This is a genomic window from Streptomyces sp. NPDC001832, from assembly GCF_040297265.1.
GTDB lineage: Bacteria > Actinomycetota > Actinomycetes > Streptomycetales > Streptomycetaceae > Streptomyces.
Genome location: NZ_JBEOYU010000004.1, coordinates 1 through 44,996, shown reverse-complemented (window position 1 = coordinate 44,996; position 44,996 = coordinate 1). Strand labels below are relative to the sequence as shown.

Sequence of the window (44,996 nt, the reverse complement as noted above, 5' to 3'; positions counted from 1 at the left end):
GAAGGCGGCAGCGACGAAGGCGGTCGCGCCAGCGACGAAGGCAGCAGCGACGAAGGCGGTCGCGCCAGCGACGAAGGCAGCAGCGACGAAGGCGGCAGCAACAACGACAGCGGCAGCAACGAAGGCAGCCGCGGCCAAGGCGGCAGCAACAACGACAGCGGCAGCAACGAAGGCAGCCGCGGCGAAGGCGGCAGCAACAACGACAGCGGCAGCAACGAAGGCAGCCGCGGCCAAGGCGGCAGCAACGAAGGCAGCCGCGGCGAAGGCGGCAGCAACAACGACAGCGGCAGCAACGAGAGCAAGCCCAGCGGCGGCGTAAACGCCGGTGGTGGCTTCATGGCCCGGGTCATCACCGCCGACGAGGGCAGCCGTGGCAGCGACGAGGGCGGCAGCAGCGACGAGGGCGGCCGTGGCAGCAACGAGGGCAGCAGCGGCGACGAAGGCGGCAGCAGCAACGAAGGCGGCCGTGGCGGCGACGAGGGCAGCAGCAGCAACGAGGGCGGTAGCGGCGGCGACGAAGGCAGCCGCGGCGGCAACGAAGGCGGCAGCAACGACGAAGGCGGCAGCGGCAGCAACGAGAACAAGCCCAGCGGCGGCGTAAACGCCGGTGGCGGCGGGATGGCGATGACCGACAGCAACCTGGCCGTCGGCTCGGCGCTGCTGCTCGGTGGCATCGGCGTCGGTGCGTACAAGCTGCGCCGCCGCCAGTCGTCGGGGGGCGCAATCGTCTAGCCAAGCCCAACGACTGACCGGTCGTTTCGTTTGTCGCGGCCGTCGTCCCTCGGGGCGGCGGCCGCGACGGCTTCGTCTACACACCGCTGTGCCCCCTCCCCCGCGCCCCTCCCTCGCTCCACTCCAACACCGCACAACCGAAAGGCACGTTCCCATGGCCGCCCCGCAGTCGCCCGGCTCCATCCCATCCCGGACCACCCCCGGAACCACACTAGGCCGCGCCTTGACGTGGCCCGCGGTGGCAGCCGTGGTCGGCATGCTCCTGATCTACGACTCCTTCGGCACCCCGGTCGACGACAAGCCACCGGCCCCACCGGCCCCACCCGCCGCCGTCGCACCCGTCGCACCCGCCGTGCCCGCCGTGCCCGTCGTGCCCGAGGTCCTCGGCTCCCATGCCGCGCCCCGTCCCGTCACCCCGTCGAAGCCCGCCGTCGGCCCGGCGATGTTGCGTTCCGTCCCGACGCGGCTGCAGATTCCGTCCCTCGCCATCAAGGCACCGTTCACCGGTCTTTCTATCGGCGCCGCGGGCCACCTGGACGCGCCGCCCCCGAACGACAGCAACCTCGTGGGCTGGTACAAGGACGGTGTCACCCCCGGCGAGCGCGGTACCGCGATCGTGGCGGGCCATGTCGACACGAAGACCGGTCCGGCCGTGTTCCTGCAGCTCCAGTTCCTCAAGCCGGGTGCCACGGTCGACATCACCCGCGCCGACGGCTCGGTCGCCACGTTCGAGGTCGACTCCGTCGAGACGTTCAGCAAGGCGAAGTTCCCGGACAAGCGCGTCTACTCAGACACCTCGTCCGCGCAATTGCGCCTGATCACCTGCGGAGGCCCGTACAACAGGACCGCCAAGCACTACGAGGACAACGTGGTGGCCTTCGCCCACCTCGAATCCTCCAAGAAAGGCTGACCGCCGTCCGGCGGCCGACGCCGCACGCGCCACCGCCCCCGGCCGGGGGTCCGGACGGGGGCGGGCGTGCGGTGCCGTTCGCCGCGGTGGGGCAGCTAACCGTTGCCGTCCAGGCTGATCGTGACGGTCCGCTCGGCAGGGGTCTTGCCGCGCAGCGCGGTCTGCATGGCGTGCGCCACGTCGTCCGCACTGACCTGGTGCTTCTTGCCGTCGCCCTTGGTGATCATGATGCCGTCGAAGACCCCGTCGCAGAGGGTGTCGATGGCCTGCTTGTCGTAGTGCTCGACGAGCCTGCCATCGACCGGCACCATCGTGAGGATCTGCGGCAGCGACTTCGTCGGGCCGAACTGGATCTGCTTGGGACCGGCCTTGATGGTGACCAGACCGGACATCGCGGGTTCCGCGAACTCCTTCATCGCCCGGTCCAGTTCGGCCTGGTCGATGGTGGGCTCACGGGTGGTGACGGGCAGTTCGACGCTGGCCGTCCGGCCGGTCTGCACCTGGGCCCGGTACGCGTCGCGCACCGAGATCATCGACTGGTCGACGTCCAGTGCCTTGCCCGACTTGCCGGGTACGGCGACGGCCTTGCCCGGCTCGAACCTGATCGTGCCCTCGTTGGCCGAGCCGGAGACGCCGGCCAGGTCCGTCAGCGCGACACCGAGCTTCTCCTCGTCGACCGGAATCACCGGGTCGACCGGGCGCTCGCGGCCGAAGAGGGAGCCGATGACGGAGACCGGGTTGTAGTCGCTGCCCGCGGCGGCGCGCACGGTCTCCTGGCTGTCCAGGCTGAGCCCGGCCTTGTCCGGTGCGAGTTCGGCCTTCTTGCCGTCCACGGACAGCTGGAGGGGTGCCTCGGCGCGCTTGCCGAGGGCGGCGTCCATCTTCGCGACGCCCTCCTCCTTCGTGCCGCCGCCGATGTCGACGCCGAGGACGGTGGTGCCCTTGGGGACCTCGGAGTGGTTCATCAGCAGTCCGGCGCCGTAGGCGACACCAAGCAGACCGAAGACACCGGCGCAGAGGAGGGCCAGCTTGGAGCGGCCCTTCTTCTTCGCAGGCTCGGACGCGGGGGTGGGCCGGGCGGCGGGGGTGGGTGACGGGGCGAAGGGGCCACCAGGTCCTGCCGGTCCGGTGCCCATCGCGTCGTCCGGGGAACGGGGCGTCAGGTCGGGACGCCCGCCGCCGGAGCTCGGGAACGGCGAGCGGGTCTCCGATGGAACGACGGGAATGCCGCTGGTGAGCGTGTCACCGGAGACATTGCCGCCGGGCACGGTGGAGGCCGGGGCCGCGAACTGGGGCGTCAGCACCGCCGTGTCGTCGGACATCCGCGCAGGGACGCCACCGGGGGCGCCGGAACCCTGCGAGCCCGCGGGACCACCGGAGCCTCGCGGACCGCCGGGGCCCGCGCCGCCCGGTCCGTCGACGTTCGGGGTGAGGGACGAGGTGCCGGTGGCCGGGCCCGTGGTGGGTCCGGAGGGGCCCGGCGTACGCACCCCGAGGTTCGGCGTGGGGCGCGGGCCGGCTGCGGGGCCCGCGGGGCCGCCGTGGTCGAACTCGTCGAGGGCGCTGCGAGGGCGGGGTGCGTCCTGGTCGCCCGTGCGCTGCGGGCCGTCCGAGAAGTACGGCAGGTCGGCGCGGGGCGGGGTGGGCGCCTCGCCCTTGCGGCTGTCGGCGCCACCCTTCGCGCTGCCGCCGACGACCGAGGTGTTCGTGGGGGCCTTGCGCGGGGCGAACCAGTCGCTACCGCTCTTCTCCCTGACCGGCTTCTCGGCAGCAGGTTCCGCAGGCGCGGCACCGGCTCTCGCCTCGGCGCCCGGCGCGGCATCGGACGCAGCCGACGTATCGCCCGGCGCGGGCGAGCCGGGGCGCGGGATGCTGGCAGTGCGCTCGGCATCGGAGGTGTCGGCGTCGCTCATGGGCTTACGCATGACAACCGGCGGGATGGGGCGCGAACCCGGAATGTTGATCCGGATGCGCGTTGTCAGCGTCGTCTCGGTCCTCGGCTCGTCGGCCTGAGGCGGGTCCGCAGGTTCCGGGGCCCCCTCCGGGGCGTCCTGCGAAGGGTGCAGCGACGGATACTGGCGGGATCCGTACGGCGGCGTCCCCGAGGGGTACGCGGCTCCTCCGCGCCCCTGGGGCCCGGAGGACGAACTGTCAGTTTCACGACTCAAAGCAGGTTCTCCCGATTGGCTCCGCCGCCCGTACTTCCCCCATGCCGCAGGCCAAGGGAACGGCTCGGCGCGCGCACCACTTTACTGGCCGCCGTCGGCAGGCACCCCCGCGACCGGGGGAAACGACTGTGTGACCACCGGACGGACAAGGGGCATTACGGGATCGGACGTGGCACATTACTTGCCAGGTCGGCCGCTGCCTGCGCCCGGTTGGGGCGACCGCGACATGGTGGCACAGATCACAGCCATCGCCATCCCGCCCAGCAGGAAGAGAGTGAGGCCCAATTCATCGCCGAAGACATAATCGCCCTCCGGTCGACCGCCGAGCAGAACAATGACCGAAATCAGCCAGCCCGCCGCGGGTGCCAGGGTGCCGAGCTGGGTGCCGAAGACGCATCGCCCGCCGTAGAACAGTCCGGCGCAGGCGGCCAGCGCGAGCAGCAACCCGGCGGGGAACCAGGCGGCTTGGACGAACGCCCCGGCGATCCCGACGAGCGCGCCGAGAACGGCGAAACCCACATAGGCAGCGATCCGCGCAGGGTTGAGGGGTGCGGCGAGACCGGTGCCCCGAACGTCCCTGGAGGGTGGGCCGGTGCGCGGCGTGCGCTTCTCGCCGCTCATCGTTCCACCCCCTGTACACCGGCGAACAGGTCGTCTTCGCGCGCCCCTTGAGGGGCTCCGGAGGCTCCGTGTACCAACTCGTAGTACTCGGTGGTGAAGACGGGCTGGCCGAGGTCGTTGGAGAGGGCGAAGAAGGAGCCGTCCACTGCGATCTGCGTGGCATGGGCCCGCATTGCCGCACTCTTGGCCGCCGCATGGGCGGAGCCGTCGATCTGCGCGGTGATCCTCGTGTCGTCGACCACGCCCGGCACGTCGCCGATGGTGGCGATCCCCGGGAAGGCGTCCGGCGCCGTGTCCCGCAGGCGCGCGAAGCCCTCTTCGGCAACCGAACGCGGCATCCGGTTCCAGTAGATCTTGGCGACGGTGTGCACCGCGCCCGAACCGGTGCGGTAAGCGGGATCGGCGGCGAGCTCCGCGGCGCGCATCGTGACGCGGTGCGCCTGGATGTGGTCGGGGTGCCCGTAGCCACCGTCGGGGTCGTAGGTGACGAGCACCTGCGGGCGCACCGAGCGGATCACCTCCACGAGGTATCCGGCCGCGTCGTCCACGTCCGCGTCCCAGAAGGCTCCGGGTCGGTGGTTCTGCTCGGCGCCCATCATTCCGGAGTCGCGGAAGCGGCCGGGGCCGCCGAGGAGCCGGTGGTCGGTGACCCCGAGCTCCTTCATCGCCGCGGCGAGTTCACCCTGCCGGAAGGGGCCCAGGCTGTCGTCCCGGTCTGCCGCGAGATGGGCGAGCGCGGGCGGTATGACCTCGCCTTCCTCGCCGAGTGTGCAGGTCACCAGGGTGACCTGGGCACCCTCGGCCGCGTACCTGGCCATGGTGGCGCCGTTGTTGATCGACTCGTCGTCGGGGTGCGCGTGCACGAGGAGCAGACGCCGGGCGGGATGGTCCTTCATGGGGACCACCCTACGAGCCCAGCGCCGCAAAGGGCGCCGGGCCCGCGCACCGGCCGGCGACGAGCCGGGTCTCAGAACTTGAGGCTTCCGATCATGCCTGCCACGTTCGTCGTCAGGTTCGAGATGCTGGGCGCAATGGACGAGCTGGCGAGATAGAAACCGAGCAGCGCGCAGACCACCGCATGTCCGCCCTTCAGTCCGGATTTCCGGATCAGCAGGAAGACGACGATCGCCAGCAGCACCACCGCCGAAATCGAGAGTGCCACGGCGGTTCACCTCCATCAGTACGGTCGGGACGGGCAGCACACATGGAGCCAGCAGGTTCATACCCACCAAGCGCTACGGATCATAACTATCCGTCGCACCGCATTGATCGGGGCACAGCAGCACGAGGGGCGCACGACCAGGCGGTCGGGGACTAGGTTCGGCTCATGACTTCGCAGAAGATTTCATTTCCCCGTCAGCACGCCAGGACGATGCGGTTCACTCTCGGCGCTCCCCGCGCGTTCACGGTTTCACCCGACGGGGAGCGGGTGATCTTCCTTCGGTCGGGCTCGGGCACCGACCGGTCGGGGCGGCTGTGGGTGCTGGATCTGCCGGCGGGCGGCACACCGAAGGAGCGCGTCGTCGCCGACCCCGAGACGCTGCTCGGTGGTTCGGCGGAGCGGCTGTCGGCCCAGGAGCGGGCCCGGCGCGAGCGCAGCCGTGAGGGTTCATCGGGGATCGTCGGCTACGCGGTCGACGCGGCAGCCGAGTTGGCCGCTTTCGCACTCTCCGGGAAGGTGTACGTCGCGGAGTTGCGGGCGGGTACGGCGCGTGCGCTGCCGGTGCCGGGCCCGGTGATCGACCCGAGGCCGTCGCCGGACGGGCGCCACATCGCGTATGTGTCGAAGGGCGCGCTGCGCGTCGTGGGCGCCGAGGGCGACGGGGACCGGGCGCTCACGGAGCCGGAAGACGCGAACATCTCCTACGGCCTCGCGGAGTTCATCGCCGCCGAGGAGATGCAGCGCTCCCGGGGCTTCTGGTGGTCGCCGGAGTCGGACCGGCTGCTGGTCGCCCGGGTCGACGACAGCCCCGTAAAGCGGTGGTGGATCGCGGATCCCGCGCACCCGGACCGCAGGCCCGCCGAGGTCGCCTACCCGGCGGCGGGGACACCCAACGCCGAGGTGCGGCTCTTCGTGGTGGGCCTGGACGGCACCCGTACCGAAGTGGTCTGGGACCGGGCGCGCCACCCGTACCTGGCGCAGGTGCACTGGTCGTCGGCCGGGGCTCCGCTGCTGCTCGTCCAGGCCCGTGACCAGCAGAGCCAGCTCTATCTCGCGGTGGACACGGAGACGGGTACGACACGGACGGTGCATGTCGACGAGGACCCGGTCTGGCTGGAAATCTTCCCCGGTGTGCCCGCCTGGGCGCCGGACGGGCGGCTCGTGCGAATCGCGGACGAGGGTGGGGCGCGGGTGCTGGCGGTCGGCGACCGGCTGCTGACCGGGGCGCAGTTGCAGCTCCAGGCGGTCCTGGACATCGGGGAGTCGGATGTCCTGATCTCGGCGTCGGCGGGCGAGGAGGCCGCGGAAGCGGAGATCGGCGAGAGCCATGTGTACCGGGTCAATGAGCTGGGCGTCGAGCGGGTCTCCGATGGGGCGGGGGTGCATTCGGCCGTCCGCGCGGGCGGCGTGACGGTGCTGGTCTCCCAGTCGCCGGCGCGGCCCGGGGCCCGTGCCGATGTGCTCCGGGACGGCAAGCGGATCGCCACCGTCGCAAGTCATGCGGAGGAACCGGTTCTGTCGGCGCGGGTGCGCCTCACCGAGGGGGGCGCACGGCGAATTCCGTGCGCCGTGCTGCTCCCCGACGGGTACAAAGAGTCGGACGGCCCGCTTCCGGTACTCATGGATCCGTACGGCGGCCCGCACGGCCGACGGGTGCTCGCCGCCCACAATCCGCATCTGACCTCGCAGTGGTTCGCCGACCAGGGCTTCGCGGTGGTCGTCGCCGACGGCCGGGGCACACCGGGGCGTTCACCGGGCTGGGAGAAGGCTGTCAAGAACAACCTCGCCCTCACCGTGGACGACCAGGTCGAGGCGCTGCACGCGCTCGCCGGACAATTCCCGCTGAACCTCGGCAAGGTGGCGATCCGGGGCTGGTCGTTCGGCGGCTACCTGGCGGCCCTGGCCGTGCTGCGGCGGCCGGATGTCTTCCACGCGGCGGTGGTGGGCGCGCCGGTGACCGACCAGCGGCTGTACGACACCCACTACACCGAGCGCTATCTCGGCGACCCGGCGAAGCAGCCGGAGGTCTACGCGCACAACTCGGTGCTGACGGACGAGGGGCTCTCCGAGGCCGCGGACCAGGTCCGGCCGATGATGATCGTCCATGGTCTGGCGGACGACAATGTGGTGGTCGCGCACTCGCTCAGGCTGTCGTCGGCGCTGCTCTCGGCGGGGCGCCCGCACGAGGTGCTGCCGCTCAGCGGGGTGACGCACATGACACCGCAGGAGCAGGTGGCGGAGAATCTGCTGCTGCTCCAAGTGGAATTTCTGAAGCGGTCGTTGGGGCTGCGCGGGTGACCTGACCGGGGGGCGGCGATCGATTCCGGCCATGCCCGTATGCCCGGCCCCGCGACGCCGCCCCCCTTGACGTGTTTACGGTCAGCCGGCCCGACTGCTACCGGAAGGCGACGGCCCGTCCTCTTCACCCGGCTCGTCCGCCTTCTCCTCGGCCCCGGCTTCCCCCACCACCGTCTCCCCCGGCGTCTGCGTCAGCTCCTCCGGCGGCACCACCTGCTTCTCCTCCGCGAAGTGGCAGGCCGAATCATGTCCGGCCGGCGTGTCCATGTGCCGGAAGGCCGCAGGGACCGCCAGCAGCGGCACTTCCAGTGCGCACCGCTCCTGCGCCTTCCAGCAGCGGGTGCGGAAGCGGCAGCCGGAGGGCGGGTGGGCGGGCGAGGGGACATCGCCGTGCAGGATGATCCGCTCCCGGTGCTCGCGGGCCATCGGGTCCGGCACCGGGACGGCGGAGAGCAGTGCCTGGGTGTACGGATGCGTGGGGTGGTCGTAGATCTGCTCTTCGGTGCCGATCTCGACGATCCGGCCCAGATACATCACGCCCACCCGGTCGGAGATGTGCCGGACGATCGACAGGTCGTGCGCGATGAAGACATAGCTCAGCCCGAACTCCGTCTGGAGCCGGTCCAGCAGATTGACGACCTGCGCCTGCACGGAGACGTCGAGGGCGGAGACGGGCTCGTCGGCGACGATGATCTCGGGGTTCAGGGCAAGACCACGGGCGATGCCGATGCGCTGGCGCTGGCCGCCGGAGAACTGGTGCGGATAGCGGTTGATGTACTCCGGGTTGAGCCCGACGACGTCCAGCAGATCCTGGACCCTTCTGCGCCTCTCGCCCTTCGGGGCCACCTCGGGGTGGATCTCGTACGGCTCCCCGATGATGTCGCCGACCGTCATCCGGGGGTTGAGGGAGGTGTACGGGTCCTGGAACACCATCTGGATGTTGCGGCGCACGGCCTTCAGGGCGCGCCCGGACATCTTGGTGATGTCGTCGCCCTTGTACCTGATCGAGCCGGCGGTCGGCTGTTCCAGATGCACCAACATCTTGGCCAGGGTCGACTTGCCGCAGCCCGACTCCCCCACGATGCCGAGTGTCTCGCCCGCCGCCAGGTCGAAGGAGACCCCGTCGACCGCCTTGACGGCGCCGATCTGCTTCTTGATCAGGATGCCCTGGGTCAGCGGGTAGTGCTTGACCAGATCGCGGACCTCCAGAATGGGTTCGCCGCCCGTGCGGGTGCTCCCCGGTTCAGTGTGCATCGAGCGTCTCCTTCCAGAAGTAGCAGGCGCTCTCACGGTGCTCGGCCACCTCGAAGAGAGGCGGTACCTCGCCCCGGCAGATCTCCTGGGCCAGCGGGCAGCGCGGGTGGAAGGCGCAGCCGGGCGGGATGCGCATCAGGTTGGGCGGCAGGCCCTTGATCGCGTACAGCTCCTGTCCCTTCTGGTCCAGGCGCGGGATCGACCGGAGCAGACCCTTGGTGTACGGGTGGGCGGGTGCCCGGTAGATCTCGTGGACGGGGGCCGACTCGACGATCCGGCCCGCGTACATCACGGCGATCTTGTCGGCGACGTCCGCGACGACACCGAGGTCGTGGGTGATCAGGATCAGGCCCATGTTCAGCTCGCGCTGGAGCTCGGCAAGCAGGTCCATCACCTGGGCCTGGACGGTCACATCGAGCGCGGTGGTGGGTTCGTCCGCGATGATCAGCGAGGGTTCCAGCGCCATCGCCATGGCGATCATGATGCGCTGGCGCATGCCGCCGGAGAACTGGTGCGGGTAGTTCCCGACGCGTTCCTTGGCGGCCGGGATACGGACCCGGTCCATCAGCTCGACGGCCTTGAGCCTGGCATCCTTGTGGGACATACCGCGGTGTACGACGAACATCTCGCCGAGCTGCTCCCCCACACTGAGCACGGGGTTGAGGGAGGAGAGCGCGTCCTGAAAGATCATGGCCATCTCCTGGCCGCGGATCTTCCTGCGCTCGTCCTTCTTCATCTTCAGCAGATCGCGGTCCTTGAAGAGGATCTCGCCGCCGCTGATCTTTCCGGGAGGCATGTCGAGAATGCCCATGACCGCCTGTGCGGTGACCGACTTACCGGAGCCGGACTCGCCGAGGACGGCGAGCGTCTCGCCTTCGGCCACCGAGTAGTCGACCCCGTTGACGGCCTTGGCCACCCCGTCGCGGGTGTGGAACTCCACGTACAGGCCGCGCACTTCGAGCAACATGGCACCGGGCTCCTCAGCGCAGCTTGGGGTCGAGGGCGTCGCGCACCGCGTCGCCGAGCATGATGAACGCGAGCACGGTGACCGCCAGCGCTCCGGCGGGCCAGAGCAGCATGTGCGGGGCGTTGCGGACGTACTGGGACGCGGCGGAGATGTCGATGCCCCAGGAGACGGCCGGTGGTTTCAGGCCGACGCCGAGGAAGGAGAGGGTCGCCTCCAGCGAGATGTACGTACCGAGCGCGATGGTCGCTACGACGATCACCGGCGCGACGGCGTTCGGGGTGACGTGGCGCAGCAGCATCCGTGAGTTGGAGGCGCCGAGCGCCCGTGCCGCCTGCACATAGTCGTTCTGTTTGGCGGTGATCACGGAGCCCCGGGCGATACGGGTGATCTGCGGCCAGCCAAGCAGCACGATGAAGCCGATCACCGGCCAGACGGTGGAGCTGACGACCACGGAGAGGAATACCAGGCCGCCGAGGACTACCGGGATTCCGAAGAAGACATCGGTGATGCGGGAGAGGACCGAGTCCCACCAGCCGCCGAAGAATCCGGCCAGGCCGCCGAGGAAGCCGCCGAGCAGGGTGACGCCCAGGGTGGCGCTGACGCCGACGGTCACCGAGTTCCTGGCCCCGTAGACGGTACGGGTGTAGACGTCGCAGCCCTGTCCGTCGAAGCCGAAGGGGTGACCGGGCTGCGAGCCCTCCTGAGCCTTGCCCAGGTTGCAGTCGAGAGGGTCCTGGTCCGCGATCAGCGACGGCCAGATCGAGATGATCACCAGGAAGAGGATGACCAGGGAGGAGACGATGAAGACCGGGTTGCGGCGCAGATCCCGCCAGGCGTCGGACCACAGGCTGCGCGGTTTCTCGGCGGGGCCGGTGCCTTCGGGGCCGCCCGGTGTCTTCTCGAGGGTGGCGCCCCGCTCCAGAGCGAGGTCCATCACGCCTCCCGCTCCGGCTGGTGAGATCGCCTCGTCCGGTGTCTGCTCAGGCATAGCGGATCCTCGGGTCGAGTACGGCGTACAGCAGATCGACGAGCAGGTTCGCCGCCAGGAAGACGAGGACCAGAATGGTGACGAACCCGACGACGGTCTGGGAGTTCTGGCGCAGGATGCCCTGGTAGAGCTGGTAACCGACGCCATGGATGTTGAAGATCCGCTCCGTGACGATGGCGCCGCCCATCAGGGCACCCACATCCGTACCGATGAAGGTGACGACCGGGATCAACGAGTTGCGCAGCAGGTGCCGGATGACGACGCGTCGCCTCGGCAGGCCCTTGGCGACGGCGGTACGGACGTAGTCGGCGCGGACGTTCTCGGCGATCGAGGTACGGGTGAGGCGGGTGACGTAGGCCAGGGAGACGGAGGCGAGGACGAGCCCGGGGATGAGGAGTTCGTTGAAGGGCGCCTCGGGCGATACGGAGGGTTTGACGACGCCCCACTCCACTCCGAGGAGGAGCTGCAGCAGCAGGCCGGTGACGAAGGTCGGGATGGAGATGACGATCAGCGTCAGGATGAGCACGGTGGTGTCGACGGGGCGGCCGCGGCGCAGACCGGTGACGACACCGAGGCTGATGCCGATGACGATCTCGAAGACGATCGCGACGACGGTGAGCCGGATCGTGACGGGGAAGGCGGTGGCCATCAGCTCGGTGACCTTCTGCCCGTTGAACGCGGTGCCGAAGTCGCCGGTGAAGACATTGCCCATGTAGGTGAGGTATTGCTGCCAGACCGGCTTGTCGAGGCCGAATTCCGAGCGGAGTCGGGCGGCGGTCGCCGGATCGCACTGGCGTTCACCGCAGAGGCCCGCGATGGGGTCACCCATCACGTTAACCATGAGGAAGATCAGCAGCGTGGTGCCGAAGAAGACCGGGATCATCTGCAGCAGCCGCCGCATCACATAACGTCCCATGAAGGGCTCCGGGGGTCGCGAGGGTCGAAGGCGCGGGGCTGGGGAGTGACGGCGCTGGGGAGTGACGCGTCGACGGGATGCGGAAGCCGGGCGGCCGGTGCCTGAAACGCACCGGCCACCCGGCCTCAACGGGTCACTTGACCTTGATCTGCTCGTACACCGGGACGCTGAACTGGTTCAGCGACACATGGGTGATCCGCTTTGAGTAGCCGGCGCTGCCGTTCTGGTACCAGAGCGGAATGACGGGCATCTGCGCGACCAGGACCCTCTCCGCGTCCTGGAAAGTCGCGACGGCTTTGGCCTTGTCGGACTCGGCGTTGGCCTTGTCGACGAGGCCGTCGAACTGCTTGTTGCTCCACTTGCCGTCGTTGGACGAGGCGTCGGTGTAGTACACCGGCTGCAGGAAGTTCTGGATCAGCGGGTAGTCCATCTGCCAGCCGGCCCGCCAGGCGCCGGTCAGCTTCTGCTGGGAGACCTGGCTGCGGAAGTCGGCGAAGGTGCCGACGGGGGCGCCGACGCACGCCGTGTTGTTGCCCATCGCCTTGTTGATGCTGTTGCAGACGGCGTCGACCCACTCCTTGTGCGAGCCGGTGTCCGCGTTGTACGAGATCTTGAGCTGACCGCCGGGAATGCCGCCGCCCTCCTGGATCAGCTTCTTGGCGTTCGCCGCGTTGTACTCGCAGGGCGCGCCGCACAGTCCCTTCTTGAAGCCGCCCTTCACTCCGAGGACCGGGGAGGTCCAGTCGGAGGCGGGGGTGCGGGTCTTCCGGAAGATCTGACTGGTGATCTGCTCACGGTTGATCGCCATCGACAGGCCCTGACGGACCTTGATGGCGCCGGGCGTGTCCCACTTCTTCTCGTAGAAGGGGAAGGCGAGGGTCTGGATGATGCCGGCCGGGGTGTTGATGTACCGGCCGCCGAGATCCGCCTCGACGTTCTTCAGCTGCGAGGCGGGCACATCGTCGACGAGGTCGAGGTTGCCGGCCGTCAGGTCGGTGTAGGCAGTGTTGTTGTCGGTGTAGACCTGGAGGTCGATGCCGCCGTTCTGCGCCTTGTCGTCCCCGGGGTACTTGTCCCACTTGCGCAGGTTCATCGACGCGCCTTTGGTGTACGTGTCGATGGTGTACGGGCCGTTGCCGATCGGCTTGGACAGCCAGCCTGCATGGTCGGTGAAGAAGGCCTTGGGCAGCGGGGCGAAGGCGGGATAGCCGAGGGTGTCGGGCCACAGGGAGAACTTCTGCGACAGCTTGACCGTGAAGGTCCTGTCGTTGACGAGCTTGAGGCCGGAGAGCGTGTTCGCGGCGGCGCTGCCCGATTCGGGGTGGACCTTGTCGTATCCGTCGATGTAACCGAAGAAGTAGGCGTTCTTCTGATTGTTCTTCAGCAGGGCCCCGTAGTTCCAGGCGTCCACGAAGGACTTTGCGCTGATCTTCTCGCCGTTGCTGAAGGTCCAGCCGTTCTTCACGGTGATCGTGAAGTGCTGGTTGTCCTTGGATTCGATCTTCTCGGCGAGCATGTTGGTGGCCGCGCCGGTCTTCGGGTCGTACCTCTTGAGCCCCCGGAAGATCATGTCGAGGACCTTGCCGCCCTGGACCTCGTTGGTGTTCGCGGGCTCCAGCGGGTTCTGCGGGTCACCCCAGGAAGAGCTCACGATTCCGTCGGCACCACCACCGCCGCCACCACCACCGCTGCTGCCCCCGCCGCCGCATGCCGTCGCCGCCAGGGCGACGGCCACCGCACATGCGGCCCACTTGGCTTGTGTGGCTCCGCGCATGGAGTGCCTCCTCTAGGTCTTCATCGCATGTAGAGCCCATATCACCCCATAACTACACCAATACACACTATCTACGGCCGTACGTGTGCATGTGTCACCGAGCCGTTCGAGTGCCCCGCATAACGAAAGGGACACACCTGCGATCGGACACCTCCGCCCGAGTCACCCCGATTGCCCCGGTGAACAAAACAACCGTCCACCTGTAGGACATCTGCACTTTGTCAAGTTCCGGTCAAGAACCTAAAGAGCGGGTGTGGAGTTTCACAGCTGATTGACCGTTGTCAACTCGATTGATTAGGTCCGTTCCAACCCCTTAGCTCCTCCTGCCCGGAGGATGCCGCTTTCCGTACGGGGACAGGAGCTCGATGACCACGCCATCCCCGGCCCCCATCGCTCCGGTGGACACGACCGCCACCGAAGCCGTTGAGGAGTCCCGGCAGCCCGCAGGCCCCAACAAGGGCGCCGACGCACGGAGTCCAGGCCAGCTCGCCTGGCGGCGCTTCAAGCGCGACAGGACAGGCGTGCTCTCCGCCTACATCGTCGTGTTCTTCTTCGTGATCGCGATATGCGCGCCACTGATAGCGAAGATGTACGGCAAGAACCCGTATACGACATACGGCCAGGACAACCCCGAGCTCCTCAACGGCTTCGGATATCCGGCCCTGCCCAACGGTGGCATCAGCGGGGACTTCTGGTTCGGCATCGAGCCCCAACTCGGCCGGGACGTCTTCACGTTCCTGCTGTACGGAATCCGCACCTCGCTGCTGATCGCGGCCGCGGCCACCATTCTCGTCACGCTCATCGGTGTGGTCGTCGGTGTCACGGCCGGATATCTGGGCGGCAAGACGGACTACTTCATCGGCCGGGTCATCGACATTCTGCTGTCGTTCCCGTCGACGCTCTTCTTCATCGCCTTCATGCCGGTCGTCTACGGGCTCTTCGTCGCTCCGGACGACGCAATCCCCACATCGCTGCGCGCCACCTGTCTGATCCTCATGCTCACCGCCTTCGGCTGGGCCTCCATGGCCCGTCTGCTACGCGGCCAGGTACTGGCCCTGCGCGAGCGGGAGTTCGTGGAGGCCGCGAAGGTGACCGGTGCCTCCCCGGCCCGGATCATCTTCAAGGAACTGCTGCCGAACCTCTGGACGCCGATCCTGATCCAGGCCACCCTCGCCCTGCCGGCCTTCGTGACGGCCGAGGCTGGCCTGGCCTTCCTCGGCGTCGGCATCGTCGACCCGACCCCCGACTGGGGCGTGATGATCCAGCGCGGAGCGTCCTTCTACACGGACGACATCACCTTCATGCTCTTCCCGGGCATCTCGATGATCATCTTCGTCCTCGCCTTCAATCTGCTCGGCGACTCGGTACGCGACGCGCTCGACCCGAAGTCCAAGCGCTAGCTTCCCGCTCCATCCAGCCCGGCCGCTGTGGCCCGGCCTGTCGCACCTGCATCGTCCACCGATCCCAAGGACCGATACGCATGTCTTTCTCCCGCAGAAACTTCCTGATCGCCACCGGTGTGGCGGCCGCGAGCTCCACTGTCCTGAGCGCATGCAGCAGCGGTGACGCGGGCGGCGGCAAGGGTGGCAGCAAGGACACCCCGAAGGTCACCGGCAACAAGGGGGCCGAGATCCTGGTCGGCACCAAGGCCGACTCCACCGGCCCCGCCCCTGAGGTCCCCGGCGCGGTCAAGGGCGGCACGCTCTACACGATGGAGCAGATGGACTACGACCACCTGGACCCAGCGCAGATCTGGTCCACCCAGGAGTCCCTCATCTCCCCGCTGTTCATGCGTGGCCTGGTCGGCTACAAGGTGGACAACAACGGCACCACCACGCTCGTCGGCGACCTCGCCACCGACGCCGGAACCACGAAGGACGGCGGCAAGACCTGGTCGTTCACCCTGAAGGACGGCGTGAAGTGGGAGGACGGCAGCGACATCACGATGGACGATGTCCGCCACACCTTCGAGCGGCTCTTCGCCAAGTTCGTGACGTTCGGCCCGCGTTACCCGCAGGAGTGGCTGGTCGGCGGCGACAAGTACAAGGGGCCCTACGAGGGCAAGCACCTCGACTCGATCGAGATCGACGGCAAGACTGTCACCTTCCATCTCAAGGAAGCTCGCGGCGACTTCAACTTCACGCTGGGCATGCGCAGCTTCTCCCTGGTGCCGAAGAAGAAGGACACCAAGGAGGACTACGACAAGAAGCCGTTCTCCTGCGGCCCGTACAAGATCGACGCCCGCCAGGTCGGCAAGTCCATGTCGCTGTCGCGCAACCCGCACTGGGACCCGAAGACGGACCCGATCCGCAACGCGTACCCGGACAAGTTCCAGCTGCAGTTCGGCTTCCAGTGGCTGGCCTCCACGGACCGCTACATCGCCGACCAGGGCAACGACCAGTACACACTGTCGATCTTCAACGAGACAGCCGCCGAGCGCATCCAGAAGGTTCTCAGCGACCCGGAGCTCAAGAAGCGCGTCCTGACGCACCTCGACGCCGCGACGTACTACTACGCGATCAACACCACGCGCATCACGGACGTCAAGGTCCGTCAGGCACTCAACTACGCCTGGCCCTCGCAGCAGACCCAGCTGATCCGCGGCGGCGCCTCGTCCTCCGAGATCGCTACCACCATCATCAGCCCGCTCACCCCGGGCCACGCCGACTTCGACCTCTACGGCAAGAAGGCGAAGCCGGCCGGCGACCCGGTCAAGGCCAAGGCGCTGCTGAAGGAGGCCGGCAAGGAGGGCCAGAAGATCGTCATCGCCTTCCAGCAGTCCGACAACGCGGTCAAGCAGGCCGTCGCCATCAAGAACGCGCTCACCAAGGCGGGCTTCGACGTGGTGACCCAGCAGGTGGACAAGACCTCCTTCTACAGCCAGATCTCCCAGATCGACAACCACTACGACATGTTCGCGGCGGGCTGGTCCGCCGACTGGCCCGGCGGCTACACCGCCCTCCAGCCCACCTTCGACGGCCGGGTGATCGCCAACGGCGCCTCCAACTGGCCGCAGCTGAACGACGCGGGCGTCAACAAGGCCATCGACGCGGCGGCCCAGATCACCGACGCCGAGGAGGCCAACAAGGCATGGGGTGCGATCGACCGCCAGATCATGGAGCTGGCCGCGGTAGTGCCGGACTACTGGCCGATCCGTAACTGGCTGTACGGCTCCAAGGTGGGTGGTGTGACCTACGACGGGGGCAACAACGGTATCGCGATCACCAAGCTCTACGCCAAGGCGTGACCTGGCAGGGGAAGGGCGGCCGGTCCGGCCGCCCTTCCCCGGTCCCGGCCACTCCCCCGCTCACTACTCCTCGGCGACGGCGCCCCACCCGGAAAGTCACGACCCCATGCTTCGATTTCTTCTCCGCCGCGTGACCGGCGCTATCGTCATTCTGTTGGTGATCAGCGCCATCACCTTCTACCTCTTCTACGCGATACCCCGTGACCCCGCCCGGATGGCCTGCGGGAAGGTCTGCACACCCGAACTCCTCACGCAGATCAAGCAGAACCTGGGGATCGCCGACCCGCTGCCCGTCCAGTACTGGCACTGGCTGACCGGCATCTTCATGGGCCGTGACTACGGCAACTACGGTCACTGCCCGGCGCCCTGTCTCGGCTACTCGTTCACCAACCGCGAGCCGGTCTTCGGCACGATCATGGACCGTCTGCCGCTGACCCTCTCGCTCTCGGTGGGCGCGGCCTTCTTCTTCGTGATCCTCGGTGTCGGCACGGGCATGCTCGCCGCCGTCAAGCAGGGCAAGGCGCTCGACAAGATCGCCAGCTCGTTCTCGCTGCTCGGCTCCTCGCTCCAGATCTACTTCGTCGGCTACATCGCGATGTTCCTGCTGGTGCAGCAGATGGGCCTGCTGGAGCAGCCCTCGTACACGCCGCTCACCGAGGACCCGGTGAAGTGGGCATCGGGGCTGCTGCTGCCCTGGCTGGTGCTGTCGATCATCTTCACCGCCAACTACACCCGCATGACCCGCTCCCAGCTCGTCGAACAGCTCAGTGAGGACTACGTCCGTACGGCACGTGCCAAGGGTCTGTCCCGCCGTTCGGTCTTCTTCCGCTTCGCCTGGCGCGGGGCGATGGGACCGATCGTCACGATCTTCGGCATCGACCTGGGCACGCTGATCGGCGGCGCCATCATCACCGAGGTCACCTTCAGCCTGAATGGCCTCGGCCGGCTCTCCGTGCATTCCGTCGACACCAGCGACCTGCCCATGCTGCTCGGCGTCACCATCGTCGCGGCGGGCGCGATCGTCTTCGCCAACATCGTCGTGGACGCCGTCTACGGCCTCATCGACCCGCGGATCCGGCTCGCCTGACCCCACTCCCCGTTCCGGCCCACCCCTTCTCCCGCAACATCCTCCTGGAGCGTCCCCGTGACGAGCACCGATCAGCAGCCCCTCCTCTCCGTCAGGGATCTACACGTCCACTTCTCGACCGAGGACGGCGTCGTCAAGGCCGTCGACGGCCTCTCCTTCGACGTGGAGAAGGGCAAGACCCTCGGCATCGTCGGCGAGTCCGGCTCCGGCAAGTCCGTCACCAACCTGACGATCCTCGGCCTGCACGACGCCGACCACACCGAGATCGACGGCGAGATCCTGCTCGACGGCCAGGATCTGCTCGCCGCATCGGAGCGGGAGCTGGAGCGGCTGCGCGGCAACAAGATGGCCATGATCTTCCAGGACGCGCTGGCCTCGCTGTCCCCGTACCACACCGTCGGCCGGCAGATCGGCGAGGCGTACCGCAAGCACACCGGAGCCTCCAAGCGGGAGGCACGGGCGCGGGCCGTGGAGATGCTCACCAAGGTGGGCATCCCGCAGCCCGATCTGCGGGTGGACGACTATCCGCATCAGTTCTCCGGCGGTATGCGCCAGCGCGCGATGATCGCCATGTCGCTGGTCTGCGACCCGGAGCTGCTGATCGCGGACGAGCCGACGACCGCGCTGGACGTCACCGTGCAGGCGCAGATCATGGACCTGCTCAAGGATCTCCAGCAGGAGACCGGCACCGCGATCATCTTCATCACCCACGACCTCGGTGTCATCGCCGACATCGCGGACGACGTGCTGGTGATGTACGGCGGCCGGTGCGTGGAGCGCGGCACCAAGAAGGAGGTGCTGCGGGCACCCCAACACCCGTACACCTGGGGTCTGCTGGGGTCCATGCCGAGCCTCGACGGCCCGGTCGACGTACCCCTGTCGCCGATCCCCGGCTCCCCGCCGAGCCTCCTCAACCCGCCGACCGGCTGCCGCTTCCACCCGCGGTGCACGTTCACCGAACAGGTCGGCGGCAAGCGCTGTGCGACCGATCAGCCACGGCTGGAGCTGGTGGACGGCCGTGGGGCCGCCTGCCACCTCACGCTGGAGCAGCGCACCGAATTCTTCGCCGACTTCGCCGGTACCCGGCCCAACTGACGTACAAGAGACGGGACTTCCCACTATGAGCAACACAGATCCCCTCCTGGACGTCTCCGGACTCACCAAGCACTTCCCGATCAAGGGCGGCTTCCCGATCCGGCGGACGGTCGGCGCGGTCCAGGCCGTCGACGGGCTGGACTTCACTGTCGGCGAGGGCGAGAGCCTGGGCCTGGTCGGCGAGTCCGGCTGCGGCAAGTCGACGACGGGCCGGCTGATCACCCGGCTCCTGGAGCCGACGGCCGGCCGGATCACCTACCGCGGGCAGGACATCACCCACGCCTCGCGCAAGCAGCTTGCACCGGTCCGCTCCGAGATCCAGATGATCTTCCAGGACCCGTACGCCTCACTGAACCCGCGGCAGACCGTCGGCAAGATCGTCGCCGGCCCGATGGAGATCAACGACATCAACCCGGCGGGCGGCCGCGAGGCGCGCGTACGGGAGCTGCTGGAGATCGTCGGGCTCAACCCGGAGCACTTCAACCGCTTCCCGCACGAGTTCTCCGGCGGTCAGCGCCAGCGCATCGGCGTGGCACGGGCGCTGGCCCTGGAGCCGAAGCTGATCGTGGCCGACGAGCCGGTCTCGGCACTGGACGTGTCGATCCAGGCCCAGGTGGTGAACCTGCTGCAGGAGCTGCGCAAGGAGCTGGGCATCGCGTTCCTCTTCATCGCCCATGACCTGGCCGTGGTACGCCACTTCTCGCAGCGCGTCGCCGTCATGTATCTCGGCCGGATCGTGGAGATCGCCGACCGGGACGACCTGTACGGCAACCCGCGGCACCCGTACACCAGGGCGCTGCTCTCGGCCGTGCCCGAGACGACGGTCGACGAGGTGCCGGCCCGGGAGCGCATTCTGCTCACCGGTGATGTTCCCTCTCCGGTCAACCCGCCGTCGGGCTGCCGCTTCCGTACCCGTTGCTGGAAGGCGACGGACAAGTGCGCGAGCGAGGCGCCGCCGCTGGTACGGGCCGAGGGCAGCCGGGACGGCCATCTGACGGCCTGCCACTACCCCGAGGACCCCCAGGCCGTGTCGTCCGTCCCGCAGGCCCGTAGTACCTCTCAGGGGCCGAGGCTCGAGAAGGCCGCCAAAGACCCCAAGACCGAGGCCTGACACCCCTGGCCCCGGCCCCGGGGCGGCCCTCGCCGACGCGGACCCGACCGGTCCGCGAACCGCGGGGCTCCCCCGGCCCGAAGGAACCGAGCACGTCGGCCCATTGACCCGAGCCACCTGCGAGCCCGGTTCCCGGGTATACGGGAAAGGCGCCCGGAACCGATCGGTTCCGGGCGCTTCCGCATGTCCGGGCGCCCCCTCCGAGAGCCCGGGAACAGCGGAAGGCCCGGGAACCCAACGAGGGTTCCCGGGCCTTCCGTGTCACGCGCTCCCGGCGTCGCGCAGCCGTCCGTGGGGACGTACTACGAGGCCGCCCCCACGACGTCCCGCTCCTCGGCGAAGTGGCACGCCGATTCGTGCGCGGCCGGGCTGTCCGAGGACTTGAAGCGCTCGGGGACCGCCAGCAGCGGCATCTCCGTGGCGCACTTGTCCTGGGCCTTCCAGCACCGCGTGCGGAAGCGGCAGCCCGACGGCGGGTTCGCCGGCGACGGGACGTCACCGGTGAGGATGATCCGCTCGCGGCCCTCGCGGGCGTCCGGGTCCGGGACCGGGACCGCCGACAGCAGCGCCTGGGTGTAGGGGTGCGTCGGGTGGTCGTAGATCTGCGTGTCCGTACCGATCTCGGCCATCTTGCCGAGGTACATCACGCCGACCCGGTCGGAGATGTGCCGGACGATGGACAGGTCGTGCGCGATGAAGACGTAGGAGAGGTTGAACTCGTCCTGGAGCTTCTCCATCAGGTTGATGACCTGCGCCTGCACCGACACGTCGAGCGCGGAGACCGGCTCGTCGCAGATGATGATCTCCGGGTTGAGCGCGAGGCCGCGGGCGATGCCGATGCGCTGGCGCTGACCGCCGGAGAACTGGTGCGGATAGCGGTTGATGTACTCCGGGTTGAGGCCGACGACGTCCAGCAGTTCCTGGACCTTGGCGCGCCGGTCGCCCTTCGGGGCCACCTCGGGGTGGATCTCGTACGGCTCCCCGATGATGTCGCCGACCGTCATACGCGGGTTCAGCGAGGTGTACGGGTCCTGGAACACCATCTGGATGTTCCGGCGCACGGCCTTCAGCGCGCGGCCGGACAGCCTGGTGATGTCCTGGCCCTTGTAGAAGACCTCGCCGGACGTGGCCGTCTCCAGCGCCATCAGCAGCCGCGCGACCGTGGACTTGCCACAGCCCGACTCGCCGACGATGCCGAGCGTCTCACCCTGGTAGAGGTCGAAGGAGACCCCGTCCACGGCCTTGACCGCGCCGACCTGGCGCTTGAACAGGATGCCCTGGCTCAGCGGGAAGTGCTTGACCAGATTGCGCACCTGGAGGATCGGTTCACCGCGCTCCACCGGTGCCTCGATCGCGGCGACCGCCGCCGTCTCGTCGACGGCGTCGACCGCCACGACATCGGTGACGTTCGGGGTGGCGTCCATGGAACCGTCCGTCTTGTCGAGCTCAGCCATGGATCGTCTCCTTCCAGAAGTGGCAGGCGCTGCCGCGTCCGGGCAGTTCGCTGCCGTCCTGCTCGGAGACCGGCACCAGGGCCGGAATCTCCGTGCGGCAGATGTCCTCCGCCTTGGGGCAGCGGGGGTTGAAGGCGCAGCCGGACGGAATCTTGAGCAGGTTGGGCGGCAGGCCCTTGATCGCGTAGAGCTCCTGGCCCTTCTGGTCGAGGCGCGGGATCGAGTCGAGCAGACCCCTGGTGTACGGGTGCGCGGGCCGCTTGTAGAGCTCGTGCACCGGCGCCGTCTCGACGATCCGGCCCGCGTACATGACGGCGATCTTGTCCGCGACGTCGGCGACGACGCCGAGGTCGTGGGTGATCAGGATCAGCCCCATGTTGAACTCGGTCTGCAGCTCCTTGAGCAGGTCCATGACCTGGGCCTGGACCGTCACGTCGAGCGCGGTGGTCGGCTCGTCCGCGATGATCAGGTCGGGCTCGAGGGCCAGCGCCATGGCGATCATGATGCGCTGGCGCATACCGCCGGAGAACTGGTGCGGGTAGTCGCTGACCCGCTGCTTGGCGGCGGGGATCTTGACCCGGTCCATCAGCTCGATGGCCTTGAGCTTCGCCTGCTTCTTGGAGAGTCCCTGGTGAACACGGAACATCTCGCCGAGCTGGTAGCCGACCGAGAGCACGGGGTTGAGCGAGGAGAGCGCGTCCTGGAAGATCATCGCGATCTTCTGGCCACGGAGCTTCCGCCGCTCCTCGTAGCTCATGGTGAGCATGTCCTGGCCGCGGTACAGGATCTGGCCCTGCGGGATCTTGCCGGGCGGCATGTCGAGAATGCCCATGATCGCCTGCGCGGTCACGGACTTGCCGGAACCGGACTCACCGAGCACGGCCAGGGTCTCGCCCGAGTCGACGCTGTAGTTCACACCGTTGACGGCCTTGGCGACTCCGTCACGGGTGTGGAACTCCACGTGCAGGTCGCGCACTTCGAGGAGTGGGGCATCGTCCGACCCCCCGGCGCGGGGCGCCGGGATGTCTGCTGTCTTGTCCATGATGGTCACGTCGTACGCCCTCCTCAGCGCAGCTTCGGGTCGAGGGCGTCGCGCACCGCGTCGCCGAGCATGATGAACGCGAAGACCGTGAGGCTGAGCATTCCTGCCGGGAACAGCAGAGCATGCGGGTTGTCCCGGATGGACTTGCTGGCCTCGGAGATGTCGATGCCCCACGAGATCGTCGGGTCCGCGAGCCCGAGTCCCAGGTACGAGAGCGTCGCCTCGGCCGAGATGTATCCGCCGAGCGCGATGGTGGCCACGACGATGGTCGGGGCGATCGCGTTCGGCATGACGTGGCGGAAGAGAATGCGCGAGGTTCCGGCGCCGAGCGCGCGGGCCGCCGTCACGTAGTCCGCCTGCTTCGCGGTGATCACGGAGGACCGCGTCACACGGCAGATCGAGGTCCAGCCCAGGAAGGCGAGGGCCAGGATCACCACGTACACCTTGCGCTCGGTGAAGGCGTTGAGGACGACCATCGCACCGAGCAGGAAGGGGATACCGAAGAAGATGTCGGTGATCCGGGAGATGACGGAGTCGAGCCAGCCGCCGAAGTATCCGGCGAGCATGCCCAGCAGGCCGCCGACCAGGGTGACCACGACGGTGACGCCGACGCCGACCATGATCGAGGCGCGGGTGCCGTAGATGACACGCGCGTAGATCGAGCGGCCCTGACCGTCGTAGCCGAACCAGTCGGGCTGGAAGAAGTGCGTCAGCTCCGGCTTGGTCAGGAAGTGGTTGGTCAGGTCGCCGTCGCGCGGGTCGGCGCTGGTGAACAGCCCCGGGAACGCGGCGATGACCAGCAGGAGCAGCAGGAGGATCGAGGAGATCCAGAACATCGGGCGGTGACGCAGGTCGAACCAGGCGTCGCCCCAGAGGCTGCGCGGCTTGCCCTGAGCCTTGTGGCCCTCGGCGTCCGAGGGAGCGGCGGTGGCGTCCACCACCGCTTCGGTCTTGGTCTCGGTCACGTCAGGCATACCGGATCCTCGGGTCCAGGACCGCGTACAGCAGGTCGACGAGCAGGTTGATCACAAGGATGACGAGGACGAAGACCGTGACAACGCCGACGATCGTCGATCCCTCGCGCTGCTGCAGCGCCTTGTAGAGCAGGTTCCCGACACCCTGGACGTTGAAGATGCCCTCGGTCACGACCGCTCCGCCGATGAAGCCGCCGACGTCTGTCCCGAGGAAGGTGACGACCGGGATCAGCGAGTTGCGCAGCAGGTGGACACCTACGATGCGACGCCGCGGCAGGCCCTTGGCCATCGCGGTACGCATGTAGTCGGCGCGCAGGTTCTCCGCGAACGTCGTGCGTGTCAGCCGTGCCACGTACGCCATGGAGAGCATGGCGAGCACGAAGGCCGGCAGGAACAACTGTGTGATGTCCGTGGAGTCCTGGACGTTCGGCGCCACCCAGCCCAGCTGGTCCGCGAGGAAGAAGCGGGCGATGTAACCGAGCACGAACACCGGGATCGAGATGACGATCAGGGTGAAGATCAGAACGCCGGTGTCGGCGGCCTTACCGGCCCGCAGACCGGCCCAGGCGCCGAGCCCGACGCCGACGACGATCTCGATGAGCATGGCCACGGCGGTCAGCCGCAGTGTCACCGGGAAGGCCTCGGACATCTCGTCGATGACTTCGCGACCTCCGAAGGTCTGGCCGAAGTCGCCGTGGAAGAGATCGACCATGTAGTCGACGTACTGCTTCCACAGGGGCTGGTCGAGCCCGAACTCATGGCGCAGCGAAGCAACCTGTGCGGGGTCCGCCGCCTTGTCTCCCCACATCGCCCTGATGGGGTCACCAGGAAGGATGTGGACCATGAGGAAAATAATCAGAGTGGTCCCGATGAATACCGGGATCATCTGGAGCAGTCGCCTAGCGACGTAACGCCCCATCATGCCTCCATGCCGTGAGGGGTCGGCGATGGCCTTTTCAGAGTTGTCTCCGCCGCGGGGTGTGGGGGGAGAGCCCCGGGGCCTACGCCTACGGGCCGGTTCCGCCGCTCCGGACGAGGAGCGGCGGAACCGGCCTTCGGATCCCGATACTTACTTCTTGGCCTTCACCTGGACGTCGGTGAAGATGGGGTCGCCGTCCTGGCCGTAGGTGATCTTGCCGTACACGTTGTTGGACTGACCCGAGTTGTTCTTGTAGAACCACAGCGGGATGGCCGGCATGTCGTTCTTCAGGATCTGCTCGGCGTCCTGGTAGAGCTTGACGGTCTCGTCGAGCGTCTTGGCCTTGTCGGCCTTCGAAGTGAGCTCGTCGAACTCCTTGTTGGAGTAGCCCGAGGTGTTGCCCGCGGCGGTCGTGCCGTACAGGTCGCGCATGAAGTTGGAGTTGACCGGGTAGTCGAGCACCCAGCCACTGCGGTACAGGGACTTGACCTGCTTGTTGTCACGGGCGTTCAGGTCGGTCTGGAAGTCCGGCTTGGAGTCGCCGATGCACTCGACACCGGTGGCCTTGCGGATGCTGTTGCAGACCGCGTCGACCCAGGGCTTGTGGTCCTGGTCGGCGTTGTACTGGATCGAGATCTTGTTGCCCGGGACACCGCCACCCTCCTTGATGAGGGCCTTGGCCTTGGCCGGGTCGTACTTCGTGACGTCGCCGAGGGCGCCGGGCTTGTAGCCGAGCACACCGCGGGCGACGAACGAGTCGGCCGGGGTACGGGTGCCGTGCAGCACGGTCTTGGTGATCGTTTCACGGTCGATGGCCATCGACAGACCCTGGATGACCTTGGGGTCGATGTCCTTGAACTGCTTGGTGTAGAACGCGGGGACGATCGTCTGGACCGCGGAGTACTCGGCGTCGATGGCGCGGTCGCCGAGGTCGTCCTTGTAGCTCGTCAGCGAGGTCGTCGGGATCTGCTCGATCCAGTCGAGGTTGTCCGACCGCAGGTCCGAGTAGGCGGCGTCAGCGGTGGTGTAGTTCTTGAAGTCGATGCCACCGTTCTTGGCCTTGTTCGGGCCCTGGTAGTCGTCGAACTTCCGGACCTTGATCATCTTCTTGTGGTCCCACGAGACGAACTTGTAGGGACCGCTGCCGATCGGCTTCTCGCCGGCGGCCTTCGGGTCCTTGAAGAAGACCTCGGGCAGCGGCGCCCAGACGTCGTAACCCAGCTTGTACGCGAAGTACGAGACCGGGCCGTTCAGGGTGATCGTGAAGGTGTTGTCGTCGACGATCTTCAGACCGGACATCTTGTCCGACTTCGGCGCACCCTTCGCGGGGTGGACGTCCTCGTAGCCCTTGATGTCCTGGAACCAGCTGGAGTTGGTCTGGTTGTTCTTGACGTTGGCCGACCAGTTCCAGGAGTCCACGTAGGACTTGGAGGTGACCGTGGTGCCGTCGTGAAACTTCCAGCCCGGCTTGAGCTTGACGGTCCACACGGACGAGTCCGCGTTGGGCGTCACGGACTCGGCGTTGACGTAGGTGAGCTTGCCGGTGCCGGGCTCGTAGTCGACGAGGCCGGCGTAGATGGTGCGCAGGACACGGCTGCCCTGGCTCTCCTTGGCGTTCGCCGGCTGCAGCGGGTTCTGCGGCTCGCCGAGCTGGGCGGTCAGGATCCCGTTCGGGTCCGGCTTGCCCGAGTTCATTCCCTCGTCGCTACCGCTGTCGCTACCGCCGCAGGCGGTCACGGTCAGGGCGATGATTGCCGCTCCCGCGACCCACTTGGCGCTCTTGGCACCACGCATGGGTTTCCTCCTCATGAGTCCACTTTTGACTACAAGAAGGGCACTGGAGTCGATACACCGACACCCCTGACGGCGATCGTTTCAGTGCCCCTAGTGTGCTCGTGAGTCGGCACCCCCCACAGTGCGTGACCCATTGACCCGAGCTCAACGGAGCCAACTATTGAGTACGACCGGGCCATAAACCACACTTAAAGGGTCTCGGTTTGACAACATCAGCCCGGCATGGTTGACCGAAATCCGGACAAAGCGATCCCAGACAGACACCCCCGAAACGGACCGTTAACACATGTTCCGGAGAGCGACGCTCGATATGCGGACACCCCGGGCAGGAAAACGAGTTGACGAAAAAACCCGGGTCCCCACAGTGTCTGCGGGGACCCGGGCCTCATGTCAATCACTCGTGCGGCTCATCCTGCCGACAGTCCGTCAACCAAGTTCGACGGAACCGGGACCGGGGGCCGCACGCGGTCAGCGCTTGGCGCGCGAAGCGGCGCGGCCGCGCTCCTTCTGGTCCAGGACAACCTTGCGGATACGCACGGTCTCCGGGGTCACCTCGATGCACTCGTCCTCACGGCAGAACTCCAGGGACTGCTCCAGGGAGAGCTTGCGGGCCGGCACCACGTTCTCCGTGGTGTCGGCGGAAGCCGCACGCATGTTGGTGAGCTTCTTCTCCTTGGTGATGTTCACGTCCATGTCGTCGGCGCGGGAGTTCTCACCGATGATCATGCCCTCGTAGACCTCGGTGCCGGCCTCGGTGAAGATGACACCGCGCTCCTGGAGGTTGACCATCGCGAACGGCGTCACGGAACCCGCGCGGTCGGCGACCAGCGAGCCGTTGTGACGGGTGCGCAGCTCGCCGAACCACGGCTCGTGGCCCTCGAAGATGGAGTGCGCGATGCCCGTGCCGCGGGTCTGCGTCAGGAACTCCGTACGGAAGCCGATGAGGCCGCGGGACGGGACGATCCACTCCATGCGGACCCAGCCCGAACCGTGGTTCGTCATCGTCTCCATGCGGCCCTTGCGGGTCGCCATCAGCTGGGTGATCGCGCCGAGGTGCTCCTCGGGGGAGTCGATCGTCATGCGCTCGATCGGCTCGTGCGTCTTGCCGTCGATCTCCTTGGTGACGACCTCCGGCTTGCCGACCGTGAGCTCGAAGCCCTCACGGCGCATCTGCTCGACGAGGATGGCCAGCGCGAGCTCACCGCGGCCCTGGACCTCCCAGGCGTCGGGGCGCTCGGTGTCCAGGACCCGGAGCGAGACGTTACCGATCAGCTCGCGGTCGAGGCGGTCCTTCACCTGGCGGGCAGTGACCTTGTGGCCCTTGCCACCCTTGCCGACGAGCGGCGAGGTGTTCGTACCGATGGTCATCGAGATGGCCGGCTCGTCGACCGTGATCAGCGGCAGCGCGATCGGGTTCTCGGGGTCGGCCAGCGTCTCGCCGATCATGATGTCCGGGATCCCGGCGATGGCGCAGATGTCGCCGGGGCCTGCCACCTCGGCCGGCTTGCGGGTGAGCGCCTCGGTCATCAGCAGCTCGGTGATGCGGACGTTGGACATCGTGCCGTCGCGCTTGATCCAGGTGACGGTCTGGCCCTTGCGCAGCTCGCCCTGCTCGACGCGGCAGAGCGCGATACGGCCGAGGAAGTTGTCGGCGTCCAGGTTGGTGACGTGGGCCTGCAGCGGCGCCTCGTCGTCGTACCGCGGAGCCGGGACGTGCTCCAGGATCGTGCTGAAGAACGGCTCCAGGTTCTCGCTGTCGGCCGGGACGGTGCCGTCCTCGGGCTTGGTCAGCGAGGCGACGCCGTCGCGGGCGCAGGCGTAGACGATCGGGAACTCGATCTGGTCCTCGTCCGCGTCCAGGTCCAGGAACAGGTCGTACGTCTCGTCAACGACCTCGGCGATCCGGGAGTCGGGGCGGTCCGTCTTGTTGATGCAGAGGATGACCGGCATCTTCGCGGCGAGCGCCTTGCGCAGCACGAAGCGGGTCTGCGGGAGCGGGCCCTCGGAGGCGTCGACGAGCAGCACGACCGCGTCCACCATCGACAGACCGCGCTCGACCTCGCCGCCGAAGTCGGCGTGGCCGGGGGTGTCGATGATGTTGATCGTGATCGGGTCCCCGCCGTCCTTGGGGTGATACTTCACCGCCGTGTTCTTGGCGAGGATCGTGATGCCCTTCTCACGCTCCAGGTCGTTCGAGTCCATCATGCGTTCGTCGAGGTTCTCGGCGGCGTGCGCGGCGAAGGCGCCGGCCTGCCTGAGCATGGCGTCGACCAGCGTGGTCTTGCCGTGGTCGACGTGGGCGACGATGGCTACGTTACGGATGTCGTGGCGCGTGGGCATGGGTGGCTTGCGCTTCTCTCGGATCGTGGGATCAGGCGTCTCAGTCGCTCTCGGGTCCTCGTACGCCCGCCGGGCGGACGCGCCACGGCTACCCCCTATGGTACGGGGCTGGCGCCCGTGGCGGATTCACGGGCGAGAGTTACGAGCTCCCCCGCGATAGGGAGCGGATCAGCGAGCGGCGTCCTGCGGCTTCGATTGCAAGGCGGAGGAAGGAATCGACGCGGAGCGTCGTTGACTGACGACAACGCCGCAAGCGGAGTCGCAGGGCGTCGGGAGCCCGCTCCCTATCGTGGGGGAGGTCGTTACGGCCTCCTACTTCTACTTGTTCGCCGGGGCTTCGGCAGGTTGCGGCTTCTTGTTCGCCGGGGCTCCGGCAGGCTGCGGCTTCTTGAAACCGACGTCCTGGTAGTGGGGCACGGCGAAGCCGAAGGCGCCGACGTTCGCCAGCTTTTTGTCACTCGCCACGAGCTGCGGACGCTGATAGAGGGGAATCGATCCCGCGGCGGCCCAGATCCGGGCGTCGGCCTGCTGCATCAGGTCCCGGGCGGTCTCCTCGTCGAGCTCCGCGACCGCCTGGTCGAAGAGCTGGTCGATGTGGTCCGTACCGACGCGGGTGTAGTTCTGCTCGACCACCAGGGAGCCGTCGGTGGCAGGCACCGGCTTGGCGAAGATCGGGCGGTCGTCGGTCGCCGGGTAGGCGGTGGCGGGCCAGGAGTACAGCGCCATGTCGTAGTCGCCGGAAGCGATGTGGTCCTGGAAGTAGCTGTCGTCGGAGACCTTGGTGACGGCCGTACCGACGCCGATCGAATCGAGCATTGCCACGATCTTGTCCCCGACGGCACGCAGCGGTTCCGACCCGGGACCGGCCGGCAGGACGAAGCGCAGGGTCAGCGCCTTGCCGTCCTTGCCGAGCGGGCCACTGTGCGTGCCGGGGACCTGGGCGGGGGCCGCGGTGCCCGCGGGGGCATACGCACCGGCGGCGCCGCCCGACTGCTGGTCCTTCTTCCCGGCCTCGCTGCCCGCCTTGGCGCCGCCCGGCTTCTTGACCGCGCCCTCCCGCGTCCAGCCCGCGTCGGCCAGCAGCGCCTGCGCCTCCTCGGTGTCCTGGCCGCCGAGTGCGCCGCTGCTGTCCTGGTAGCCCGGCTGTCCTACCAGGGCCAGGTGGCTGCCGAGCGGCGTGGCGGGCAGACCGAGCGGTTTGAGTACGGTGTCGACGAGCTCCTGGCGGTTCAGGGCACGGGCGACCGCCTTGCGTACCCGTTCGTCGGCGAGCGGCCCGGACTGGCCGTTCAGAGCGAGCTGCGTGTAGGCGGGTCCCAGCGACTTGTGGACCGCGTACGCGCGCAGCTTGCCCTGCTCAGCGGCGTACGCATCGGCGGCTGCCCGGTTCTTCTCCCTGGCCGCCTGTGCGGCCGCCGCCTCCTTTTCGTCCGAGCCGTGTGCGTCGGCCCAGGAGCGCAGTGCGGCGGCCGGGCCGGCCCAGGAGCCGGGGCCGTGGGCGAGCGGCTGTCCGTTGCTTCCCTTGTCGCGGGCCGCCTGCACGATCCGGTGCGCCGCCGCGGCGTCGATGTCGGCGACGTCGACCTTCCCCTCGGTCAGGGCCTCGGTGCGGTCCTGCGGCTTGACGGCCCGGAAGACCAGCGAGTCGAGTTTGGCCCGGCTGCCCCACCAGTGCGGATCACGGACCAGGGTGACCTCGCCCTTCGCCGTGTCCACGCCGCTCAGCCGAAACGGTCCCGAGGTGGCCTTGAGGGTGGTCCGCGCACCGTTGTTGAAGGCGTCGGGGGAGCCGGTCACCTCCTTCGGGTACAGCGGGGAGAAGAGTGAACGCCAGTCCGCGTACGGCTTGGCGAAGGTGACCCGGACCTCTTGGTCGTCGGCGCCGCGCTCGATCTTCTCGATCCGTTCGTAGCCGGCGTTGCGGGCGGTCCAGAACTCCGAGTCCTTGCCGTTCAGCGCCCGCCACTGGGCCACGAAGTCGGACGCCCCGATATGCCGGCTGTCGCTCCACACCGCCTGCGGATTGATCCGGTAGAGCACCACCTGTCTGGGCTCGCGCTCGACCACCTCCGCGGACTTCAGATAGGCCGGGTCGAGCTGCGGCCTGCCCTTGGCGTCCAGCGGGAAGAGCGTCGGCAGCAGGGCGCCCGTGATGCGGGTGGTGGAGCTGTCCGCGTCGGCCTGGAAGGCGTTGAGGGTGGCGGGCACGGCGTCGATCGCCCAGTTGACGGTGCCCCCCGCGGCGACCATGTTCCGGGCCGCGACCGCGATGTCCTGGGGGGCGACGGCCCCGGCAGTGCCGCCACCGTCGTCGGAGCTGCAGCCGGCCAGTACGGGGAGCGTCAGCACACCCGTCGCGAGGAGTGCGAGCGGGCGGAGCTTTCGGGCCGTCCCCCGCGGGACGCCGACGTGGGACATGGCTGATACCTCCGGGGCCGGCCCGGCCCACCCGCACACGGATGGGCAGGATTGTGCATTTCTGGTGGAATATGCATTTGATCACATTTATTCTGTCTGTCCACTGAAGGCACCCCCTCACGAGAGGCGGCGCAGACACGGCGTCAGCGCCCCCGAACTTCACCCGTACGGCGGAAGCTCCCGCGAGACCGGAAAGGTTCGACAACCCTGCAAGGTCGCCCTTCCGTTTTCGGCCATCTTCAACGGCCTGCCTTGCCCGTCACACAGCCCGCGATCTAGGGTGAATGCGCTTTCAAAAGAGGTCGGTGCGTGCAACAGCAGGTGCTTGGGCACAGAAGAAGAAGCGGACGGTCGGTCGAGTGAGCGCCCCAACGGTGTACGACGTCGCCGAGCGGTCGGGCGTATCCATCGCCACGGTCTCCCGGGTCTACCGCACCCCCGATTCCGTACGTGCCCAGACCCGTGAGCGGGTCCTGGAGGCAGCCCGCGAACTCGGCTACGTACCGAGCGGCAGCGCCCGCGGACTCGCCAGCCGCGCCACCGGTGTGCTCGGCCTCTGCTTCCCCGACTACTCGGACCCGGACACCGAGACCGAGGCGGCGGCGACAGACGAGGACGACGACCACGCCTTCATGCTCTACTCCGACCAGATCATCCGGGGCATGGAGCGCGCGGCCCGACAGCACGGCTACGCCCTGCTGATCGCCGCCTCGCTCAAGGGCGGTCCGGAGAGTCTCGTCGCGAACGTGGCGGGCCGGGTGGACGGATTCGCGGTCCTGGCCGGCACCGTCCCCACCGCCGACCTCGAAGTGATCTCACGACGGCTGCCGGTGGTCATGCTGGCGGGCCCGCGCGGCATCGACCATCTCGATCACATCGTCGTCGCCAATGCCGACGGGCAGCGCGCGCTCACCCGGCACCTGATCGAGGACCACGGGCTGCGCCGCCTCGCCTTCGTCGGCGGAGAGGCCGCGTCCCCGGACGCCGAGGCCCGGTTCGTGGGCTTCCAGGAGGCGTGCCGCGAGGCGGGGCTTTCGGTGCCGGACGCCCCGGCCGTGCGGGCCACGATGATGACCCAGGCCGAGGGCCTGCGGGTCACGGAAGTGCTGCTCGACCAGGGCGGGGAACGGCCGCAGGCGATGCTGTTCGCCAATGACCAGATGGCCGTGGGCGCGCTGCGCGCACTGGAACGGCGCGGGATCCGGGTCCCGGAGGACATCGCCGTGACCGGGTTCGACGGGATTCCGCTGAGCCGGCTCGTACGCCCGCCGCTGACCACCGTGCGCCAGCCCATCCGACAGCTCGGCGCGCAGGCCGTCGAGCTGCTGGTGCAGCGGCTCGCCGACCGGGACCGTGATCCGGTCTCCCTGATGCTGCCGGTATCCATGGTCCGCCGGGCCAGCTGCGGCTGCCGCTGACCCCGCGGCGCAGGGTCAGCGGCACTTCCACCGCCGGCCCGTCCCGCGGGCCGGGTCAGCGCCCCAGGTGCTCCGTGAAGAACCGCCGCCGGTTCGCGTGCAGTTCGGCGGTCTCGTCCGCCTGTCCGTCGTACTCGAAGTGCCCCGCGCTGAGCACCTGGAGCTCACGCGGTCCGGCCAGCGCGTTGTGCACGGCGAACTGCCCGGGCGGCGGCACCGAGGGGTCGAAGAGCGCCGCGGCGACCAGCGTCGGCAGCTCGATGTGGGCGGCGGCCGTAGCGGCGTCGAAGTAGCTCAGCACGTCGGTGACCTCGGGGTGGTCCGCGAAGTACCCGCGCACCGCCTCACCGCTGCCGGCACAGGGCAGGGTGAGCCGCAACGGGTGGTTCCCGAAGGTGGGCACGGTCAGCTGGGCGGCCCCGAACCGGTCGTCCCAGGGCAGCGCGAGCGCCCCGAGCCCGCCCCCGAAACTCTCCCCGAGATAGCCGAGCCGAGGCACCTCCACCGGCCCCGGCACGCGGCCCGGCACCGCGTCCGCAACGAGGCCCGGCACGAGTTGCTGGAGGGCCGAGGCCGCGCACCACAGGTCGGCCACACAGTCCCCGATGACATACGTGTCGCGCGACTCGATCCCGTGCAGCACATGGCCCGCGGACTGGTCGGGTATGCCGGGCCGCAGCCCGCGAGTGCCCATCCCCCGTACGCACGGCAGGATCGCCGCCGCCTTGGGCAGCGGCAGCGGCACATCGGGACCCGCTTCCGCCCGGCCGCCGTAGCCGTGCCCGATGACGAATCCGTACTCCGCATCCCCCTCGGCAGGCAGCGCGACCCAGCCCCCGAGCCGCACACCGCCCACCGAGGTGAAGGTCACACCGTGGATCCGCACCCCGTCACGTTCGTCCTCCAGCGGGCCGATCTGCGGTTCCGTGGCGACCTGGCGGGCCTCCTCGTACCGGGCCTGCCAGAAGGCGGCGAAGTCGTCCGGGGCGGCGGGGGCGGGGATGTGCAGCAGGTCGTCGAGCGTGCGCCCGTACGCCGGATCGAAGGGGAAGTCATGTTCGAACGAAGTCATGATCACGACAGTATCGCCCCCCACCCGTGCCACTGCGGGCCGCCGATCACACGGATCAACACCGCGAAATAGGTCACATCGTTCCCAATTCCATGAAGACCCCGCTTACCGTGCCAAGTTGAACATTCAGGTGTCCAGCACGTTGCACGAGTGTGACGTAGCACCCTCTTGCGGATCCCCGAATCTCTGCCGCAGAGTGATGTATGCGCTTACAGGCAGCGCATACATTCGGATTGCTCGAGGAGGAGCCCTCCCATGCCCCGCACCGCCAGAAACGCCGCGATCGGTATCGCAGTGGCATCCGCGCTCACTTTCGGTCTCACCGCGTGCGGCAGTTCCGGTGGCGACGACGTCGCCGCGGACGAGAAGCAGACGATCACCGTCTGGGCCATGGGGGCCGAGGGCGACAAGCTCGCGGATGTGGCCAAGGTCTACGAGGAGGCCAACCCGAACATCACCGTGAAGGTGACCCCGATCGGCTGGGACGTCGCCCACCAGAAGCTGGTCTCCGCGGCCGCCGCCGGCACCCTGCCGGACGTGGCGCAGATGGGCGGCAGCTACATGGGCGAGTTCGCCGAGCTCGGCGTTCTGGAGCCCGTCGACACCAAGACGTTCGACGAGAAGGACTTCTTCCCGGCCGGATGGCAGCAGGGCGAGGTGGACGGTCAGGCGTACGGCGTGCCGTGGTACGTCGACACCCGCGTCCTCTACTACCGCACCGACCTGGCCGAGAAGGCCGGCATCACCGAGGCTCCGACCAACTGGAAGGAGATGAAGGACCTCGCCACGGCCTACCAGGAGAAGGCCGGAACCAAGTGGGGCCTGTCCATCCAGCCGAGCGGCCTGGACACGGTGCAGAACTTCTACTCCTTCCTGTACTCGGCCGGCGGCGAGATCATCAACGACAAGGGTGAGGTCGTCATCGACAGCCCCGAGGCCGTCAAGGCGCTCGAGGAGTACGGCTCGTACTTCGACAAGGGGCTCGCCAACAAGTCCGTGCAGCCCGGCTACGACGTCGTGAAGGACTTCGGCAACGGCCGCGTCCCGATGTTCTTCGGCGGCCCCTGGCACGTCACCATGCTGAACGAGAGCCAGCCGCAGATCGACGGCAAGTGGGCGGTGGCCAATGTGCCCGCCGACAAGGCCTCCGTCTCCATGGCCGGCGGTTCCTCCCTGGTGATCTCCAAGGACAGCGAGCACAAGGCGGCCGCCAAGGACTTCATCAAGTACCTGACCGACACCAAGGGCCAGGCCGACTGGTACAAGCGCACCAACGACCTGCCGGCCAACACCTCGGCCTGGAACTCCGGTGAACTCGCCGACGACGCCAACCTTCAGGTCTTCAAGAAGCAGATGGACACCGCCAAGGCATCCCCGACGCTGCCCAACTGGACGGAGATCACCGACAAGGTCGACCAGGCCATCGCCAAGGTGACCCAGGGCAAAGCGTCCGCCGAGGACGCGCTCAAGACGGCCCAGTCCGAAATCGAAGGCCTCGTGAAGTAGGAGTCATGCGCACCATGACCTCAAAGGCCGCTCAGTCGGCCAAGGTGCAGGCCGGGCCGGGGACTGCCAAGTCCCCGGCCACCGGGCCCGCAGGTCGCCGGGGTGGCAAGAAGTCGTCGATGGGCGTGCAGAACCTGGCCGGCTGGCTGTTCTCCACTCCCTTCCTCATCCTCTTCCTCGTCTTCATGGCGTTCCCGATCGTCGCGACGCTGGTGATGAGCTTCACGGACTTCGGGCTGCGCAATGTCACGAACCCGTGGGACGCGAACTTCGTCGGCTTCGAGAACTACATCAATCTGTTCAGCGACGAAAAGTTCCTCAAGGCGCTGTTCAACACGGTGTACTTCGTGGTGGTCGGTGTCCCGCTGACGATCCTCCTCGGGCTGGTCGTCGCCGTACTGCTGAACAACGGCATCGACCGGGCACGGACCTTCTTCCGCGTCGGTTTCTACGCCCCGGTGGTCACGAGCATCGTCGCGGTCGCCGTGGTCTGGCGGTTCGTGCTCGACCCGGTCGACGGGCTCGTCGCGGGGCTCTTCGCCGAAGTGGGCCTCACCTCGCCCGACTTCCTCGGCTCCGAGACGCTCGCCATGCCCTCGTTGATCGCCATGGCGGTCTGGCGCAACCTCGGCACGGTCATGGTGCTCTTCATCGCTGGTCTGCAGGCCATTCCCACCGAGGTGCGGGAGGCCGCGCGGCTGGACGGTGCCGGTACCTGGCAGGAGTTCAGGGGCATCACCGTGCCCCTGCTTCGGCCCACGCTGCTGTACGCGACGGTGATCACCACCATCGGCTACCTCAATGTCTTCGAGGAGCCGTTCGTGATGACCCAGGGCGGCCCCTCGGACTCCACGCTCACCGTCTCGCTGGACATGTACCGCGAAGGCTTCAACTTCTTCCACATGGGCTATGCGAGTGCCATGGCATATGTCCTCTTCGTAGTGATCATGGGCATCACGGTGCTGCAGCTCCGACTGCTGAAGGACAACACGAAATGAGCGCCACCAGTGCACCGGGCGCCGTCTCGACGGCGCCGTCGAAGAAGCCCGGGGACATGAAGACGCCCGGGGACATGCAGCCGTCCAAGCCGAAGAAGGCCCGCAACCTGCGGCGTCCCCTCGTCTACGTCCTGCTCTCGATCGGCCTGCTGATCATGTCGGCGCCGTTCCTGTGGATGGCGCTCTCGGCATTCAAGACGCCGCAGGAGCTGACCGCGAGCCCGCCGGTGTGGATCCCGACCGAGTGGACCCTGGACAACTTCCGGGAGCTGCTCGACAAGCTCGATCTGCCGCTGTACTTCATGAACTCGGTCGTCGTGGCGGTGCTGGTCACCGTCTCGAACCTGGTGTTCTGCTCGATGCTCGGGTACGCCCTGGCCAAGCTGAACTTCGTCGGACGCAACAAGATCTTCGGCCTGGTGCTCGGCGCCCTGATGGTGCCCGGCAACCTGATGCTGCTGCCGCTCTTCGTGCTGATGAGCAAGCTGAACCTGATCGACTCGTACGCCGCTCTGGTGCTGCCGTTCGCCGCCGGGGCCTTCGGTGTCTTCCTGATGCGGCAGTTCATGCAGTCGATACCGGACGAGCTGCTGGAAGCGGCCCGGATGGACGGCGCCGGTGAGTGGTACATCTTCTGGCGGATCGTGATGCCGCTGGTGAAGCCCGCCCTGGCAACGCTTTCGATCTTCACGTTCCTGGGCTCCTGGAACAACTTCGTCTGGCCGCTCATCGCGACCAACGACCCCGACAAGTACACCCTTCCGGTCGCCCTGGCCACCTTCGCCACCGACCCCAACCAGGCGGGCGGATCCAACGGCGTGCTGATGGCCGGGTCCTTCCTGATCGTGCTGCCGGTCCTGGTCGTCTTCATCGCGCTCCAGCGGCACTTCACCCAGGGCATCGCGACGGCGGGCATGAAGTAGCCCGCCCGGCAGCCCCACCGAAACACAACCGGCCGCGCCCCACACCCCTGCCGGCCACCCCCCTTCATCACCAGAAAGACAGTTTGCGATGACTCACACGCAGGTCCCGTTCCCCGAAGGCTTCCTGTGGGGTGCCTCCACCGCCGCCCACCAGATCGAGGGCAACAACACCAACTGCGACTGGTGGGTCAAGGAGCACGCGGCGGGCACCCACATCCAGGAGCCCAGCCTGGACGCCTGCGACAGCTACCACCGCTGGCACGAGGACATGGACGTGCTCGCCGGACTGGGCTTCACCGACTACCGGTTCTCCATCGAGTGGGCACGCATCGAACCGGCCGAGGGCCAGTTCTCCCGGGCCGAACTCGCCCACTACCGCCGCATGGTCGAGGGCGCCATCGAGCGCGGCCTGCGCCCCATGATCACCCTGCACCACTTCACCGTGCCGCAGTGGTTCGAGGCGCGCGGCGGCTGGACCGCCGACGGCGCGGTCGAGCTCTTCGCCCGCTATGTCGCGGCCTGCGCACCGGTGATCGGCGAGGGCGTCAGCCACGTCTGCACCATCAATGAGCCGAACATGATCGCCGTGATGGCCGGCCAGGCCAAGCGGGGCGACAACAGCTTCCCGCCCGCCGGTCTGCCGACCCCCGACGACGAGACCACCCGGGCCGTCATCGCCGCCCACCATGCGGCCGTCAAGGAGGTCAAGGCGATCAATGCCGGCATCCAGGTCGGCTGGACCATCGCCAACCAGGTCTACCAGGCCCTGCCCGGCGCCGAGGACGTCACCGCGGCCTACCGCCACCCCCGCGAGGACATCTTCATCGAGGCCGCACGCGGCGACGACTGGATCGGCGTGCAGTCCTACACCCGGACCAAGATCGGCACCGACGGCCCCATCCCGACGCCCGACGGCGTCGAGCGCACCCTCACGCAGTGGGAGTACTACCCCTGCGCGGTCGGCTACGCGCTGCGCCACACCGCTGAGGTCCTGGGCAACGACGTGCCTCTGATCGTGACCGAGAACGGCATCGCGACCGACGACGACACCCGCCGGATCGACTACTACACCGGCGCTCTGAACGAGGTCGCGTCCGCGCTGGAGGACGGCATCAACATCCAGGGCTACCTGGCCTGGAGCGCGCTCGACAATTACGAGTGGGGCTCCTACAAGCCGACCTTCGGCCTGATCGGCTGGAACCCGGAGACCTTCGAGCGCCTGCCCAAGCCGTCCGCCGTCTGGCTGGGCGAGATGGGCCGCACGCGCGCGCTGCCGCGCATCGCCGACTGACGTCGGCCCCCGACCGGGAGCAACCTGACTGCTCCCGCCCGTACGGGAACCGGCGACACCTGACGGACGCCGGTTCCCGTACAGCTCTGCCCGCGCGCGGCGCCGCCCGTGTCCAGCCCCGCCCACGCGCGGCGCCCGCGCGGGTGCCCGTGCGCACCATCTGCCCTGTGGGGGCGTCGCGGCCACGGGTGCGGGTGCCGTCGCCGGGGTCACCCGAATAGTCGAGCCGCAGGGCGCCCCCGGCGGTGAGGACCGGTACCACGACCACCAGGACCGCTCCCAGCGCGATCCGTCCCTGCCACCGGCATCGCCCCCGATCGTCGGGTCGCGGGTGACACAGGGTGGACATAGCCTCACGAATGTGATGCCGCTCGTGAGCCGTACCCGGATATCCATACCGGGCCTGGCCCTTCTCGCCGTGCTGCTGACGGTGTGCTCGCCGGCCCTCTGCGCCGCGCCGACCGCTCGCGCCGACGATCCCGTCGCACTGTCCGGGGACGGGCGGATCACCGACAAGGTGGGGGCGCTCGGGAACCGCAGGGACCAGGTCACGGCCGCACTCGACCGGCTGTACGCCGACCGCCGCATCCAGCTCTTCGTGGTGTACGTACGGGACTTCTCCGGCTGGTCCGCGCAGAGCTGGGCCGACGAGACGGCCAACCGTAACGGCCTCGGCCGCGACGACGTCCTGCTCGCCGTCGCCACCCACGACCGGCAGTACGCGTACACCGTCGAACAGGGCTCGCGCCTCACCGACGCCCAGCTCCGGGACGTGGTGAGCACGGCGATCGAACCCACGCTCAGGGAGCGCGACTGGGCCGGCGCGGCGATCGGCGCCGCGAACGGGTACTCCGCCGTGCTGGCCGACAAGGCCGTGCCCACCCCGACGATCACACCCGGCATCGCCGATCCCGGAACCGGGAGTTCCGTCGGGACGAGTACCGGGGACCTGATTCTGCCGGTGGTCGTCGCCGGCGGAGCGGCGGCGGTCGCCGGCTGTGCGTACGTCCGGCGCAGGAGGCGGGCCACGACCCGCACCACGCCCGGTGCGACCGGCTGGGGTGGCCGGGGCCGGTGATCCCCAGCTCAGAACATGCTCAGCAGCTGCTCGACCGTGCGCTCGGCGGCCGGCTCCCCGTCGGGCAGCGCCAGTTCGAACCAGACGGTCTTGCCGCGCGGTGTCCGTCTGGCCCCCCAGGCCTCGCTCAGCATCCCGACCAGCTGCAGCCCGCGCCCGCCCTCGTCGGTGTCGCGTGCCCGCCGTCGCCGCGGCTGGACGAGACCCGCGTCCCATACCTCGCACACGAGCGTACGGTCGCGCAGCAGCCGGAGCCTGATCTCGCCCTCGCCGTACCGCAGGGCGTTGGTGACTAGTTCACTGACCAGCAGTTCGGTGGTGTCCACCAGCTCCTCGAGGTCCCAGGCGAGCAACTGCCCACGGGCCAGTTCACGGGCCCGGCCGACGGAGCGGGGCTCGCGGGGCAGCCGCCAGTCGCCGACGGCGTCGACGGGCAGCCCCTGGATGCGGGCCATGAGCAGGGCGATGTCGTCCTCGCCGTGCCGGGTGTCGAGGGTGGTCAGTACCCGGTCGCAAACGTCTTCGAGCGGCCGTTCCGGTTCGACGAGCGCACTGCGCAGGGCATCCAGCCCTTCGTCGAGCGGGTGGTCGCGGGACTCGACGAGGCCGTCCGTGTAGAGGGCGAGCAGGGCGCCCTCCTTCAGTTCGACTTCGACCTCCTCGACGGGTTCGCTGCCGACGCCGAGCGGCATCCCGGGCGGGATGTCGAGCAGCATGGCCGGTTGGCCCGGCTCGACCACGGCAGGGGGGAGATGGCCGGCGTTGGCGAAGGTGCACCGCCGGGTGACCGGGTCGTAGACCGCGTACACGCAGGTCGCCAGGTACACCTCGGAGAGATCTGCCTCCCGGGACTTGTGGGCGGCCCGTGAAAGCCACTGGGCGCCGCCGCCGAAACCGTTGGATGAGGAGGTGCCGCCGCCGGGGGTGCCGAGCCCGCGGGCGACCTCGTCAAGCGCGGAGAGCACCTCGGCGGGCTCCAGGTCCAGCAGAGCCAGGGTCCGCACGGCGGTGCGCAGTTCGCCCATGGCCACGGCGGCCCGCAGGCCACGGCCCATGACGTCGCCGACGACGAGGGCGGTCCGGTGGCCGGGGAGTTCGATCACGTCGAACCAGTCGCCGCCCACCTCGGTGGCGGTGTTGCCGGGGAGGTAGCGGCAGGCGATGTCCAGGCCGGCGGCCACCGGGTCGCCGGGTGGCAGGAGGCTGCGCTGGAGGATCAGTGCGCGCTCGTGCTCGCGGCGGTAGAGGCGGGCGTTGTCGATACAGACCGCGGCGCGGGCGGCGAGTTCGGTGGCCAGTGCACGGTCTCTCTCGCCGAAGGGTTCGCTGCCCTTCGTGCGGGAGAACTGGACGAGACCGACCACCGTGTCGTGGGCGACCATCGGCACGGCGAGCGTGGACTGGACGAAGCCCCGTTCGTCGCCGGGCACATCCTCAACACGACGGGTGCGCAGTGCCATGGCGCAGGGCGAGTTGTACGAGAACCGGTGCACGGCGCCGAGCGCGGGCGGGCCGGTGCCCGGGGCGGGTACGCCGGTGTCCGTGGCGGTGACCGGCAGGGCGTCCGACACGGCGCTGGCAAGGGCGACCCGGCGCAGTTCGGCCGAGCCGCCGAAGGATTCCTGACGGAGCGAATCCCAGCTGCCGGGCGGCGCATCGTCGCCGGTGAGCAGCCCCTGGTAGAGGTCGACGGAGGCGAGGTCGCAGAAGCCGGGGACAGCGACATCGAGGAGTTCGCGGGCGGTGGTCTCCAGGTCGAGGGAGTTTCCGATACGGGCACTGGCCTCGTTGAGCAGGGCGAGATTGCGGCGGGCGCTGGCGGCCTCGCGGGCGGCGATGTGCCGTCGGGTCACATCGGTGGCCAGTCCGGCGATGCCGATGGGGCGGCCCGATCCGCTGTGCACACGGTAGAGGTTCATGGACCAGTGGCGGGTTTCGCTGTCGCCGGGCGCGGTGCCGACGAGCTGGAGATCGGTGACGGATGCGCCGGTCGCCAGAACGCGTTCCAGCATGGCGGTGAGCCGGTCGGCCTCGGGACGGGACAGGTAGTCGTCGACCGTACGGCCGCGGTGGTCGGCGGCCCGGCCGCCGAAGACGGTGGCGAAGCGCTGGTTGGCCCGTACCACCGTGAGGTCCATACCGAACAGCACGAAACCGAAGGGAGATTGGCCGAATATGGCCTGTGATGCAGCAAGGTCCGTCTCGATGCGGCGCAGCGCGCGGACGTCCACGACGATGCAGAGCGCGGCCCGTTCCCCGGTCTTGGTCTCGCTCGGCATCACATAGATCTCGGCGAGCCCGTGCACGGGGTCCTCGTCCTGTATCCGGAAGGGGACGAGGCCTGTCCACTCCCTGCCGTCGAGGATCTCCCGGACCCGGCGGTGGCCGTCCATGCGCAGTTCGGCAGGCATGAACGCCTCAACCGGATCCATGCCCACCACTTTTTCTGCGGGAATGCCGAAGAGGCCGGCGGCCCGCCGGCTCCACTGCTCGATCAGGCCGTCGGGGCCGATCGAGAAGGAGGCGACCCTGATGTAGTCATAGATCGAGCCAGGCGGACTGCTCTGCCACACAACGTCGCCCGCCGTCCCAGGTATTTCGCTCACGCGACCGTCCCCTCCAGCTCACACACCGGACCGGTCCTGCCCGCAGTATTCAGCACTGCGGCCCGTACCGGCACGGCGTTCACGATCACAGCACGGTTTCAGTCCCTTTCAGCCAGGTTCTGCCCGACCTCTGGTGATCGCTGTGCGTCCCACCCCACTCCTAACCAGGCAGGGCCAGCTCGAACCACACGGTCTTGCCGGTCTTTCCGCGTCTGGTCCCCCAGCGGCGAGCAGAACAGGCCACCAGCTGCAGCCCTCGGCCGCCCTCGTCGTCGGGGCCCGCCATACGTTCGGTGGGCGGATCCGGAAGCGGATCGGAGACTTCTACGAGCAGTCCGGGGCGGACGGCCGGGGCGTGACCGTTGGGATGAGGGCGCAGCAGCCGTACTCCGATGGGGCCGGATGTGTACTGCATGGAGTTGGTCACCAACTCGCTGACCAGCAGAACTGTCATATCCCCGACAGCAGCGTCGAGCCCCCAGCCGCGCAACGCCTCATGAACTGCATGCCGCGCGGAACGCACGGCGCCCGGCACAGCCGGAAAGGTCCACTCGGCGCAGTCGCCTTCGGTGTCGATCACGCCGATCACTTCCCAAGACCAGCAACGGGGAACGTCCTACTTACGGGGGTCAATCAGGACATACCCGATATTTAGGGTGAATTATCGCCGGTATCAACACGTGGGGCGTACGGGTGTATGGCCGCGCGCACGGACAGATGCAGACAGAGAGAGGGGCGCACGGGGCAATCGGCGAGCGCCGCCATCCACGCCGCCGACGCTCGCCACAGCGTTCCGCATCAGCGGTGCGCGCCGTCCGGCAACCGGCGCATCGCCTCCGCGACCGCGGGCAGGTCCTGATCCAGCCAGTCGACCGCGTCGCTCTCGCCGGGACCGAGCCAGCGCAGTTCGTCGTGATCCTGGAGCGGTGCGGGCACCCCGGACACCAGCCGGGCCGTCCACACCTGGAGCACATACCCGGGCTTCAGCGGCCACTCACCGGGGATGCGCTCCAGCGGTTCCACCTCCACGCCGAGCTCCTCGCGGAGTTCCCGCACGAGCGCCTGCTCGCCGCTCTCCCCCGGCTCCAGCTTCCCGCCTGGAAGCTCCCACCGGCCGGCCAGCTCGGGCGGGGCGCTCCGGCGCGCAGCCAGCAGGCGGCCCCGGTCGTAGACGGCTCCGGCCACCACCACACGATCGTTCATGAGCCGGAGCGTAACGCCCCCGCCCGGCCCCCGGCGGACGCCCTCCTACCGGGCGCTCCGCCCGATGCGCTCCACCCAGTAGAGCTGCTTGTGGCCATGGGTGTCGAGCTGGTCGGCGATCCTCTGGGCCTCGCCCTGCGTGGCGTATCTGCCGACGCGGTAGCGATTGCCGTTGTCGTCCTGCCGTATCACCAGCCACAGGAGCTCGGCACTGCTGTCGCTCATCGCGCCCCTGCCCGGCATCGCACCCCTCCGTCACACGGCATGCACGTCTCTAAGGATCCCCAGGAAACCGCAGTACGCATATGCCGGAGCCTACGCCCGATCTTCACTCAACGGATACGTAATTTCACAAAGAGATACTGCTCCGGCCATAAATAACGGGCGCACCCAGCCGGATGCGCCCCGCAGCGGCTACGTGCCGGTCCGCCGGCCCCGGTGTGCCGCGTTGTCCCGGTCCCTACGCTCCCGCCATCGCCGCCGTCACCGCCTCGGCCACGGGAACCGGCAGGGCGTCAGCTTGTCGTCACCGACGCCGCACACCGCACTCCGGGTTCCGGTCACCTGACCGGAAGGTGGTAGCCGACCCGGAAACGATCGGCGGGCACCACCACGTCCGCCGTCTCGACCGCGCGACCCGATGCGTAATACGTACGCTCGATCACCATCACCACATGGCCCGGTACGCCGCCGAGCGCCAGGAGCTCCTCCGCCAGCCCCGGGCGCGCGCCGACCTGCTCGGCCACGTTGTCCACGACGACATCGATCGCGGCCATTCGCTCGACCACCCCGCAGCCACCCAAAGGGCCCTCCTCCGGCAGCATCACCGGCGTACGCCCCGTCACGGCAAGGGGTTCCCAGGAGGTGGAGAGCATCATCGGCTCCCCGGCCTCCCGGAAGGTGTATTTCGTGCGCATCACCCGGTCGCCCGGTTCGATGCCCAGGCGCTCGGCGATCTCGCCGCTCGCGCCCTCCTGCTCACTGCGGGACTCCCAGGTCCCGCGCACACCCTCCGCCGTCTGCTCCTGGCGGAACGGGCTGGCCGCGCCCCGGGTCCGGTAGCCGGAGCGGGCGATCCGGCGGGGGACCGGACGCTCACGCACATACGTACCGGAGCCGGAGCGCCCCTCGACCAGGCCCTCGGCCATGAGCACCTTCCGCGCCTCCAGCGCGACGGTGTCCGAGACTCCGTACTCCTCGCGGATACGGGCCTGCGAGGGCAGGCGCGTATGCGGCGGCAGCGAACCGCTGACGATCTTCTCTCTCAGATCGCTTGCAACGCGCAGATAGGCGGGCTGCTCACCGAAAGCCACAGGCCACTCCCAACAGGTTGACAGTCTGCAACAGCCTGTCAACCGACGGTTGTTGATCGCAAGTGCAGGCCAAAGTTTCACCCGAAGTGATGATTCATCATGATCTCGCGCATTCCCACCGCCGATAGCCGGAGATGCGCCGGCGGCAGGGCGTGTGGGGCGGCCTCGGATGCGACCGCCCCACACACTCGACGAACTACGGAGCCGTCATCAGAACTGCGGCCCAGCGCTTCGATGCCTGCTGCCCGGTGCGCCGGTCGGGGCCCCGGCGGCGCGAGACGACACGGCTGGCGCGGCGCAGCTGCTTCTGCGCGCGG

35 protein-coding genes and 1 pseudogene are annotated in these 44,996 nt (G+C 68.4%); 14 read left to right on the top strand and 22 right to left on the bottom strand.

What is annotated here, in order from left to right:
• Both ABT115_RS04945 and ABT115_RS04940 read left to right on the top strand, forming a co-directional pair.
• Positions 1-732, top strand: a 732-nt coding sequence (locus ABT115_RS04945) for a hypothetical protein (protein ID WP_351784136.1), incomplete at its 5' end; no start/stop codon positions are given.
• 154 nt (positions 733-886) lie between these two features.
• Complete coding sequence (locus tag ABT115_RS04940; protein ID WP_351784134.1) at positions 887-1,642, top strand: class F sortase; 756 nt, start codon at positions 887-889, stop codon at positions 1,640-1,642.
• Between the two features lie 95 nt (positions 1,643-1,737).
• Here ABT115_RS04940 and ABT115_RS04935 read toward each other — a convergent pair whose 3' ends face one another.
• The 4 genes from ABT115_RS04935 to ABT115_RS04920 form a co-directional block, all read right to left on the bottom strand.
• The gene (locus ABT115_RS04935) at positions 1,738-3,810 is read right to left on the bottom strand and encodes a peptidoglycan binding domain-containing protein (RefSeq protein WP_502969028.1); all 2,073 of its coding nucleotides are present in this window, start codon (positions 3,808-3,810) and stop codon (positions 1,738-1,740) included.
• A gap of 177 nt (positions 3,811-3,987) precedes the next feature.
• The gene (locus ABT115_RS04930) at positions 3,988-4,431 is read right to left on the bottom strand and encodes a DUF6113 family protein (RefSeq protein WP_351784130.1); all 444 of its coding nucleotides are present in this window, start codon (positions 4,429-4,431) and stop codon (positions 3,988-3,990) included.
• The gene (mshB, locus tag ABT115_RS04925) at positions 4,428-5,327 is read right to left on the bottom strand and encodes an N-acetyl-1-D-myo-inositol-2-amino-2-deoxy-alpha-D-glucopyranoside deacetylase (protein WP_351784128.1); all 900 of its coding nucleotides are present in this window, start codon (positions 5,325-5,327) and stop codon (positions 4,428-4,430) included. The genes ABT115_RS04930 and mshB overlap by 4 nt, the downstream gene beginning before the upstream one ends.
• 71 nt (positions 5,328-5,398) lie before the next feature.
• Positions 5,399-5,593 carry a hypothetical protein gene (locus ABT115_RS04920; protein ID WP_093896879.1) on the bottom strand — a complete coding sequence of 65 codons (195 nt, stop codon included), beginning with the start codon at positions 5,591-5,593 and terminating at the stop codon, positions 5,399-5,401.
• A 165-nt stretch (positions 5,594-5,758) separates the two neighbouring features.
• Between ABT115_RS04920 and ABT115_RS04915 the strand changes: the two genes are divergently transcribed.
• A complete protein-coding gene (locus ABT115_RS04915; RefSeq protein ID WP_351784126.1) occupies positions 5,759-7,891 on the top strand; it encodes a prolyl oligopeptidase family serine peptidase in 2,133 nt (710 codons plus the stop codon).
• An 81-nt stretch (positions 7,892-7,972) separates the two neighbouring features.
• On the opposite strand, the gene ABT115_RS04910 is transcribed toward ABT115_RS04915, so the two are convergent.
• The 5 genes from ABT115_RS04910 to ABT115_RS04890 form a co-directional block, all read right to left on the bottom strand.
• Complete coding sequence (locus ABT115_RS04910; protein WP_351784124.1) at positions 7,973-9,145, bottom strand: ABC transporter ATP-binding protein; 1,173 nt, start codon at positions 9,143-9,145, stop codon at positions 7,973-7,975.
• Positions 9,135-10,112, bottom strand: a complete 978-nt coding sequence (locus ABT115_RS04905) for an ABC transporter ATP-binding protein (protein ID WP_351784122.1) — start codon at positions 10,110-10,112, stop codon at positions 9,135-9,137. The genes ABT115_RS04910 and ABT115_RS04905 overlap by 11 nt, the downstream gene beginning before the upstream one ends.
• Positions 10,113-10,125: 13 nt before the next feature.
• Entirely contained in the window at positions 10,126-11,100 is a 975-nt protein-coding gene (locus tag ABT115_RS04900; protein WP_351784120.1) for an ABC transporter permease, read from the bottom strand.
• Positions 11,093-12,016, bottom strand: coding sequence for an ABC transporter permease (locus ABT115_RS04895; protein ID WP_351784118.1), 924 nt, complete (start codon positions 12,014-12,016; stop codon positions 11,093-11,095). Before ABT115_RS04895 ends, ABT115_RS04900 begins: the two co-directional genes overlap by 8 nt.
• Positions 12,017-12,149: 133 nt before the next feature.
• Positions 12,150-13,790, bottom strand: coding sequence for a peptide ABC transporter substrate-binding protein (locus ABT115_RS04890; protein WP_351784116.1), 1,641 nt, complete (start codon positions 13,788-13,790; stop codon positions 12,150-12,152).
• Between the two features lie 365 nt (positions 13,791-14,155).
• Here ABT115_RS04890 and ABT115_RS04885 point away from each other — a divergent pair, with 365 nt between their 5' ends.
• The 5 genes from ABT115_RS04885 to ABT115_RS04865 all read left to right on the top strand — a co-directional run bounded on the left by ABT115_RS04885 (position 14,156) and on the right by ABT115_RS04865 (position 20,330).
• Positions 14,156-15,190 carry an ABC transporter permease gene (locus ABT115_RS04885; protein ID WP_351784114.1) on the top strand — a complete coding sequence of 345 codons (1,035 nt, stop codon included), beginning with the start codon at positions 14,156-14,158 and terminating at the stop codon, positions 15,188-15,190.
• 80 nt (positions 15,191-15,270) lie between these two features.
• Entirely contained in the window at positions 15,271-17,037 is a 1,767-nt protein-coding gene (locus tag ABT115_RS04880) for an ABC transporter substrate-binding protein (RefSeq protein WP_351784112.1), read from the top strand.
• A gap of 106 nt (positions 17,038-17,143) precedes the next feature.
• Positions 17,144-18,124 carry an ABC transporter permease gene (locus ABT115_RS04875; protein ID WP_351784110.1) on the top strand — a complete coding sequence of 327 codons (981 nt, stop codon included), beginning with the start codon at positions 17,144-17,146 and terminating at the stop codon, positions 18,122-18,124.
• A 57-nt stretch (positions 18,125-18,181) separates the two neighbouring features.
• Positions 18,182-19,219, top strand: a complete 1,038-nt coding sequence (locus ABT115_RS04870; RefSeq protein ID WP_351784108.1) for an ABC transporter ATP-binding protein — start codon at positions 18,182-18,184, stop codon at positions 19,217-19,219.
• Between the two features lie 25 nt (positions 19,220-19,244).
• Entirely contained in the window at positions 19,245-20,330 is a 1,086-nt protein-coding gene (locus ABT115_RS04865; protein ID WP_351784106.1) for an ABC transporter ATP-binding protein, read from the top strand.
• A gap of 302 nt (positions 20,331-20,632) precedes the next feature.
• Here the strand turns inward: ABT115_RS04865 and ABT115_RS04860 are convergent, their stop codons facing one another.
• From ABT115_RS04860 to ABT115_RS04830, 7 genes are all read right to left on the bottom strand, one after another.
• A complete protein-coding gene (locus ABT115_RS04860; protein ID WP_351784104.1) occupies positions 20,633-21,784 on the bottom strand; it encodes an ABC transporter ATP-binding protein in 1,152 nt (383 codons plus the stop codon).
• Positions 21,777-22,835, bottom strand: a complete 1,059-nt coding sequence (locus ABT115_RS04855; protein WP_351784102.1) for an ABC transporter ATP-binding protein — start codon at positions 22,833-22,835, stop codon at positions 21,777-21,779. The genes ABT115_RS04860 and ABT115_RS04855 overlap by 8 nt, the downstream gene beginning before the upstream one ends.
• A 14-nt stretch (positions 22,836-22,849) precedes the next feature.
• Positions 22,850-23,800: an ABC transporter permease gene (locus ABT115_RS04850; RefSeq protein WP_351784100.1), complete on the bottom strand. Its 951-nt coding sequence runs from the start codon at positions 23,798-23,800 to the stop codon at positions 22,850-22,852.
• Positions 23,793-24,719, bottom strand: coding sequence for an ABC transporter permease (locus tag ABT115_RS04845; RefSeq protein WP_351784098.1), 927 nt, complete (start codon positions 24,717-24,719; stop codon positions 23,793-23,795). Before ABT115_RS04845 ends, ABT115_RS04850 begins: the two co-directional genes overlap by 8 nt.
• Positions 24,720-24,869: 150 nt before the next feature.
• On the bottom strand, positions 24,870-26,513 hold the full coding sequence (locus ABT115_RS04840) for a peptide ABC transporter substrate-binding protein (protein ID WP_351784096.1): 1,644 nt from the start codon (positions 26,511-26,513) through the stop codon (positions 24,870-24,872).
• A 468-nt stretch (positions 26,514-26,981) separates the two neighbouring features.
• Positions 26,982-28,853: a translational GTPase TypA gene (gene typA, locus ABT115_RS04835; RefSeq protein ID WP_351784094.1), complete on the bottom strand. Its 1,872-nt coding sequence runs from the start codon at positions 28,851-28,853 to the stop codon at positions 26,982-26,984.
• 318 nt (positions 28,854-29,171) lie between these two features.
• Positions 29,172-31,271: an ABC transporter family substrate-binding protein gene (locus ABT115_RS04830; protein ID WP_351784092.1), complete on the bottom strand. Its 2,100-nt coding sequence runs from the start codon at positions 31,269-31,271 to the stop codon at positions 29,172-29,174.
• Positions 31,272-31,630: 359 nt separating this feature from the next.
• Here ABT115_RS04830 and ABT115_RS04825 point away from each other — a divergent pair, with 359 nt between their 5' ends.
• Positions 31,631-32,689 carry a LacI family DNA-binding transcriptional regulator gene (locus ABT115_RS04825; protein WP_351784090.1) on the top strand — a complete coding sequence of 353 codons (1,059 nt, stop codon included), beginning with the start codon at positions 31,631-31,633 and terminating at the stop codon, positions 32,687-32,689.
• A gap of 55 nt (positions 32,690-32,744) precedes the next feature.
• Here ABT115_RS04825 and ABT115_RS04820 read toward each other — a convergent pair whose 3' ends face one another.
• Positions 32,745-33,761, bottom strand: a complete 1,017-nt coding sequence (locus ABT115_RS04820) for an acetylxylan esterase (protein WP_351784088.1) — start codon at positions 33,759-33,761, stop codon at positions 32,745-32,747.
• A 255-nt stretch (positions 33,762-34,016) separates the two neighbouring features.
• Here ABT115_RS04820 and ABT115_RS04815 point away from each other — a divergent pair, with 255 nt between their 5' ends.
• The 5 genes and pseudogenes from ABT115_RS04815 to ABT115_RS04795 all read left to right on the top strand — a co-directional run.
• Positions 34,017-35,267 carry a sugar ABC transporter substrate-binding protein gene (locus ABT115_RS04815; protein ID WP_351784086.1) on the top strand — a complete coding sequence of 417 codons (1,251 nt, stop codon included), beginning with the start codon at positions 34,017-34,019 and terminating at the stop codon, positions 35,265-35,267.
• A 5-nt stretch (positions 35,268-35,272) separates the two neighbouring features.
• Positions 35,273-36,265 carry a carbohydrate ABC transporter permease gene (locus ABT115_RS04810; RefSeq protein ID WP_351784084.1) on the top strand — a complete coding sequence of 331 codons (993 nt, stop codon included), beginning with the start codon at positions 35,273-35,275 and terminating at the stop codon, positions 36,263-36,265.
• Between the two features lie 56 nt (positions 36,266-36,321).
• Positions 36,322-37,188: a carbohydrate ABC transporter permease gene (locus tag ABT115_RS04805; RefSeq protein ID WP_351784498.1), complete on the top strand. Its 867-nt coding sequence runs from the start codon at positions 36,322-36,324 to the stop codon at positions 37,186-37,188.
• An 88-nt stretch (positions 37,189-37,276) separates the two neighbouring features.
• Positions 37,277-38,479 (top strand): glycoside hydrolase family 1 protein, encoded by a 1,203-nt coding sequence (locus ABT115_RS04800; RefSeq protein WP_351784082.1) that lies wholly within the window; start codon positions 37,277-37,279, stop codon positions 38,477-38,479.
• Between the two features lie 364 nt (positions 38,480-38,843).
• Positions 38,844-39,545: pseudogene (locus ABT115_RS04795) on the top strand (TPM domain-containing protein); the annotation flags it as partial.
• A gap of 20 nt (positions 39,546-39,565) precedes the next feature.
• Here the strand turns inward: ABT115_RS04795 and ABT115_RS04790 are convergent.
• The 5 genes from ABT115_RS04790 to ABT115_RS04770 form a co-directional block, all read right to left on the bottom strand.
• Positions 39,566-42,130 carry a SpoIIE family protein phosphatase gene (locus ABT115_RS04790; RefSeq protein WP_351784496.1) on the bottom strand — a complete coding sequence of 855 codons (2,565 nt, stop codon included), beginning with the start codon at positions 42,128-42,130 and terminating at the stop codon, positions 39,566-39,568.
• A gap of 193 nt (positions 42,131-42,323) precedes the next feature.
• The gene (locus ABT115_RS04785; protein ID WP_351784080.1) at positions 42,324-42,752 is read right to left on the bottom strand and encodes an ATP-binding protein; all 429 of its coding nucleotides are present in this window, start codon (positions 42,750-42,752) and stop codon (positions 42,324-42,326) included.
• 209 nt (positions 42,753-42,961) lie between these two features.
• The gene (locus ABT115_RS04780) at positions 42,962-43,366 is read right to left on the bottom strand and encodes a (deoxy)nucleoside triphosphate pyrophosphohydrolase (protein ID WP_351784078.1); all 405 of its coding nucleotides are present in this window, start codon (positions 43,364-43,366) and stop codon (positions 42,962-42,964) included.
• A 45-nt stretch (positions 43,367-43,411) separates the two neighbouring features.
• On the bottom strand, positions 43,412-43,591 hold the full coding sequence (locus tag ABT115_RS04775; RefSeq protein WP_351784076.1) for an SPOR domain-containing protein: 180 nt from the start codon (positions 43,589-43,591) through the stop codon (positions 43,412-43,414).
• Between the two features lie 335 nt (positions 43,592-43,926).
• Entirely contained in the window at positions 43,927-44,679 is a 753-nt protein-coding gene (locus tag ABT115_RS04770) for a GntR family transcriptional regulator (RefSeq protein WP_351784074.1), read from the bottom strand.
• Positions 44,680-44,996: the final 317 nt, after the last annotated feature.

Bases quoted from the DNA above. Each gene is read 5' to 3' on its own strand.
- ABT115_RS04820 (WP_351784088.1), bottom strand. From the start codon at position 33,761: ATGACTTCGTTCGAACATGACTTCCCCTTCGATCCGGCGTACGGGCGC.
- ABT115_RS04895 (WP_351784118.1), bottom strand. From the start codon at position 12,016: ATGGGACGTTATGTGATGCGGCGGCTGCTGCAGATGATCCCGGTCTTC.
- ABT115_RS04890 (WP_351784116.1), bottom strand. From the start codon at position 13,790: ATGCGCGGAGCCACACAAGCCAAGTGGGCCGCATGTGCGGTGGCCGTC.
- ABT115_RS04885 (WP_351784114.1), top strand. From the start codon at position 14,156: ATGACCACGCCATCCCCGGCCCCCATCGCTCCGGTGGACACGACCGCC.
- ABT115_RS04930 (WP_351784130.1), bottom strand. From the start codon at position 4,431: ATGAGCGGCGAGAAGCGCACGCCGCGCACCGGCCCACCCTCCAGGGAC.
- ABT115_RS04880 (WP_351784112.1), top strand. From the start codon at position 15,271: ATGTCTTTCTCCCGCAGAAACTTCCTGATCGCCACCGGTGTGGCGGCC.
- ABT115_RS04775 (WP_351784076.1), bottom strand. From the start codon at position 43,591: ATGAGCGACAGCAGTGCCGAGCTCCTGTGGCTGGTGATACGGCAGGAC.
- ABT115_RS04810 (WP_351784084.1), top strand. From the start codon at position 35,273: ATGCGCACCATGACCTCAAAGGCCGCTCAGTCGGCCAAGGTGCAGGCC.
- ABT115_RS04780 (WP_351784078.1), bottom strand. From the start codon at position 43,366: ATGAACGATCGTGTGGTGGTGGCCGGAGCCGTCTACGACCGGGGCCGC.
- ABT115_RS04850 (WP_351784100.1), bottom strand. From the start codon at position 23,800: ATGCCTGACGTGACCGAGACCAAGACCGAAGCGGTGGTGGACGCCACC.
- ABT115_RS04915 (WP_351784126.1), top strand. From the start codon at position 5,759: ATGACTTCGCAGAAGATTTCATTTCCCCGTCAGCACGCCAGGACGATG.
- ABT115_RS04940 (WP_351784134.1), top strand. From the start codon at position 887: ATGGCCGCCCCGCAGTCGCCCGGCTCCATCCCATCCCGGACCACCCCC.
- ABT115_RS04845 (WP_351784098.1), bottom strand. From the start codon at position 24,719: ATGGGGCGTTACGTCGCTAGGCGACTGCTCCAGATGATCCCGGTATTC.
- ABT115_RS04875 (WP_351784110.1), top strand. From the start codon at position 17,144: ATGCTTCGATTTCTTCTCCGCCGCGTGACCGGCGCTATCGTCATTCTG.
- ABT115_RS04830 (WP_351784092.1), bottom strand. From the start codon at position 31,271: ATGTCCCACGTCGGCGTCCCGCGGGGGACGGCCCGAAAGCTCCGCCCG.
- ABT115_RS04800 (WP_351784082.1), top strand. From the start codon at position 37,277: ATGACTCACACGCAGGTCCCGTTCCCCGAAGGCTTCCTGTGGGGTGCC.
- ABT115_RS04840 (WP_351784096.1), bottom strand. From the start codon at position 26,513: ATGCGTGGTGCCAAGAGCGCCAAGTGGGTCGCGGGAGCGGCAATCATC.
- mshB (WP_351784128.1), bottom strand. From the start codon at position 5,327: ATGAAGGACCATCCCGCCCGGCGTCTGCTCCTCGTGCACGCGCACCCC.
- ABT115_RS04910 (WP_351784124.1), bottom strand. From the start codon at position 9,145: ATGCACACTGAACCGGGGAGCACCCGCACGGGCGGCGAACCCATTCTG.
- ABT115_RS04815 (WP_351784086.1), top strand. From the start codon at position 34,017: ATGCCCCGCACCGCCAGAAACGCCGCGATCGGTATCGCAGTGGCATCC.
- ABT115_RS04900 (WP_351784120.1), bottom strand. From the start codon at position 11,100: ATGCCTGAGCAGACACCGGACGAGGCGATCTCACCAGCCGGAGCGGGA.
- ABT115_RS04865 (WP_351784106.1), top strand. From the start codon at position 19,245: ATGAGCAACACAGATCCCCTCCTGGACGTCTCCGGACTCACCAAGCAC.
- ABT115_RS04805 (WP_351784498.1), top strand. From the start codon at position 36,322: ATGAAGACGCCCGGGGACATGCAGCCGTCCAAGCCGAAGAAGGCCCGC.
- ABT115_RS04860 (WP_351784104.1), bottom strand. From the start codon at position 21,784: ATGGCTGAGCTCGACAAGACGGACGGTTCCATGGACGCCACCCCGAAC.
- typA (WP_351784094.1), bottom strand. From the start codon at position 28,853: ATGCCCACGCGCCACGACATCCGTAACGTAGCCATCGTCGCCCACGTC.
- ABT115_RS04905 (WP_351784122.1), bottom strand. From the start codon at position 10,112: ATGTTGCTCGAAGTGCGCGGCCTGTACGTGGAGTTCCACACCCGCGAC.